Annotated in this window: 49 protein-coding genes (2 of these 49 cut by a window edge); 35 read left to right on the forward strand and 14 right to left on the reverse strand. The window is 74.3% G+C overall.

Features of this window, described 5'->3' with window-relative positions; all coding sequences use genetic code 11:
• From ABD332_RS42345 to ABD332_RS42430, 18 genes are all read left to right on the forward strand, one after another.
• Positions 1-4,151: the 3' portion of a type I polyketide synthase gene (locus ABD332_RS42345; protein ID WP_344509754.1), read on the forward strand. Its footprint begins 1,285 nt before the window's first position; only the last 4,151 of its 5,436 coding nucleotides appear in the window; its start codon lies beyond the left edge, outside the window; the stop codon is at positions 4,149-4,151.
• Between the two features lie 209 nt (positions 4,152-4,360).
• On the forward strand, positions 4,361-5,119 hold the full coding sequence (locus tag ABD332_RS42350; RefSeq protein ID WP_344509538.1) for a 2OG-Fe dioxygenase family protein: 759 nt from the start codon (positions 4,361-4,363) through the stop codon (positions 5,117-5,119).
• Positions 5,120-5,131: 12 nt separating this feature from the next.
• Positions 5,132-5,779, forward strand: a complete 648-nt coding sequence (locus ABD332_RS42355) for a hypothetical protein (RefSeq protein WP_344509540.1) — start codon at positions 5,132-5,134, stop codon at positions 5,777-5,779.
• Positions 5,776-6,813, forward strand: coding sequence for a BtrH N-terminal domain-containing protein (locus ABD332_RS42360; protein WP_344509542.1), 1,038 nt, complete (start codon positions 5,776-5,778; stop codon positions 6,811-6,813). The genes ABD332_RS42355 and ABD332_RS42360 overlap by 4 nt, the downstream gene beginning before the upstream one ends.
• Positions 6,814-6,842: 29 nt before the next feature.
• Entirely contained in the window at positions 6,843-7,715 is an 873-nt protein-coding gene (lysX, locus tag ABD332_RS42365) for a lysine biosynthesis protein LysX (protein ID WP_344509544.1), read from the forward strand.
• On the forward strand, positions 7,712-8,428 hold the full coding sequence (locus ABD332_RS42370) for a sulfotransferase-like domain-containing protein (RefSeq protein ID WP_344509546.1): 717 nt from the start codon (positions 7,712-7,714) through the stop codon (positions 8,426-8,428). Before lysX ends, ABD332_RS42370 begins: the two co-directional genes overlap by 4 nt.
• 84 nt (positions 8,429-8,512) lie before the next feature.
• Positions 8,513-9,775: a cytochrome P450 gene (locus ABD332_RS42375; protein WP_344509548.1), complete on the forward strand. Its 1,263-nt coding sequence runs from the start codon at positions 8,513-8,515 to the stop codon at positions 9,773-9,775.
• Positions 9,772-10,521 (forward strand): thioesterase II family protein, encoded by a 750-nt coding sequence (locus tag ABD332_RS42380; RefSeq protein WP_344509551.1) that lies wholly within the window; start codon positions 9,772-9,774, stop codon positions 10,519-10,521. Before ABD332_RS42375 ends, ABD332_RS42380 begins: the two co-directional genes overlap by 4 nt.
• 31 nt (positions 10,522-10,552) lie before the next feature.
• A complete protein-coding gene (locus ABD332_RS42385; RefSeq protein WP_344509553.1) occupies positions 10,553-12,700 on the forward strand; it encodes an acyl-CoA dehydrogenase family protein in 2,148 nt (715 codons plus the stop codon).
• Between the two features lie 44 nt (positions 12,701-12,744).
• Positions 12,745-13,326 carry a TetR/AcrR family transcriptional regulator gene (locus ABD332_RS42390; RefSeq protein ID WP_344509555.1) on the forward strand — a complete coding sequence of 194 codons (582 nt, stop codon included), beginning with the start codon at positions 12,745-12,747 and terminating at the stop codon, positions 13,324-13,326.
• Between the two features lie 18 nt (positions 13,327-13,344).
• Positions 13,345-14,235, forward strand: coding sequence for an alpha/beta fold hydrolase (locus ABD332_RS42395; protein WP_344509557.1), 891 nt, complete (start codon positions 13,345-13,347; stop codon positions 14,233-14,235).
• Between the two features lie 68 nt (positions 14,236-14,303).
• On the forward strand, positions 14,304-15,587 hold the full coding sequence (locus ABD332_RS42400) for a YqgE/AlgH family protein (RefSeq protein ID WP_344509559.1): 1,284 nt from the start codon (positions 14,304-14,306) through the stop codon (positions 15,585-15,587).
• A 4-nt stretch (positions 15,588-15,591) separates the two neighbouring features.
• Positions 15,592-17,613 carry a hypothetical protein gene (locus ABD332_RS42405; protein WP_344509560.1) on the forward strand — a complete coding sequence of 674 codons (2,022 nt, stop codon included), beginning with the start codon at positions 15,592-15,594 and terminating at the stop codon, positions 17,611-17,613.
• A gap of 81 nt (positions 17,614-17,694) precedes the next feature.
• Positions 17,695-18,042, forward strand: coding sequence for a hypothetical protein (locus ABD332_RS42410; RefSeq protein ID WP_344509561.1), 348 nt, complete (start codon positions 17,695-17,697; stop codon positions 18,040-18,042).
• Between the two features lie 46 nt (positions 18,043-18,088).
• Positions 18,089-19,159, forward strand: coding sequence for a radical SAM protein (locus tag ABD332_RS42415; protein WP_344509563.1), 1,071 nt, complete (start codon positions 18,089-18,091; stop codon positions 19,157-19,159).
• Between the two features lie 273 nt (positions 19,160-19,432).
• Positions 19,433-21,130 (forward strand): Hsp70 family protein, encoded by a 1,698-nt coding sequence (locus ABD332_RS42420; protein ID WP_344509565.1) that lies wholly within the window; start codon positions 19,433-19,435, stop codon positions 21,128-21,130.
• Positions 21,131-21,159: 29 nt separating this feature from the next.
• Complete coding sequence (locus ABD332_RS42425; RefSeq protein WP_344509567.1) at positions 21,160-22,023, forward strand: hypothetical protein; 864 nt, start codon at positions 21,160-21,162, stop codon at positions 22,021-22,023.
• Between the two features lie 216 nt (positions 22,024-22,239).
• A complete protein-coding gene (locus ABD332_RS42430; protein WP_344509569.1) occupies positions 22,240-23,175 on the forward strand; it encodes a GNAT family N-acetyltransferase in 936 nt (311 codons plus the stop codon).
• On the opposite strand, the gene ABD332_RS42435 is transcribed toward ABD332_RS42430, so the two are convergent.
• Positions 23,172-24,368 (reverse strand): FAD-dependent monooxygenase, encoded by a 1,197-nt coding sequence (locus tag ABD332_RS42435; protein WP_344509571.1) that lies wholly within the window; start codon positions 24,366-24,368, stop codon positions 23,172-23,174. The genes ABD332_RS42430 and ABD332_RS42435 overlap by 4 nt on opposite strands.
• A 127-nt stretch (positions 24,369-24,495) precedes the next feature.
• Between ABD332_RS42435 and ABD332_RS42440 the strand changes: the two genes are divergently transcribed.
• Complete coding sequence (locus ABD332_RS42440; protein ID WP_344509573.1) at positions 24,496-25,431, forward strand: TetR/AcrR family transcriptional regulator; 936 nt, start codon at positions 24,496-24,498, stop codon at positions 25,429-25,431.
• Between the two features lie 25 nt (positions 25,432-25,456).
• On the opposite strand, the gene ABD332_RS42445 is transcribed toward ABD332_RS42440, so the two are convergent.
• Both ABD332_RS42445 and ABD332_RS42450 read right to left on the reverse strand, forming a co-directional pair.
• A complete protein-coding gene (locus tag ABD332_RS42445; protein WP_344509575.1) occupies positions 25,457-27,127 on the reverse strand; it encodes an insulinase family protein in 1,671 nt (556 codons plus the stop codon).
• Entirely contained in the window at positions 27,124-28,074 is a 951-nt protein-coding gene (locus tag ABD332_RS42450; protein ID WP_344509577.1) for a hypothetical protein, read from the reverse strand. Before ABD332_RS42450 ends, ABD332_RS42445 begins: the two co-directional genes overlap by 4 nt.
• Positions 28,075-28,289: 215 nt before the next feature.
• On the opposite strand from ABD332_RS42450, the gene ABD332_RS42455 reads away from it, so the two are divergent.
• The 3 genes from ABD332_RS42455 (at position 28,290) to ABD332_RS42465 (ending at position 33,185) form a co-directional block, all read left to right on the forward strand.
• Positions 28,290-30,725, forward strand: a complete 2,436-nt coding sequence (locus tag ABD332_RS42455; protein WP_344509579.1) for an Hsp70 family protein — start codon at positions 28,290-28,292, stop codon at positions 30,723-30,725.
• A gap of 149 nt (positions 30,726-30,874) precedes the next feature.
• Positions 30,875-32,692: an Hsp70 family protein gene (locus ABD332_RS42460; protein WP_344509581.1), complete on the forward strand. Its 1,818-nt coding sequence runs from the start codon at positions 30,875-30,877 to the stop codon at positions 32,690-32,692.
• 235 nt (positions 32,693-32,927) lie between these two features.
• Positions 32,928-33,185 carry a hypothetical protein gene (locus tag ABD332_RS42465; protein ID WP_344509583.1) on the forward strand — a complete coding sequence of 86 codons (258 nt, stop codon included), beginning with the start codon at positions 32,928-32,930 and terminating at the stop codon, positions 33,183-33,185.
• Between the two features lie 49 nt (positions 33,186-33,234).
• On the opposite strand, the gene ABD332_RS42470 is transcribed toward ABD332_RS42465, so the two are convergent.
• The 3 genes from ABD332_RS42470 to ABD332_RS42480 form a co-directional block, all read right to left on the reverse strand.
• Positions 33,235-34,404, reverse strand: coding sequence for a rhomboid family intramembrane serine protease (locus tag ABD332_RS42470; protein WP_344509585.1), 1,170 nt, complete (start codon positions 34,402-34,404; stop codon positions 33,235-33,237).
• A gap of 135 nt (positions 34,405-34,539) precedes the next feature.
• Positions 34,540-35,268: a hypothetical protein gene (locus ABD332_RS42475; protein WP_344509587.1), complete on the reverse strand. Its 729-nt coding sequence runs from the start codon at positions 35,266-35,268 to the stop codon at positions 34,540-34,542.
• Between the two features lie 65 nt (positions 35,269-35,333).
• Positions 35,334-35,621, reverse strand: coding sequence for a hypothetical protein (locus ABD332_RS42480; protein WP_344509589.1), 288 nt, complete (start codon positions 35,619-35,621; stop codon positions 35,334-35,336).
• A 111-nt stretch (positions 35,622-35,732) separates the two neighbouring features.
• Between ABD332_RS42480 and ABD332_RS42485 the strand changes: the two genes are divergently transcribed.
• The 4 genes from ABD332_RS42485 to ABD332_RS42500 all read left to right on the forward strand — a co-directional run bounded on the left by ABD332_RS42485 (position 35,733) and on the right by ABD332_RS42500 (position 40,759).
• Positions 35,733-36,278 carry a class IV adenylate cyclase gene (locus ABD332_RS42485; RefSeq protein ID WP_344509591.1) on the forward strand — a complete coding sequence of 182 codons (546 nt, stop codon included), beginning with the start codon at positions 35,733-35,735 and terminating at the stop codon, positions 36,276-36,278.
• A gap of 82 nt (positions 36,279-36,360) precedes the next feature.
• Positions 36,361-39,387 (forward strand): type VII secretion protein EccCb, encoded by a 3,027-nt coding sequence (eccCb, locus tag ABD332_RS42490; protein ID WP_344509593.1) that lies wholly within the window; start codon positions 36,361-36,363, stop codon positions 39,385-39,387.
• Between the two features lie 59 nt (positions 39,388-39,446).
• Positions 39,447-39,974: a SigE family RNA polymerase sigma factor gene (locus ABD332_RS42495; RefSeq protein ID WP_344509595.1), complete on the forward strand. Its 528-nt coding sequence runs from the start codon at positions 39,447-39,449 to the stop codon at positions 39,972-39,974.
• Complete coding sequence (locus tag ABD332_RS42500; protein ID WP_344509597.1) at positions 39,974-40,759, forward strand: hypothetical protein; 786 nt, start codon at positions 39,974-39,976, stop codon at positions 40,757-40,759. Before ABD332_RS42495 ends, ABD332_RS42500 begins: the two co-directional genes overlap by 1 nt.
• A gap of 18 nt (positions 40,760-40,777) precedes the next feature.
• Here the strand turns inward: ABD332_RS42500 and ABD332_RS42505 are convergent, their stop codons facing one another.
• Positions 40,778-41,872, reverse strand: coding sequence for a tetratricopeptide repeat protein (locus ABD332_RS42505; protein ID WP_344509599.1), 1,095 nt, complete (start codon positions 41,870-41,872; stop codon positions 40,778-40,780).
• 28 nt (positions 41,873-41,900) lie between these two features.
• Entirely contained in the window at positions 41,901-42,062 is a 162-nt protein-coding gene (locus tag ABD332_RS42510; RefSeq protein ID WP_344509601.1) for a hypothetical protein, read from the reverse strand.
• 184 nt (positions 42,063-42,246) lie between these two features.
• Here ABD332_RS42510 and ABD332_RS42515 point away from each other — a divergent pair, with 184 nt between their 5' ends.
• Positions 42,247-43,410, forward strand: a complete 1,164-nt coding sequence (locus ABD332_RS42515; protein WP_344509603.1) for an MFS transporter — start codon at positions 42,247-42,249, stop codon at positions 43,408-43,410.
• Between the two features lie 43 nt (positions 43,411-43,453).
• Here the strand turns inward: ABD332_RS42515 and ABD332_RS42520 are convergent, their stop codons facing one another.
• Positions 43,454-44,065, reverse strand: coding sequence for an HAD-IA family hydrolase (locus tag ABD332_RS42520; RefSeq protein ID WP_344509605.1), 612 nt, complete (start codon positions 44,063-44,065; stop codon positions 43,454-43,456).
• A gap of 78 nt (positions 44,066-44,143) precedes the next feature.
• Entirely contained in the window at positions 44,144-45,028 is an 885-nt protein-coding gene (locus tag ABD332_RS42525; RefSeq protein ID WP_344509607.1) for a GNAT family N-acetyltransferase, read from the reverse strand.
• A gap of 192 nt (positions 45,029-45,220) precedes the next feature.
• Between ABD332_RS42525 and ABD332_RS42530 the strand changes: the two genes are divergently transcribed.
• The 7 genes from ABD332_RS42530 to ABD332_RS42560 all read left to right on the forward strand — a co-directional run bounded on the left by ABD332_RS42530 (position 45,221) and on the right by ABD332_RS42560 (position 53,190).
• Entirely contained in the window at positions 45,221-46,603 is a 1,383-nt protein-coding gene (locus tag ABD332_RS42530) for a hypothetical protein (protein ID WP_344509609.1), read from the forward strand.
• A 99-nt stretch (positions 46,604-46,702) separates the two neighbouring features.
• Entirely contained in the window at positions 46,703-47,911 is a 1,209-nt protein-coding gene (locus tag ABD332_RS42535; RefSeq protein ID WP_344509611.1) for an AAA family ATPase, read from the forward strand.
• On the forward strand, positions 47,911-49,167 hold the full coding sequence (locus ABD332_RS42540; protein WP_344509613.1) for a vWA domain-containing protein: 1,257 nt from the start codon (positions 47,911-47,913) through the stop codon (positions 49,165-49,167). Before ABD332_RS42535 ends, ABD332_RS42540 begins: the two co-directional genes overlap by 1 nt.
• A 98-nt stretch (positions 49,168-49,265) precedes the next feature.
• Complete coding sequence (locus ABD332_RS42545; RefSeq protein WP_344509615.1) at positions 49,266-50,369, forward strand: GntR family transcriptional regulator; 1,104 nt, start codon at positions 49,266-49,268, stop codon at positions 50,367-50,369.
• On the forward strand, positions 50,366-51,358 hold the full coding sequence (locus ABD332_RS42550) for a Gfo/Idh/MocA family protein (protein ID WP_344509617.1): 993 nt from the start codon (positions 50,366-50,368) through the stop codon (positions 51,356-51,358). Before ABD332_RS42545 ends, ABD332_RS42550 begins: the two co-directional genes overlap by 4 nt.
• Positions 51,355-51,912 (forward strand): GNAT family N-acetyltransferase, encoded by a 558-nt coding sequence (locus ABD332_RS42555; protein ID WP_344509619.1) that lies wholly within the window; start codon positions 51,355-51,357, stop codon positions 51,910-51,912. Before ABD332_RS42550 ends, ABD332_RS42555 begins: the two co-directional genes overlap by 4 nt.
• A gap of 15 nt (positions 51,913-51,927) precedes the next feature.
• On the forward strand, positions 51,928-53,190 hold the full coding sequence (locus tag ABD332_RS42560; RefSeq protein ID WP_344509620.1) for a carbohydrate-binding protein: 1,263 nt from the start codon (positions 51,928-51,930) through the stop codon (positions 53,188-53,190).
• Between the two features lie 50 nt (positions 53,191-53,240).
• Here the strand turns inward: ABD332_RS42560 and ABD332_RS42565 are convergent, their stop codons facing one another.
• The 3 genes from ABD332_RS42565 to ABD332_RS42575 are packed head-to-tail and all read right to left on the reverse strand — an operon-like array spanning position 53,241 to position 54,317.
• Positions 53,241-53,633, reverse strand: coding sequence for a hypothetical protein (locus tag ABD332_RS42565; protein ID WP_344509622.1), 393 nt, complete (start codon positions 53,631-53,633; stop codon positions 53,241-53,243).
• 28 nt (positions 53,634-53,661) lie between these two features.
• Positions 53,662-54,003 (reverse strand): hypothetical protein, encoded by a 342-nt coding sequence (locus tag ABD332_RS42570; RefSeq protein WP_344509624.1) that lies wholly within the window; start codon positions 54,001-54,003, stop codon positions 53,662-53,664.
• Positions 54,000-54,317: a hypothetical protein gene (locus ABD332_RS42575; protein WP_344509626.1), complete on the reverse strand. Its 318-nt coding sequence runs from the start codon at positions 54,315-54,317 to the stop codon at positions 54,000-54,002. The genes ABD332_RS42570 and ABD332_RS42575 overlap by 4 nt, the downstream gene beginning before the upstream one ends.
• Between ABD332_RS42575 and ABD332_RS42580 the strand changes: the two genes are divergently transcribed.
• Complete coding sequence (locus ABD332_RS42580) at positions 54,301-56,127, forward strand: ricin-type beta-trefoil lectin domain protein (RefSeq protein ID WP_344509628.1); 1,827 nt, start codon at positions 54,301-54,303, stop codon at positions 56,125-56,127. The two genes, ABD332_RS42575 and ABD332_RS42580, sit on opposite strands and share 17 nt — an antisense overlap.
• A gap of 51 nt (positions 56,128-56,178) precedes the next feature.
• Here ABD332_RS42580 and ABD332_RS42585 read toward each other — a convergent pair whose 3' ends face one another.
• Positions 56,179-57,671: the 3' portion of a hypothetical protein gene (locus tag ABD332_RS42585; protein WP_344509631.1), read on the reverse strand. 52 nt of this gene lie beyond the right edge of the window; 1,493 of the gene's 1,545 nt are visible here — the last part of the coding sequence; the start codon falls outside the window, past its right edge; the stop codon is at positions 56,179-56,181.

Genomic DNA, 57,671 nt, shown 5'->3' on the forward strand with positions numbered 1-57,671 from the left:
CGATCGCGCACGCCATCCTGCAGCAGGCCCCGGCGACCCGCCCGTCCGCCAACGGCCACGGCGGCGACAGGACCGCCCGCCCGTGGGTCTTCCCGATCTCGGCCGCCTCGGAGCAGGGCGTGCGCGGGCTGGCCGGCGCGGTCGCCGACTGGGTCCGCACCAACCGCGGCGCCGACCTCGACTCGCTCGCCCACACGCTGACCGAGCGCCGCTCGCACCTGGCCCGCCGGGCCGCGGTGGTGGCCGCCGGCGCCGACGAGCTCATCGAGGCCCTCGACGCGCTCGCCGACGGCGAGCACTCGCCCGACGCCGTCACCGGCGCCGCGCGCGCGTTCGGTGACAGCGGCGCCGACGGACCCGTCTGGGTGTTCTCCGGGCACGGCGCGCAGTGGGCCGGGATGGGTCAGGAGCTGCTCACCACCGAGCCGGCGTTCGCCCGCGTGATCGACGAGCTGGGCCCGGTCTTCGCCGAGGAGCTGGGCTGGACCCCGCGCGAGGCGATCGACGCCGGCGGCCCGTGGACGGTGACCCGCACCCAGGCGATGACCTACGCGATGCAGGTCGCGCTCGCCGAGGTGTGGTCGGAGCTGGGCCTGGTCCCCGGCGCGATCATCGGGCACTCCGTCGGCGAGATCGCCGCCGCGGTCGCCGCCGGCAGCCTCGACCGGATCGACGCGGCACGCTTCGCCTGCCGCCGGGCCAAGGCCCTCGAGCAGGTCGCCGGGCAGGGCGCGATGGCGATGGTGCCGATGGCGTTCGCCGACGTCGAGCAGCGGCTGGCGGGCCGCGACGGGGTCGTCGCCGGCATCGCCGCCAGCCCACTGTCCACAGTGGTCTCCGGCGACATCGACGCGGTCGAGGCGTTCGTGGCGGAGCTGTCGGGCGAGGGCATCCAGGCCCGCAAGGTCAACACCGACGTCGCCTTCCACTCACCGCACGTGCGGGGCGAGGTCCTGGCGGAGGTCGGCCGGGCCGCGGCACAGCTGCACGCCCGCCCGCCGCAGGTGACGCTGTACAGCACGGCGATGGCGGACCCGCGCTCCGGCGCCGCCCGCGAGGGCGACTACTGGGCCACGAACCTGGCCGACCCGGTGCGCTTCCACCAGGCCGTGCGGGCCGCGCTCGACGACGGCGCCCGGGTGTTCCTGGAGGTGTCCTCGCACCCGGTCGTGGCGCACTCGATCAGCGAGACCGCGATCGACGCCGGCGTCTCCGACGCGCAGGTCGCCATCACGCTGCGCCGGGAGCAGCCGGAGCAGCGCACCGTCCTGACCAACCTGGCCCGCCTGCACTGCCTGGGCAGCCCGGTGCGCTGGTCGTACGCGGGCGAGCTCGTCGACGTGCCGGCCGTACGGTGGCAGCACAAGCCGTTCTGGATCTTCCCGGACACGCCGTCCGAGCACGCGGGCGTCGGCCACGACCCGGAGAAGCACACGCTGATCGGCGGGCACACCACCGTCGCCAGCGCCCCCGTGCAGCGGGTCTGGCAGACCGAGCTGAACATGGACAACCGGCCCTACGCGCAGTCGCACAAGGTCGTCGGCGTGGAGACGGTGCCGGCCTCGGTGGTGCTCAACTCGTTCATCGGTGCCGCCGCCGGTGACGGCGACGTGCCCTACGGGCTGCGCGACATCGTGTTCCGCATCCCCCTCGCCGCGCACCCGACCCGCATCGTGCAGGTCGTCATGGAGCAGGACAAGGTCCGGCTCGCCAGCCGCATCAAGCGCGAGGACGGCGCCGGCGGTGCCGGTGGCGGCGTCCGGGACGACGAGTGGCTGACCCACACGACCGCGACCGTCGTGCCGGAGCCCGAGGTCGGCACCACGCCGTTGGAGGACGTGGACACGATCCGTGCCCGCTGCCCGGTGTCGTGGACGTGGGCGAAGGTCGACGGCATCTTCCGCGCGATGGGTGTCGACGGCTACACGTTCCCGTGGGTCGTCGAGGAGCTGCTGCGCGGCGACGACGAGCAGATCGCGACGGTCACCGTCGACCACACGCCGAAGCTGCACCCGTCGAGCTGGACCGCGGTTGTCGACGCCGCCCTCACCGCCAGCGGCGTGCTGGTGATGACCGAGGACTCGACCGTGCTGCGGACCTGCTCGCACCTGGAGTCGCTGCAGTTCAAGGGCGCGCCGCCGCCGCGGATCTTCGTGCACACCACGCGGGACCCGCGCACGCCGGACACCATCAACATGCAGGTGGCCGACGAGACCGGCACCGTCGTGTGCGAGGCCCGCGGGCTGCGCTACGTCAAGGTGCAGGACATCGGCTCGGGTGCGGTCGGCCCGCGCGACCTGGTGCAGGAGCTGACCTGGGAGCCGGTCGAGGTGCGCGCCGACGCGCCGCAGCCGCGGCAGGCGCTGCTCCTCGGGCAGCCTGAAGGCGGTTCCGCGCTCGTCGACGCGCTCAACGCCCGCGGTGTCGAGACCCGCGCGACGACGGACCCGGCCGCGATCGGTGACGGCCTGCTGGCCGGCGGCGACGTGGTGATCGTGGCCCCGCCGGCGCTGCTGCCGGACGAGGCGCCCGAGCAGGCGGCCCGCCGCTGCGCGCAGGCGCTCGTCGACGCCGTCCAGCGGGTCGCCGCGATCGAGGACGAGCAGAAGCGGCCCACCATCTGGGCGCTGACCCGTGGGGTCCGGCAGGGCGGCACGGAAGGCGCGCTGGCGCACGCCCCGCTGTGGGGCGCGGGCCGGATCGTCGCCGGTGAGCGGCCCGACCTGTGGGGCGGCACCGTCGACGTGGACGGCAGCGTCGATCTGGCGTCGGTCGCCGGCGTCATCGGTGCGCTGCCGCCCAACGAGGACGTGCTGTCCAGCACGGCGGACGGGCTGTCCGCGGCCCGGCTGCGCCGGCTGGAGCGGCCCGCCGAGCGGGAGCCGGTGGACTGCCGTCCCGACGGCACCTACCTGGTCACCGGTGGTCTCGGCGCGCTCGGTCTGGAGGCCGCGCGGCACCTGGTCGAGCAGGGCGCCCGCCGCCTGGTGCTGGTCGGCCGCCGCGGGCTGCCGCCGCGCTCGGAGTGGGACGGCGTGACCGACCCGGCCGTGGCCGCACAGATCGCCGAGGTCGTCGCCCTGGAGGCGGCGGGTGCCACGGTACGGGTGCTGCGGCTGGACATCTCCGACCCGGAGGCGACCGCCAAGGCCCTCGACCCGGGCTCGCTGGACATGCCGGCCGTGCGCGGCATCGTGCACTGCGCCGGCGTGGTCTCCGACGCCCTGGTGGAGAAGACCAGGGCGGAGAACCTCGACACCACCATGGGACCGAAGGCCGACGGCGCGATGGTCCTGCACCGGCTGTACCCGGCCGGCACGCTGGACTTCTTCACGATGTTCTCCTCGTGCGGGCAGTTCGCCCGGCTCACCGGCCAGGTCAGCTACGCCTCGGCGAACTCGTTCCTGGACGCGCTCGCCGCGCTGCGGCGCTCGCAGGGCGAGATCGGCTCGACGAGCTTCGCGTGGGCGCAGTGGATCGGCCGCGGCATGGGCGAGACCACCGGCAAGGCCACGATCCTCGAGGCCGAGTCGCGCGGCCTGGGCGGCATCACCGTCAGCGAGGCGCTGCGCAGCTGGAGCTACGCGGACCGCTACGCGCTGCCGTACGTCACCGTCATGCGGGTCATGCCCGGCCACACCCTGCCCGTGTTCTCGCAGCTGTCGGTGACCGACGCCGCGGCGGAGAACACCGGCGGCGGCGCGGTCGACTGGGCGACGGTCCCCGCGGACGAGCTGGTGGAGAAGGTGACGGCGGAGACGCACGAGCAGGTCGCCGCCGAGCTGAACCTGGCGCCGGAGGACATCGCGATCGACCGGCCGCTGCTGGAGCTCGGGGTCGACTCGGTGCTCACCGTGGCGCTGCGGGTGCGGCTGCACCGCACGTTCGCGGTGGATCTGCCGCCGACGATCCTGTGGAGCAACCCGACGGTCCGCGCCCTCGCCGAGTTCCTCGCGGGCGAGGTCGGCGGCGCGGCGGAAGAGCCGGCTCAGGAGTCGGCACAGGAACAGGCAAAGGGGGAGGCCCAGGACGCGGCTGCCGGGGGCGCCTCGGAGACGCCTCCTTCCGAGGGGCCCGGGACCGACGGGACGCCGAGCCTGACCAGGCAGGTGCCCCCGGTCCGGGCGGAGACCCCGGTAGCCGCCGCATGAGACGGGACCGGGACGGTGATGACCTCGCCGTCCCGGTCCCACCGGGCCCGGGACGGTGCGACCCACCAGTCCCGGGCCCGTCGTATCAGCGAAGATGCTCCGACAGTCAACAAGACACGATGTAGAGTTCATAGTATTCTCTAGGCATTGACTGTAGAGCCCCCGAGTGTGCGTATACGCCCACGTCGACCCATCGAGGGGAGCCACTGATGGACAGTTCCGAGGACCTCCGCGCCGGTGACGTCGCGCGTCACGGTTGGGCACACGGCCGGCTGCCGCTGCCCACCGAAGGAGACGACTGGCACCGCTTCACGGCCGCCTGGGACGACCTGGTCCCGGACGCCTACCTCGGCCCCGCGCGGTGCCGCCGCAACCGCCGCTACGGCCGCGTGCTCGCCCACCGCGACGGCACGCTGGAACCGCTGCTGGGCACCGAGTTCTTCCAGAGCAAGCAGATCAACCGGGCGTTCGGCGACCAGCTGCGCGTCTTCGAGCCGCTGACCGACAAGGCCCTCACCAGCTGCCGCTTCAGCGAGATCCTGCAGGAGTCGGTCGGCCTGGTGAACGAGGCGGCCGGCGACCGCGACTGGGAGCTCGGTGTCCACTTCATCCGGGTGATCGCCGAGCCCGACGAGGGTTCGGAGCCCGCGCCGGAGGGCCGGCACTCCGACGGGCACGAGTACGTGGCGATCCACCTGATCGGCCGGCACCACTGCGTCGGCGGCGAGAGCCAGGTCTTCCGCCGCGGCGAGGAGCGGGTCGAGCACAGCGTCACCATGACCGAGCCGCTCGAGGCGCTGGTGCTGTCCGACACGACGATGGAGCACGCCGTCAGCGAGATCCGCACCGAGGACCGGTCCGTGCCCGGCTGGCGCGACACGATGATCGTCGACTTCAACACCGTGCAGGACCTCACCGAGGTGAACGGGCGCACGCACAGCTCCCTGCAGGCACTGTCGCTGTTCTGATTGGAGGGTTCGATGAGCAGCCAGGTTTCCAGCGCTCCCGGCCGTGTCGTGCGGCGGCTGCCGGCCTCGACGGCGCGCCCCGAGTTCTGCCTGATCGGCATCGACGACCTGCTCAACAACCGGGCGACGACGAGCGTCGAGGACCTCGGGCTCGGCCGGCTCAACGCGTGGGGCAACTCGTTCCCCGCCGGGGAGCTGCCCGCGCCGCGCACGGTGATCGAGGTTGCCGGCATCCCGTTCGTGTGGCCCGACGTCCACGCCGGCGGCGACAACGTCCGCGCCGAGGGGCAGGTCATCGAGGTCCCGCCGGGCCGCTACGACTGGATCTACCTGCTGGCCGCCTCCGAGCGGCGCAGCGAGGACATCCTCTGGGCGCACTACGAAGACGGATACGCCGACCCGCTGCGGGTGGGTGTCTCGGACTTCCTGGACGGCACGCCCGCGTTCGGCGAGGAGCCCGCGTTCAAGACCGGGAAGATGCACTACCCGCACCACGTACAGCAGGGGCTGCCGACGACGATGTGGCTGTCGCGGATCGGGATGCCGCGCCACGGCGTCGCCACCGCGCTGCGCCTGCCGCGCCTGGTCGCCCTGCACGTCTTCGCGGTCACGCTGGTGACCGGCGTCGACGTCCGGCTCGCGGGCGGTGTCGCCGCATGATGTCGACCCGCACCCTCGACGAGGTCCGGCTGTGGACCCGCGACCTCGGCAGCTGCCTGCACGGCACGCTCGCGACCGTGCTCCTGCACGACGGGCACGACCCGGTCACCGTGCTGGGCGCGCCGTGGGAGTTCCGCCGCAAGGCCGGCGCCTGGACCACCGAGGAGTACTACTACCACGCCGAGCCGGACTCCCTCGCCAAGCGGCTCGCGCTCTTCCACCCCTTCGAGTCGAGCTGGCACCGGAGCACCTCGCAGGATGGAGACGGCCTGGACGAGCTGCGCGACGCGCTCGCGGCCGGGGTGCTGCCGATCGCCGCGGTGGACAACTTCCACCTGCCGTTCCGGCCCGCCTTCCACGACGTGCACGCCGCGCACCTGCTGGTGGTGTGGCGGATCACGGACACCGAGGTGTTCGTGTCCGACGCCCAGCCGCCGGCGTTCCAGGGCCCGATCCCGATCGCGGACTTCATGGCGAGCTGGGGCTCGGCGAACCCCGCCGACGACGGCGACGTGTTCTTCAGCGCCAGCCCCAGCGACCGCCGGTGGCTGCACGCGAGCATGCGGGGACCCGTGCCGGAGCCGGACCGCGCATGGACCGCGGACGTCATCCGGGAGAACGTCGCCCGCTTCCGGCGGCCGTCGGAAGGCGACACCCTGTCCGGGGTGGACGGCCTGCGCGACTACCTCGACGAGCTGTGCGCGCTGCCGCCCGGGTCCGGCGCGGCCGAGGTCGCGCTCAGCGAGCTGTACGTGATCAGCTGGAACATCCAGGCGCAGGCGGGCCTGCACGCGGAGTTCCTGCGCCGGCAGGGCCTCGCCCTGCAGAGCCTCGACCTCACGGAGGCCGCCGCGCGGGTGAACGCCGTCGCGCACGGCTGGACCGGCGTGCGGATGACCGGCGCCCACTCGCGGGTCTGGGACCGGCACCGCCCCGCCGAGCTGCGCGCCCACAGCACCGAGCTGCTCCGCCGCCTCGAGGTCGCCATCGAGCAGCTGGACCGCACCGCGGACGCCCTGTCCCGGAGGGCCTGAACGCCGCCGGGCCGATCAGAGAGGCCATCGTGGACACCACAGACATGCCGATCGCCGTCGTCGCCTCCCGGGTCCGCCGGGAGGAGCGGCTGATCCTGCAGACCCTGCAGGCGCGCGGGGTCAACCACGAGCACGTGGACCCCCGGAAGCTGACGGTCATGCTCGCCGACGGGCGCCCGCCGTTCCGTGCGGCGCTCATGCGCGAGGTCAGCCACAGCCGCGCCGCGTCGGTCGCCTCGACCCTGGACGCGCTCGGCGTCCCCACGCTCAACCGCCCGCCGGTGCTGGAGACGTGCGGTGACAAGCTGCGCACCACCCTGGCGTTCCACAACGCCGGCCTGCCGATCCCGCAGGCCGCCGTGGCCTGGGGCACCGGCGCCGCACTGGAGGTCATGCCGAAGCTCGGCTACCCCCTCGTGGCGAAGCCGGTGACCGGCTCGTGGGGTAACCTGACGGCGCGGGTCCACGACGAGGAGCAGGGCCAGGCGATCCTGGAGCACCGCGCCGCGCTGCCCAACCCGCAGCAGCACGTGTACTACCTGCAGGAGCACATCGACAAGCCGGGCAAGGACATCAAGTCCTACGTGGCCGGCGACGAGGTGGTCTGCGCGATCTACAAGAACGCCGTCGACGACTGGCGCACCAACACCGCGATCGGCGGCGCGCCGACGCCGTGCCCGATCACCGACGAGCTCAACGAGCTCGCCGTGGCCGCCGCGCACGCGGTCGGCGGCGGCTTCCTCGGCGTCGACATCCTCATCGACCAGGAAGGCCGCCTGTTCGCCAACGAGGTGAACCACACGCCGGAGTTCCACGGCGCCATCGACGCCACCGACGTGGACGTCGCGGGCTGCATCGTCGACTGGGCGCTCGGCACCATCGAGGAGGTCGAGTCGGTATGACCCAGTCGTTGCTGGCACTGTGGAGCGCGCCGCGCTCGCGGTCCACCGTGTTCTTCCGGATGATGCTGGAGCGCGACGACCTTCTCGCCGTGCACGAGCCCTTCTGCAACATCGCCAACGACGGCCGCACCGAGGCCGGTGACCGCGTCGCGCGGACCCCCGACGAGCTGATGGACGTGCTGCTGGACCTGTCGGCGGGCGCGATGGTCTTCTTCAAGGACACCACCGACTGCCGCTACGACGAGGTCTTCGCCCGCGAGGACTTCCTCAAGGGCGCGCGGCACGCGTTCCTGCTGCGGGACCCGCGCGAGATCATCCCGTCCTACGCGGCGATCCGCCCCGAGATGGCGCTGCACGAGGTCGGCGTCGAGTACCTGCACCGCATCCATCAGACGGTGCTCGACGCGGGCGGCGAGCCGATCGTCATCGACTCCGACGACCTCGTCGACCGTCCGGGGGCGACGGTGCGGGCGTACTGCGACGCCGTGGGCCTGCCGTTCAGCGAGGACGTCCTGCAATGGCAGCCGGGGGAGCGACCCGAGTGGCGGCAGTCGGCGCGTTGGCACACCGACGTCAGCGAGAGCTCCACCGTCCGGCGCACCGAGCGCGCCTACGAGCGGACGGTCGAGACGGATCCCTTGCTGCGCCGCTACTACGAGCACCACCTGCCGTTCTACGAGCAGCTGTTTCATCGACGGATCCGGGTTCCCTGAGTTGCCGCACACATACTGCGCAGTTACTGTTGCCTTGGGCGACAGTCGACACATACGACACTCCGCCAGCGAAAGGCATGGTTGATGATCATCTCAACGCCGCCGTTCTGTCCGGTGCAGTTCGACGACCCCGATCTGCTCGACTCCGCATTCCACGCCGTGACGGACATGCATGCGCTGTGGGCGCACCTGCGTGAGGTGGCGCCGGTCTACAAGGCGGACCCCGGCGGCGGCCGGGAGCCGTTCTGGGTGGTGACCCGGCACGACGACGTCACCCGCGTGCTGCGCACCCCGACCGAGTTCTCCTCCCGGCGCGGCACGATCCTCAGCGTCCTGGACCTGAACACGCCCGACATCGCCACCGACGACATGCTCGCCGACACCGACCCGCCGCGCCACGGCGAGCTGCGCAAGCCGCTCAACCCGGCGTTCGCGCCGGAGCTGGTCGAGACGCACGACGAGCTGATCCGCGGGCTGGCCCGCGACGCGATCCGGCGGGCGATCGACAAGGACGTCCACGACATCGCCCACGACACGATGATGTTCGCGATGTCGATCACCGGCACGCTGATGGGGCTGCCCCCGCAGGACTGGGAGCACCTCATGCACGTGGTGATGATGACGATCGCGTACGAGGACCCGACCTACGCCTCCGGCAACGCGATGTCGACCGTCCGGCAGGCCCGGCACCAGATGTTCGAGGCGTTCCGCGAGCAGTTCGCGAAGCGCGAGCGCGGCGCCGAGAACCCCGACGCGATCGGCAGGATGCGCAACATGGACCTGACCGAGGGTCCGATGTCGGAGCAGCAGGCGATGGTCAACGGGTACGTGCTGCTCATCGGCGCCAACGTGACGACGCCGCACACGCTGTGCACCCTGTTCAACCAGTGGGCCGAGCACCCGGAGCAGTTCGAGCGGCTGCGCGACAACCGCGACGACATCCAGATCGCCCTCGCCGAGGTGCTGCGCTGGGCGTCGCCGGTCACCGCGCTCATGCGCTACGCCATCCAGGACGTGGAGCTGCAGGGGCAGACCATCAAGGCCGGCGACCCGGTCAGCGCGTGGCTCGGCTCCGCCAACCGCGACGAGCGGGTCTTCAAGGACCCGTACACCTTCGACCTGACCCGCCGGCCCAACCGGCACCTCGCGTTCGGCGTCGGCCCGCACTACTGCATCGGTGCCGGGATGGCGAAGGTGACGCTGCAGATCTTCATCGAGGAGATGCTCGACCTGGTCGACACCGTCGAGATCGCCGGCGAGGTCCAGCACGTCGCGTCGCACTTCGTGCCCGGGTACAAGAGCCTGCCGGTGCGCTTCACGCCGCGGAAGGTGGCGGCCGCGCTGTGAGCATCCCGCAGACCACCGCGCCGTGGTTCGACCAGCGGTTCCGGTCGGTCACCGCGACCCACAGCCTCTACTGCTTCCCGTTCGCGGGCGGCTCCGCCACCTACTACGCCGCCTGGGAGAAGTACTTCACCGGGCGGATCGAGCTGGTGCCGGTGCAGCTGCCGGGGCGCGGCGCCCGGATGGCCGAGCAGCCCGTCAGCGACCTGGCCGGCCTTGCCGACGACCTCGCCGAGGTGATCGCCGGCGAGCCGACCGAGACCGTGCTCTTCGGGCACAGCATGGGCGCCATCCTCGCCTTCGAGGTCGCCCGCCGGCTCAAGACCGCCGGGCGTCCCGTGCGGCACCTGTTCGTGACGGGCCGGCCCGCGCCGCCGATCGTGCGCCCGCGGGAGCCGGTCAGCGACCTGCCGCGGGCCGAGTTCATCGAGATGCTGCGCGACTACGGCGCCGCCGACAACGCGGTCTTCGAGCACGACGACCTGCTGGACCTGCTGATGCCGATGCTCCGGGCGGACTTCTCGATGATCGAGCGCTACCGGATGGCGCCCGGACCGCAGCTGTCGTGCCCGGTCACCGCCTGGTGCGGCGACAGCGACCCGGGCGTGCCGCCGTCGGCGATGGCCCCGTGGGGCGAGCAGACGTCGGGGGCGTTCGCGCTCTCGGTCCTGCCCGGCGGGCACTTCTTCCTCACCGAGCACCACGCCCGGATCGTGCGGGAGGCCCACGCCGCACTCCGTGGCGTCTGACGCGTTCTGACGTTGCTTAAGGAGCCTGAGCATGGATTTCGATGTTCCCCAGGAGACCGCCGACTTCGCCGCCGAGGTCGAGCGGGTGCTGAGGTCGCCGGAGACGGCGCGGCTGCTGCACGACGTCCATGCCCGCGCCGACGGGATGGACGGCGACGTCCGCCCGCTCTACCGGCACCTCGGCGCCGCCGGCATCCTCGCGCCCTCGTGGCCTGTCGAGTACGGCGGCCGCGGCCTCGACTACACCGCGACCGTGACGCTGCTGGAGCAGCTCGTCGCGCACGGCATCCCGCAGAACCTGTACTGCATCTCGGTGCAGAACGTCGGCTCGCTGATCCTCGCGTCCGGCGACGAGCGGCAGCGCAAGACCCTGCTGCCGGCGATGGCGAGCGCCGAGACGACCGCCTGCATCCTCTTCACCGAGCCGACCAACGGCTCCGACCTCGCCGCGCTGCAGACGACCGCGGTCCGTGACGGTGACGGCTGGGTCATCAACGGGCGCAAGACGTACAACCTCAAGAGCGCCTACGCGGACTTCGCGCTGATCGCGGTGCGCACCGACCCGCAGAGCAGCCAGTACGAGGGCATCACCCTGTTCCTCGTCCCGCTCGACGCGCCGGGTGTGGTGATCCGCCCGATCCCCAGCCTCGCCAACGAGCAGTTCCACGACATCTGGTTCACCGACGTGCGCGTCGGCGACGACGCGGTGTTCGGCAAGCCGGGCGCCGGCTGGTCGCTGATCACGCAGATGTTCGCCGCGGAGCGCACCGGCCTGGACTACTACGCGCGCGGCCGGCACTGGCTCAACATGATCGCCGAGCGGCTCGACGCCGACGGCCGCCGCCCCGGCGACGTCACCCGGGTCGGCCTCGCCAAGCACCGCACCCGCCTCGCGGCCAGCAAGCTGCTCAGCTGCCAGGTGATGCAGAACCTGCAGGACGGCAACGCCGACATCGCCGAGTCCTCGTTCGCGAAGTGGCACTGCAGCGAGACCGGCCAGCGGATCGCCTGGTGGGCCCTGGACGCGCTCGGCCCCGACGTGCTCGTGCCCGGCCCCGGCGCCGGTGACCGCATCCTCGAGGCGGCGCTGCGCGAGTCGCCCGGCGTCACCATCTCCGGCGGGGCGTCCGAGGTCATGATCGACATCTTGAGCAGCGCGCGGGTGTACGACGCGGGCGGTGCCGCCGCACCCGCGCCCGGACCGGCGCTCGACCCCGTGCAGGAGCGGCTGCGGGAGGCGGTCGACGCGGTGCTCACCCGCACCGGCGACCTGTCCGAGCAGCTCGGGACGATCGGCGTGCCGGCCCTCAGCGCGCCCGCGAGCCTCGGCGGCGCCGCGCTCGGCCTCGGCGCCGACATCGTCATCAACGACCGGCTCGGCCACGCGCTGCAGCCCCTCGCCTGCTACCGCGACACCGCGTTCGCCCTCGACCTGCTCGACGGCGCCGACGTGCCGGCCGACATCCCCGCCGACATCCTCAGCGGGCTGCTCGACGGCACCAGCCACGGCGTCGTGATCGGCGCCCGCGGCCCGTCCGGCGTGCGGGTGAAGGGCGACGGCACGCTGTGGGGCGAGTCGGAGCCGCTGCCGCGCGGCACCGCCGGGCTGTGCGTGGTGCGCACCGACGAAGGGTGGCACCTCGTCCTGCCGGACCCCGCCACCTGCCTCGTGGACGCGTTCGAGCACTTCGGCACGCCCGCCACCCGGATCCGCTTCGACGGCGCACCTGCCGAGCCGCTGCCGATCACCGAGGAGCGGTGGCGGCGGGCCCTCGACGCGGCCCGGCTCCGGCAGGCGGCGCTGCTGCTCGGCGTCGCCGACCGCATCCTCGAGGTGGCCCGCGCGCACGTCAACACCCGCGTCCAGTCCGGCCGGCCGCTGGTCGAGCGGCAGACGGTGGCGCACCGGCTGGCGACGCTGGTGGGGGAGGGCGACGGGTGGCGGCTCGTGCTGCACCGGGCCGCCTGGCAGTTCGACCGCGACGAGGACGCGTCGGCGGCGTCGGTACTGGCGGCGCTGGCCGAACACGCGCAGCTGGCCAGCCGCACGGCGCTCCAGCTCCACGGCGTGCGGGGCATGCTCGCCCATTCGACGACGGCCACCGCGTATCGGCAGGTGTCCGTGGAGTCGACCCGCCTCGGCAGCCCCGCCGACCTGTGGCTGGCCGCGGCCGCCTGAGCCGGCCGCTTGCGTGATCCGCACGGTCGTGCTTTTCTTAGCGCATGGGGAAGGGTGAGGAGACCCGGCTCGCCGTGCTGGACGAGGCCGCGAGCGTCGCGCGGGCCGTCGGCCTCGGCGGGCTGACCATCGGCACCCTCGCCGAGCGCACGGCCCTGTCCAAGAGCGGGCTCTTCGGGCACTTCAAGTCCAAGGAGTCGCTGCAGGTCCAGGTGCTGCAGCACGCGCGGACCCGGTTCGTCGACCACGTGGTGCGCCCCGCGCTGGGCGCGCCCCGCGGCGAGCCGCGCCTGCGCGTGCTGTTCGACGGCTGGCTGCGGTGGGAGGCGGCGCCCGGCGGCTGCCTGTTCGTCACCGCCGCCGCCGAGTTCCACCACCAGCCCGGCGTCGTGCGCGAGGAGGTCGTGCGCGGCGAGCGCGACATGATCGACATGATCTCCACCATGTTCCGGGCCGGGATCGCCGACGGCGCGTTCCGCGCGGACCTGGACCCCGGCCAGGCCGCGTACGAGTTCAACGGCATCCTGCTCGTCTTCCACCAGGCGTTCCATCTGCTCGAGGACGAGCATGCCGAGCCGCGCGCCCGGCTCGCCCTCGACACCCTGCTCGACCGCGCCCGTAGCTGACCTTCCCGAGGAGTCGTCATGACCGCTGTCCTGGCTGCGCAAAAAAGCACGAACGATCGGTTTTTTCGAGCGCCGCGCCCGTTGCGGCTCGCGTTCGGTTTCCTGGAGTGGGCCGCGCCGTCGGTCGGCGCGCGGTGGGCGGAGCGGATCTGGTTCCGCCTGCCCAGGCAGACCGCGCGGCTGTCGACCGCCGGCAGCCCGTTCACCGTCCACGTCGGCGGCGTCGCCGTCGAGGGCGCCACCTGGGGCGCGGGCCCCAACGTGTACCTGTTGCACGGCTGGGCCGGGCACCGCGGCCAGCTGGAGCCCTTCGTGCCGGGGCTCGTCGAGCGCGGCTTCCGGGTGATCGCCTTCGACGCGCCCAGCCACGGCGCGTCGGCACCCGGCAGGTTCGGGCCGCGGTCCTCATCCATCCCGGAGTTCGCCGACGCCCTGAACGCCGTCGTCGCCGAGCACGGCCCCGCCGAGGCGATCGTCGCCCACTCGCTCGGCTCGGTCGCCGCCGCGGTCGCCCTGTGCGACGGGCTGCGCGCGGGGCGGGTCGCGATGATCGCCCCGATGGCGAGCCCCGCGTCCTACGCCCGCTACTTCGCCCGGGTCCTCGGCTTCGGCGACCGGACCCTGACCCGCCTGTCCCGGCGCGTCGAGCGGCGGGTCGGGGCCCCGATGCACCACTTCGACGTGCCGGCCATCGGCAGCGCCGTACAGATGCCGCAGACGCTGATCGTGCACGACCGTGCGGACCGGTCGATCCCCGTCACGGACGGGATCGCGATCGCCGAGGCGTGGCCGTCGGCGCGGCTGCACGTCACCACCGGACTCGGCCACCGGCGGCTGCTGCGGGAGCCCGCGGTCGTCGCCGCCGTCGTGGACTTCGTCGACGGCAAGGAGCCCGACCTGGCCGGGTGACGCGCACCCAGTGGCGCGGATCATATACTCTCGGTGCCGACGACGAGGGTCTATGAAGGGTCGGTGCCTTGACGCAGCTCTCCGACGCGCGGCGCTCGCGCGTGGTGCTCGTCGGGTCCAGCACCTACGACAACTTCCCGGCCATCCCCGCCGTCACCAACAACCTCACCGCCCTGCGGGACGTGCTGGTCGACCCGCACCGGTGGGGCCTGGACCCCGACGCGTGCCGCGTCGTGCACAACCCGGAGACCACCCGCGACGTCCACGCCGTGATGCGGCGCGCCGCCGCCGAGGTCGACGTGTCGGGCCTGCTGCTGCTCTACTTCGCCGGCCACGGCGTCATCGACCCCGACACCGGCGTGCTGCACCTCGCGGTCGGGCAGACCATGCCCGACTCCGCGTACTCCAGCGCGGTGCCGTTCGACTGGGTGCGGCGGCTCGTGCAGGGCAGCCGCAGCGCCCACCGGGTCGTCATCCTCGACTGCTGCTACGCCGGCCGCGCCATCCCCGGCCTCGGCGCCGACGACGACGCCGCGCTCGCCACCCAGGTCGAGATCGACCGCAGCTGCGTGCTCGTCGCCGCGTCCGGCAACCGGATCGCCCTCGCGCCGCCGGACGAGCCGCTGACCGCGTTCACCGGCGCGCTCGTCGAGCTGCTGCGCGACGGCGTCGCGGGCGGCCCGCCGCTGCTGGACCTCGGCACGCTGCACGACGAGATCCGGCGCGTGCAGCGGGCCCGCGGCCGCCCCATCCCCGAGCTGCGCGCCCGCAACGGCGGCGACCGCATCCCGATCGTCCACAACGCCGCCACGCAGCGCCTTCCCGCTGTACCGCCGCAGCCCGCGGAACCTGAGACACCCCGGCTCGACAGCTCGCTCGTCGGGCGGGTCCTGCGCGGCGCGCCGGGCGCACCTGGTGTCGCCGACCCTGAGCTGGCGGGGGACGTCGCGATCCTGGCCCACTCGCCGATCGAGGGCGCCATCGGCGTGCGGCTGGACCGGCCCGCGACGCGCTCCCCGGCGCACGTGCTCGGCGAGGAGCTCGCCGGGTCCCTGCACGTCCACGCGGTCCTCGACGGCGGCCCCGTCCGCGACGTGATCCTGCTGCTCGGGCTGCTGCGCCCCGGCTACACCGCGCCCGACGGCTGGCGGGTGCTCGGGCGAGAGCTCGTCGTCGTGCCCCTCGACGCGTACCCGGCGCTCGCCGAGGCCGTGGTCTCCGCCGCGTACCTCTTCGTCGGCTACCTCGGCTGGCGCCCCCAGCAGCTGGAGACCGAGCTCGCCGCGGGCCACCTGGTCGACACCGACACCGACCTCGTCACCTGGCTCGCCGACCCGCAGCACGCGCGGTGAGCAGATGACGGGAACTGAGCAGAGCCTCGTCAACCGGCTCGTCACCACCATCCGTAAGGGCCGCGACATCACCCTCGTCCTCGGCTCGGGCCTCACCGCGCGGGTGGTGCCCGGGGTGGACCGGATGGTCGACCTCGCCGACGAGTTCGTCGCGCAGGCGCTGCAGAACAGCGACCTGCAGGCCGCCCTCGCCGGACTGCGCGCCACCCGCCGCGACGCCGCCCTCTACGCCGCCTACCGCAGGACGTTCGCCGAGTGGCTGTCGCCGGTCGAGTTCGACATCGTCGTGCAGCGGGCCACCCTGGAGGCGTACCGGCCGGACCGCGCCACCACGGCGAGCTGGGAGCGCGTCGGATACCACCGCGGCGTGCAGCTCGAGGACGACCGCGACGCGTGGTCGCTGCCACCGGGGGTGATCGCCGTCGGCGAGCTCCTCGCCGGCCTGCCCGACCGCTTCCAGCGCCGGGTCATCACCACCAACTTCGACCCGCTGATCGAGATCGCCGTGCGCCGCGCCGGCGGCACCGCCCGCGCGCTGACCCTCAACCGCGACGGCACGTTCGCCGGCCCGCTCGGCCCCGCCGACGGCATCGACGTGCTGCACCTGCACGGGTACTGGCGGCCGACCTCCGAGTCCGACGAACGCGCCCTGCTGCACGACCCCGAGCCGCTGCGCGCCGACGACCCCGTCATCCTGAGCGCGCTGCACGAGGCGCTGCGCGGCGACACGATCTGCGTCGCCGGCTACCCGCCCGGCCGCAACGACGCCCTCACCCGCGCCGTGCACGAGCAGGCCGACGTGCTGTGGGCCCGGCACGACGACGACGCGTCCCCGGCCCGCGCCGCCCTCATCTACACCGGCGTCGACGTCGACCGGCTCTTCCCGGCGGTACGCCGCGGCCTCGCCACCCTGCCGCCCACCCCACCCCCGTCCGCGGCGCCCGCCGCCCCCGTCCCGCCAGGCGTCGCACCCGCCGGGACCGCGCTGCACCGGGTCCACCTGCCGACGCTCGAAGCGGTCCTCGGCACCCGCCCGTCGGCGGTGGAGCTGCTGCGCCAGCTCGACTACGAGTTCCGCTGGCGGCGCTTCGACGACACCCCCGACACCCCGCTCGACCTCGTCTTCTGGCCGGTACGCCTGCGCCAGCCCACCCTCATCTACGCCGTGCAGGCGACCGTCGCGGCGGCGCTGTCCGCGCGCGGCGTCCGGGTCGTGCTGTGCTTCGACGACCTCGCCGGCGACCAGCACACCCGCAGCTGGCGGGCCCGCTTCACCGACGAGGTCGAGCGCTGGTTCGCCCTCGTCGAGGGAGCCCGGTCGCCCGAGGTCGACTCGCTCATGTCGTTCTGCTCGCCCGGCCGGGTCGCCGAGCGCCTCCAGGACCCGGAGCTGCTGCGCCGCCCCACCCACCCGTGGGCGGTGCAGCTGGAGTACTACCGCGGCGACCGGATGATCCTCGACGTCGCCCGCGCCGCGAAGGCGTTCCCCGGCGCCGTCGACCTGGAGATCGACGACGCGATGGCCGGCGCGCAGATCCGCACCACCCGCGCCGAGCGGCTCATGAGCACCCCGGCGATCTGGGCGTACCTGCAGTACCTGCTGCGCGACACCCGTCCCGAGGCGGTCATGACCCTCGGCGGGGAGGACGAGTCGGTCATGTGGGACCAGTGGCACGACACGTTCCCCGACGCCGTCGGGCACCTCTTCCACCCCGTCATGGCCAACGTCCGCCAGGACGCCCGGATGCTCGGCGCCCGCAGCTTCCGCGAGGTCGAGGACCACCTGCGCAAGGCGATGCGGCTGGAGAGCTGGGACCGGGAGGACCACTACCTGCACTGGATCGTGCAGCACGCGGTCGTGCTCCACCGGTACCTGCGCAACCGCCCACCGCTGTCCTACGACGGCCGGCTGCTGGACTCGTGGGAGACCATCCGCGCCGCGCTGCTCGACCCCCGCCTGCGGGCCGGCACGGTCAGGCTGCTCGCCCGCGAGGTGGCGGCGTTGCTCATGCACGAGGCGGTCTGACCGCCCGGTTGGATGGCGCCTCGCGTGACTCGGTCTGATCGGCCCATGCGTCACGGCGCGGGCGAAGGTACCGTCGAGGACATGGGCGCTTCCCCCGCCGACGTCGACGACCTCGCCCTGCTCGACACCGCGGAGCAGGTCTGGGGGCCCGACCTGCTCGCCTACCTGCTCGGCGCCGGCCTCGCCGCGCCGCTGCCCGGCTGGTCCGCCGAGGCCGCCGTCCACGACCCCGCGACCCGCCGCCGGCTGCACTGCGTCCTGGAGGTGCAGCGGCTCTTCGACCTGGGCAGCGTCGCCCGGGCGTGGGCCCGCGACCTGCACCCGGCGCTGGGCTTCCGCAGCCCGGCGAGCGTGATCCGCACCGGCGACGACGACGAGCGCCGAGCGGTGCTCGAGCTCGCCGAGCGCGACTCGCTCAAGCCGCGCTGACCGGTTCGGCCACGGACGGCCCCGGGACGATGGCATGATTCGCCGCGTGACCCGGCTCTCCGCACCGGTGCCCGCCGCCCCTCCGGCGGCTTCCGCACCGGCCGCGCACGCTTCGGACCTCGGGCTCGCGGCGTCGGACCTCGCGCCCTCCGCCGCGGACCCCGGGCTGTCGGCGTCGGACTTCAAGCTCGACAGCATCGACCTGTACATCACCTCGCGGTGCAACCGGCGCTGCTCCTACTGCTTCCTGCCCGACGCGTACTTCGACCGGACCCAGCACATGACCCCGGCGGCCGTCGCCGCGATCGTCGCCTGGGCGGCCGGCGCCGCCACCGAGATCACCGTCCTGGGCGGCGAGCCGGCCCTGCACCCGCAGTTCACCTCGATCGTCCGGGACACCGCCGCCACCCCGATCCGGGTCCGCACCGTCACCAACGGCAGCCGCCAGTTCCGGGCCGCGCTGCCCGAGGTCCGCTCGTCGCTGAGCCGGGTCGCGGTCAGCCTCGACGCGCCGTCCGCCGCCGTCGTCGACCGCCTGCGCGGCCGCGGCGCCTTCGCCGACGCCGTCGCCACCGTCGCCGACCTGCGCGCCGCCGGGGTGCCGTTCGACCTCAACTGCACCGTCCTGGCCGACACCGTGGACCTCGTGCCGGAGATGCTCGCCTACGCCGAGGACTCCGGCGCCGGCCGGCTCAACATGCACTGGTTCTCACCCGTCGGCCGCGGCGCGTCACACGCCGCCGACCAGTCCGTCCCGGCCGCCGCCTGGCGCCGCGAGGTCCTCGACGTCGTCGCCGCCTACCGACCGGCCCGCCAGTCCTTCACCGTCGACTGCCAGATCGCCTTCGACTTCCCCGTCCCCGGCGCCGACCCCGGCGCGTGCGCCGTCCAGGACCGCACCAACCTGCAGTTCCTGCCCTCCGGCGCCGTCTTCGCGTGCGGCATGCTCCTGGAGGACGAGACCCTGGCCGCATACCACTGGCACGACGGCGTGCTCATGCGCCGCTCCGGCGACACCGAACTGTCCCGCACCGCTCCGGCGTGCGCCGGCTGCCCGCTGCGCCCGTCGGACGGCGACCACCACCCGACCTGCATCTACAACCGCCTCGCCGTCTGAGCCACCTCCGCCCGCGCGGCGGCCTTGCCGGCCGGTCGGGTGGATGCCGAGCGCCGGGGCGAGGCCGACCAGCGCCGCCGTGGTCAGTGGGGGCGCCGCGGTGGGCGCAGAGCCGCTCCGGCGGTGTCCCGTCCATTCGCGCAACGTACGGCGCGCACCGGCTGAGGGCCGGCTGAGGGCCGACGGAGATCCGCGCCGGTAACCGTCTCGCGGTCGTGCAGAAACCGCCGTTCGTCGGAGGACGGGGCGCTGTGTGATCAATACGCTGCGCGGATGGGCGTGCACCTCTCCGTCGACTACGGCACATCGAGCACCGTCGCGCTGCTGGCGTGGCCCGATGGGCGGACCCAGCCGCTGCTGTTCGACTCGTCGCCGCTGCTGTCCTCCGCCGTGTACGCGGAGACGGACGGGCGGCTGCTGACCGGGCGGGACGCCGTGCGGGCGGCCCGGCTCGACCCGAGCAGGTTCGAGCCCAACCCGAAGCGGCGCATCGACGAGCCGGAGGTGCTGCTCGGCGACCGTGAGGTGCCGGTGGCGGAGCTCGTCGCGGCGACCCTGCGCCGGGTGCTGGGTGAGGCCACCCGGGCCGCCGGTGGCCGCCCGGCGTCGGTCACCGTCACGCACCCGGTGACGTGGGGGCCGGCCCGGCGGGCGATCCTGACCGATGCGTGCTCGGAGGCGGGGCTCGGCGACGTCGACCTGGTCGCGGAGCCGGTCGCGGCAGCCACCAACTTCGCCGCGGGGACGCGGGTCGAGGCGGGTCAGGCCGTCGTCGTGTACGACCTGGGCGCCGGCACGTTCGACGTCAGCGTCGTGCGGCGCACCGGGTCGGCGTTCGAGGCGCTGGCGTACCGCGGCCTCGACGACCTCGGCGGGCTGGACCTCGACGCGCTGGTGGTCGCGCACGCCGGCGGCACCGTGACCGACGGCGAGGCGTCCGCGTGGCGGGGGGCGACCGAGCCGGGCGACGCCGACGGGCGCCGCCAGCACCGGGCGCTCTGGGACGACGCGCGGGAGACCAAGGAGGCGCTGTCGCGCCAGCCTTCGGCCGGGTTCCACGTCACCGCTCTGCGCCGTGACGTGTTGGTCACCCGCGACGAGTTCGAGCGGGCGGCGGGGCCGCTGCTGCAGCGCACGGTCGACCTGACGCTGGCCACGATCCGCGAGTCCCGCGCCAAGCCGGACCAGATCGCGGGGGTGTTCCTGGTCGGCGGGGGGAGCCGGACACCGCTGGTGGCGACATTGCTGCACCGGGCGACCGGGATCGCGCCGACGCTGCTCGAGCAGCCGGAGCTGGTCGTCGCCCAGGGCGCCCTGCCGGCCGCCGCCCCCGCCGCGGGACCGGCTGCCGGGCCGGCACCGTCAGACCTCGTCTCGGCGCCGCGTACAGACGCAGCTTCCGCCTCCGCGCCGGTCTCTGTGCCGCCGTTTGAGCCGGTCTCCGCTCCTGTCTCGGCACCGCTGTCTGGGCCGCTGTCTGGGCCGGTTGCTGCCCCCGCGTCCGTGTCGTCCTCCGTGCCGCTGTCGGTGCTGGCGCCCTCGGCGGTGCCCGCCTCCGTGGACGACGACGGACAGGAGCGGCAGGAGCGGCAGGAGCGGCCGGAACCGGGCGTGGGCGACGCCGGCCGGGACCGCACCGTGCCGGCCCCGGGCGCCCTGCGTGCGCTCAGCGTCGCCGCCAGCGTCGCGTCGATCATCGTGTGCTGGGTGATCGTCAACCAGTACTCGACGCTGCGCACCCCGACGATGATGCTGGTGTACACCGTCCCGCTGCTGCTCGCGGCCGTCGCGGCGTTCACCTGGGCGGCCCGGCTCATCGGCCCGGTCGCCGGCGCCGTCTGCTGCGTGGTGACGGCGATGGGTGTCGCCACGAACTTCGGGCCCAGGTTCGACCCGGCGGTCACCGCGTACTACTCGCTGCTCGTAGTGCCGGCCGCGCTGCTCGCCATCGGCATCCGCAAGAAGGCGTGATCAGCAGCTGGGGGTATCTTTCACAGATCATGAAGACGGTGACGCGGCGGCTGGCGGTGCGGCGGGCGGACCTGGACGCCGGCGTCTTCGACGTGCCGGAGGAGTGCGTCGAGGCGCTGCGGCACATGGTCACCGTCCCCGTCGCGCTGGAGCACAAGGCCAAGGGGATCACGACCGCCCGGCAGGTGTTCTGCGCGACGCTCCAGCAGGACATCGGCTGGCAGTTCGGCGGGATCGAGTGGCCCGAGGACGTGCGGCCCGGGGTGTTCGTCACCCTGATCTGGCGGGCGGCGAAGGACGAGGTCGTCCTGCGCACCGCGCCGCTCGCCGAGCCGATGCGGGTCGACAACGCCGTCTACTACCACGAGTACGACCCGAAGGTCGTCACCCGCGACTACAAGCCCGGCGCCGCGAACTGGTCGAAGGTCCTGCACACCATCCGGCACCTCGGGCACGTCCTCGACGACGGCAGCGCCGTGTTCGCCGAGGCGGACCTGCCCAGGCGCAGCGGCCTCGGCAAGGGGTCGCGGGGCACGTTCCTGCTGCGCAACGCCGTCGACCAGCTGCTCCGCGAAGGCTACGTCACCAGGGTCGACGGCAGCGTCGACGCGACCGGCCACCCGTCCTACCCGGCCCTCGACGGCGACGAGCCGGCGGAGATGCTCCTGTACGCGCCGCTGGTCGAGCCCGCCCCGCACCCCGACGAGCCCGGCGAGCCCAGCGACCGCCGCGAGCACTGGGTCAACGGCTTCCTCCGCCGCCTCCCACCCGGCGCACACGCCTCAGAGCGGCAGCTCTCCCTGCACCAGCAGACCGTCGAGCAGGACGAGCTCGACGAGTCGGAGCTGCCGCCGGGGTACACCTTCGTGAAGAAGCACCACCGCAACGGCTGAGCACGCCAGCGCGGGGTGAGGACGCCCTCCGGGTCGGCGACGCCCTCGGGTTCCAGGTCGGTCACGCCGGGCGCCTCGCTGGAGACGCCCCACCCGAGGGCCTGCGCCCAGAACCGGCCCACCGCGGCGTCCATCGCAATCTGTACCAGTCGCGTCGCCATGCCCCCGACCCTGAGCCGGCGGCAATCCGGTTGCGGGGGTGCGTACGGTGAGGCAGTGACCGACTTCTCTGTGCGCCCGTACGCGGCCGACGACGCGGCAGCGGTCGCGGAGCTGATCAACCTGCTGTCGGAGGCCGGTGGCGGGCACGCCGGGCACGTCGCCGCCGAGATCGAGGACTGCGTCGACAACGAGGTCAGGGACGCCGCCCTGGACACCCGGGTGGTGACCGACGGCGCCGGGCGCCTCGTCGCGGTCGCGCTGGTGCCGCTGCCGCCGGAGGGCGGCGACCGGCTGGAGTTGATCGGCGGGGTGCACCCGGACCGGCGCGGCGCCGGCCTCGGCCGGGAGCTGCTCGCCTGGCAGCTGGAGCGGGCCGCGGCCCGGCACGCCGAGCTCGCGCCGGACGCGCCGTGGCAGGCGCAGGTCATCGCGGGCGACGGCGACCCGTCCCCGACCCGCCTCTACGAACGGTTCGGCTTCACCCCGTCCCGCTACTTCCTGGAGATGTCGGCGCCGACGTCAGAGGCGCCGGCCGTGTCGCCGCCGCCGGGGGTGGAGCTCGCGCCGTACGACGCCGCGAGAGACCACGAGCTGCACGCCGTGCACACTGCGGCGTTCCGCGACCTGTGGGGCTACCAGGAGCGCACCTTCGACACGTGGGCGCCGCTGACCGTGCGGTCCGAGGCGTTCCTGCCGGAACTGTCCAGGTTCGCGCTCGCGGGCGACGAGATCGCGGGCTACGTCCTCGCGTACAGCAGCGAAACACCCGGCAGGATCTACATCGGGCAGGTCGGCACCGCCGTGTCGTGGCGCCGCAAGGGCGTCGCGGGCGCGCTGCTCGCCGGCGTGCTCGGCGACGCGGGCCGGGCCGGGCACACGACCGCCGGGCTCGACACCGACGCCGACAACCCGACCGGCGCCGCCGGCGTCTACGCGAAGGTGGGGTTCGTCGTCGACCAGCGGGTCGTCGCGTTCCGGCGGCCGGTCTAGACCGGCACCGCCGAGCCGAACGCGGGGAGCTCGAACGCGCCGGCCTTCGCGAACTGCGCGGCGAGCATCTGCTTCATCGGCCAGCGGGTCATCATCCGCATCGACACGGCCCGCAGGCGGATCATCGTGGCGGAGTTCGGCGCGTACGCGCGGATCCCGCCGGGCGGCAGCTCGGTGCCGGCGTCCACGTACCGCTGCAGCCGGCGCTGGTAGGCGAGGCACGCGGCCTGCGCGTCGCCGCCGGACGCCGCCAGCTCGCCGGCGAGGACGTAGGCGCCGACGAGGGCCATGCTGGTGCCCAGGCCGGCGAGGGGCGAGCCGCAGTAGCCGGCGTCGCCGAGCAGGACCACGCTGCCGCGCGACCACTGCTCCACGCGCACCTGGCACAGCGCGTCGAAGACGAAGTCCCGCGCCTGCGGCATCGCCTGGAGCAGCGCCGGCACCCGCCAGCCGACGTGCGCCAGCCGCTCGTTGAGCAGGCGCTGCTGGTCGGCGACCGGGAGCCGTTCGAGGCCGCGCTCGGCGGACCTGAAGCTCAGGTACGCCTTCGCCGTCCCGCCGTTCTCCGGGCGGATGCCGGCCGCGATGCCGCCGGGCGCGTTGTACATGAGGTACCAGTGCCGCAGGTCGCCCGGGTCGGGGATGCTGAAGAACGCGGTGTAGCCGCCGAGCGGCCGCACGAAGTCGGTCTCGGGGCCGAACGCGAGCGCCCGCACCCCGGAGCGCACCCCGTCGGCGCCGACGACCAGGTCGAACTCCTCGGCGCCGCCGCTCGCGAAGCCGACCTCGACCCGCGGCCCGTCCTGGCGCAGCGACGTGATCCGGTCGCCGAAGCGGTAGTCGACGTCGTCGCGGGTCGCCTCGTGCAGCACCCGGGCGAGGTCGCCGCGCGGCAGCTCGATCTCCGCGACCATGCCCTCGCCGCCGAACGCGTCCGCCGCCATCGTCGAGGTCCACCGGCCGGCGGCGTCGACGGTGGCGATGCCGCGCTCGTCGACCCGCTCGGCCCTCACCCTGGCCATCAGGCCCATCCGCGCGACGACGTCCTTCGCGGCGCCGCGGATGTCGACGGCCTGGCCGCCCGGGCGCGGCGCCGCGGCCCGCTCGACGACGGTCGCGGCGATCCCGTGCCGGTGCAGCCAGAACGCCAGCGCCGGCCCCGCGATCCCGGCCCCGGAGATGAGCACACGCATTCTTCGCTCCGTTTCCGCTTGTGTACTGCGTACGCAGCGACGCTAAACGGACCGCTCGCCGTGCGGCAATCGCTACTAGTACACCTGCGCTCCTCGGCGCGGTCCCGGCGTCTGGTGTACTAGTACCGTGGCCGACCTGGAACCGCCGTATCGCCGCATCGCGGCCGACATCCGCCGCCGCATCGGCAGCGGGGAGCTCTCGCCTGGCGACCCCGTGCCGTCCGCCCGGCAGATCACCCGCGACTGGGGCGTCGCGATCGCCACCGCGACCAAGGCCCTCGCCGTGCTCCGGGAGGAGGGCCTCACCATGGTCAGGCCCGGCATCGGCACGGTCGTCACCGGCCGGACCGCGGGCGCCCGCCCCGGCCGGACCGCGCACCGGCGCGCCGCACCGGACCGTGGCGTCCCCGAGCTGACCCGGGCCAGGATCGTGGCGACCGCGATCGGCATCGCCGAGGCCGAGGGGATCGCGGAGGTGTCGATGCGCCGCGTCGCCGCCGAGCTCGGCGTGGCGACGATGGCGCTCTACCGGCACGTGCGCGGCAAGGACGAGCTCACCCTGTACATGATCGACGCCGCCTTCGGCGCCGTGCCGCTGCCCGCCGTGCCGCCCCCGGGCTGGCGGCCGCGCCTGGAGCTGGCCGCCAGGCTGCTGTGGCAGCTCTTCCGCCGGCACGTGTGGCTGGCGCCGACGATGTCCCTGACCCGCCCCCAGCCCGCGATGAACGGGCTCCGCTTCACCGAATGGGTCCTCGCCTCCCTCGACGGCACCCCGCTGTCGCTCACCGACCGGCTCCACGTCCACCTGCTGCTGTTCGGCTACGTCCGCGGCCTCGCCACCACCCTCGAACCAGAGGCCGAGGCCGAACGCGAGACCGGCATGACCGGCAACGAGTGGATGGACCTCGGCTTCGGCGGCGCCGCCGTCCCCTCCGGCGTCCCCGTCTTCGAGCGCCTCATCGAGATCGACGACTTCGACCTGGACCTGGACCGCCTGTTCGTCTTCGGCCTGGACCGCCTCCTCGACGGCCTCGCCGTCTTCATCGACACCCGCGGAGGCTGACGTGCCGCCGACCGCGTCGTGAGCGTCAGGGACGGTAGCGGCGCCACATGCGGACGCCGACGACGACGGCGGCGGCCAGGAACGGCCAGGACTGCAGGGCGACGGCCAGGATGATCGCGGCGACGCCGGCGAGGCCCAGCAGGACGGTCACCACGACCCGGCCGGTGCCCCCGCTGGGCAGCAGGGTGAAGCCCGCCAGCCGGGCGCGCAGACGCAGCCGGGCGCGGCGCCAGCGCAGTCGCAGGCCGGTGGTCCGGGACAGGCGCGGGATCTCGTCGGGGGCGCGGGCCGGCAGGTCGACGTGGCGCTCCGCGGGGACCGCCGACTCGATCGCGGCGGTGACGGACGGCGGCAGGGGGAACAGCGTCGGTTCGATGTGGACGCTCATGCCGTCGGCGCCGAGCAGGCGGCGGGCGCCGTCGGGCCAGCGCAGGAGGACGACGCATTCGTCGTACAACACCGTGGAAGCGCCGGGCGGGGTGGTGAAGCTGACCCCGTCGGCGGCGTGCACCAGCGCGACCTCCGGGTCCACTTTGGACCGCAGGCGCTTGCCGACGACGCTGAACCGCGACAGTTGCGGCGCCGCCTCGAACCCGGCCGGTGGGCGCTCGACGCCGCGCGGCAGCATGAGCAGCGCCGAGTCGTGCACGGCGCGGGCGACCTCGCGGACGTCGGCGGCGGTGACCCGGCGCAGCTCGTCGGCGATCTCGGCCATGCTGTTGGAGGGGAACCCGGTGAGCAGGTCGAGGGCCCGGCGGGGGAGGCGCTTCGCTTCCGCGTCCGGGGCGTCCGCGCCCTCCAGCGCGAGGGCGCGGATCGCGTCCAGCTCGCCGGCGTCGATGTCGACGTCACGCAGGCGGCGCAGCTGCGCGGTGAAGTGCTCGGCGACGGCGGCGGCCTCGCCGTCGCGGGAGTCGGCGACGGCGGTGATGGTGGCGGTCGGGCGCCCGTCGACGCCGTAGTCGGTGGCCGTCGTGTACGACAGTCCGCGCTCCTGCCGCAGCTCCCGGAACAGGGCCCGGCCCAGCGCCTGCGTGTAGACGCCCGCGGCGGCGGTCCGCGGCGCCACGGCGTCCAGCACCATCGCGGCCGAGCCGCCGGCGAACGCCGCGGGCTGCAGCGGCAGCGCCGACGACGCGGCCGGCAGCGGGCGGCGCGGGCCGTCGGGCAGGTCGAGCCGCAGCCCGGCGGGCAGCTCGTCGGCGGTGAGCCACAGGACCGCGTTGCCGCGGGTGAAGTGCGCGGCGGCCCACTCGGTGACCCGCGCCGCGGTGGCGGTGTGGATGCCGTACTCGGCGATGCCGACGAGACCGAAGTCGCGGGCGCCGTGCCGCCACAGCGGCATCAGCAGGTTGACCGGGTCGGAGCGCCCCGCCGCCTCGGTCTCGATGAGCTTGCACTCCACCGGCAGCCGGTCCACCGGCAGCGAGCGCAGCCCGGCGCACACCCCGTGGAGGAAAGCGACCACCGCCTCGGGCGTGCCCTGCGTGACGAACTGGGTCGTGGTCGCGCCGGTCATGCCGTTGTAGTGGTAGTCCGCAACGCCGAGGCGGTGCAGCGCCAGATGCTCGACGAGATGGGTGATCCCGGCGGTGGCCGCGGTCTCGTCGGCGACACCGACGCGGAACATCAGCCCCGCCCGCAGCGGCCCGGGCGCCGCGCCGAGCAGCACCGGCACCCCGTCGACGTCGGTCATCGTGCGGCCGCCTTGCTCCGCGCGGCCCGGAAGTCGGCCTTCCAGCTGTCGCTCATCATGTCCCATCCGTACGGTCGCACGAGGTTGCCCAGCGCCGCGAAGTGCCGCGCGGACCGGGGAAGGTCGCCACCCTGGAACAGCGCGAAGGCGAACGCGCTGTGCGCCGCCACCCACCCGTGGCCGGGCTCGTGGTCGGTGTGCAGCACCGTCCGCGCCGCGGCGGCGCCGAGCTGGTCGCGGACCTTGCGCTGGCCGAGGTAGTCGCGGATCCGGCTGATCCGGTCACTGGTGAACGCGTGCTCGATGTGCGCGTCGGCCACCACCGCACCGGCGAGCGTGCCGGGCGGCCCGGCCTTCAGGCACTCCTGCGCGAAGTCGTGCATCGCCTTCGTCGACCCGCCCCACTTCGGCGCCAGGTTCTGGATGAGCCGTCCCTGCGCGCGGTACGGGACGTCGCAGTGCTCGGCCGCCTTGTCGTACCGGCGGCGCGCCTCGGCCGGCTCGAAGCCCAGCGCCCGGGCGGTGACGATCCGCTCCGTCCACGCCGCGGCGTTGCCGGGGTCGATGGCGACGGCGTCGGTGAGGAGCCGCTCGGCCCGGCCGAGGTGGTCGTAGAAGACCCGCCACTGCGCCTGGCTCACGTTCGCGGCCCGCGACGTGGTCCGGGCCTCCCAGCCCAGCACCACGCACCTGCTCCCCAGCAACGTCCGCGCGAGCGAGGAGTCCCGCTCGGTGTCGACGGCCCGCTGCAGGAACCGCTCGCTGCCCGGCACCTCGGCGGCGACCTCCACCGCCAGCGCGTGGTCGGCCCGCGGCGGCAGCCCGTCGAAGTACGCCACGACCGCCGCCCAGTCCGCCGCCCGCACCGCCCGGCGCACCAACCCCAGATCGGGCGAGTGCGCAAAGTCCCTGGTGCGCAACGGTTTCAGCGAATCGATCATCGACACGGCCGAGATCATACGGCCGGCGCTCAGACCTGTCCGCCCCTATTCGAGGCGGTGTCCGTGCCGTCTGACACCATGTGACGGCTTCGTACCCTCTCGTCGACATACGGGCCGTGGAAACTCAATCACCGGCAGGACAGTGCGATGGTCCGCGCCGCCGATCTCCGTGAGCCGATCGGACGAGCCGCGCCGGGGCCCGGCTCATTAGCCTCGATGCCGTGACGGCACATCAGTCCGGGCTGAGCATCGACTTCGGCACCTCGCACACCGTCGGGATGCTCCGTCTGCCGGACGGGCGGCACGAATCGCTGCTGTTCGACGCGACGCCGCTGCTGCCGTCCGCCGTGTTCGTCGACGGTGACGGACGGCTGCAGACCGGCCGCGACGCCGAGCGCAGCGCCCGCCTCGACCCGACCGCGTACGAGCCGAACCCGAAGCGGCGGCTGGCCGACGGGACGCTGCTGCTCGGCGCGCACGAGGTGCCGGTCGCCGACGCGGTGACGGCGGTCCTCGACCGGGTCCGGTCGGAGGCGGAGCGCACGCTGGGCGCCCCCGCCGGCGAGGTCGTGCTCACCCACCCGGCCAGCTGGGCGCCGATCCGCCGCACCCTGCTGGCCGACGCCGCCCGCGCCGCCGGGCTCGGCGAGCCCGTCCTCGTCCCCGAGCCGGTCGCGGCCGCCACCTGCTTCACCGCCGTGCTGTCGCACCGCGTCGACCCCGGCGCGGCCGTCGTCGTGTACGACCTCGGCGGCGGCACCTTCGACGTCAGCGTCGTGCGCCGCACCGCGACCAGTTGGGACGTGGTGGCCAGCGACGGGTTCGAGGACGTCGGCGGGGTCGACCTGGACGCGGCCGTCGTGGGGTGGGTCGGCCGCACCGCCGGCGGCGCCGACCCGCAGCGCTGGCAGCGGCTCGCCGCCCCGGAGACGACCGCCGACCGCCGGCTGCGCCGGCAGCTGCAGGAGGACGCCCGGATCGCCAAGGAGCAGCTGAGCCGGGCGAACCAGACGGGCCTGCCGGTGCCGCTGCTCGACGTCGACGTACACCTGACGCGAGGTGAGCTCGAGGACCTGGCGCGGCCCCTGCTCGACCGCACTGTCGCGCTGACCACGGCGACGCTCTTCGCCAGCGGCGTGACCCGCGACGGCCTGGCCGGCGTCTTCCTCGTCGGCGGCGCGAGCCGGATGCCCCTGGTGGCGACCCTGCTGCACCGCGCCCTCGGCGTGGCGCCGGTCGCGTTGGAGCAGCCCGAGCTCGTCGTGGCCCGCGGCGCCCTCAGCCTGCTCGACCCGGCCCCCGCGGCACCGATCGCCCAGCCTGAGATCCCGGCGTCGCCGGCCCCGGCGCCGGGGTTGCTTCCGTCCGCATCAGATCTTGCGGCGCCCGCGTCGCCGGCACCGGTGTCCCTCGCGCCGGCTGCGGTGCCGACCGAGCCCGCCGCGGCCGCTGTACCGCCGCCCGCCGCGGACCCGGCCGCATCCGACGCTGGACCCGCATCCGACGCTGGACCCGCATCCGACGCTGGACCCGCATCCGACGCTGGACCCGCATCCGACGCTGGACCCGCACCCGGCGCCGCGCCCGCATCCGGCGCCGGATCCGCATTCGACGCCCCGCCCACAGGAGATGCCACGCCCGTATCCGGCGCCGGAGTTGCGGGGGACGGCAGGAGGCGGTCCTGGTTGCTCGGTGCCGGGGCGCTGGCCGCCGTGCTGGCCGTCGCCGCGCTGGCCGCCGCGGCCGGCCGGGACTCGCTGGTGTCGGGCACCCGGGTGCTCGCCGGGCCGACCGCGGTCCTGCCGATGGTCGGGCTGCTGGTGCTGCTCACCGCCGGGCGCCCCCTGCCGCTGCCCGGTTCGGCGCGGCCGCTGCTCGTGCGGGCGGCCTCCGCCGGTGTCGGGGCGACACTGCTGTACCTGATGCCCGCGCTCGTGCTGTGGAGCCGCGCCGAACTGCCCGAGTTCCTGGACTTCCGCCGCATCCGTGGCTACGGCGAGACGCTGCTGCTGGCCACGGTCGCCGGTGGGGTGCTCCTGGCCGTCATCGGGCTGACGCTGCTGGGCCGAGGCCGGATCGGCGACCCCCTCGCGGGCCCGGCCGGAGCGCGTGGCCCACTGCTCTGGGTGTGCGCAGGCGGCGTCGTCGCGGTCGCCGCGCAGAGTTACGTCCACGACCGGGACGCACACCTCATCGCCAGCGGCGGCTGGACCTGGACCGCCCGCGAGATCAACCCGGCGGTGCAGCTCGCCCGTACGGTGCTCGGCGAGGGTCTCCCGGCCGGGCCACTCAACCTGCTGCTGTTCTGGGCCGGGGCGACCCTCATGTTCCTGCTGGTCCTCGGCGGTGGCCTGCTCCTGCGCCGCGGCGGCGAACCGGGCGGTCCCGCGCCGGTCGCGCCGGTCCGGATCGCCGCGGTGCTGTTCACCGCCGGCGGGGTGCTCGCCGCCGTTCACGGCCTGCAGGAGAGCGACTACTGGGGGCGCAATAACATCAGCAGCTCGCCGACGCGCGGCATCCTGCCGGCGGTGCACGCGGTCTGGAACGCCACCGTCGGCCTCCTGCCACCGGGCGTGTTCACCACCGTCGTGGCCGTCGCGGTCGCCGGCACCGCCGGGCTGCTCATCGCCCGCCGGCGCCGGGCTCAGAGACTGTGAGCATCCTGCCGAAGGCCGGTCCGGCATGAGCCGATTGCCGGGCCGATGGGGCGGATCGCTCGATTGTCCATGGCAATGGTGATCCATACGATGGCCGCTGCCGACGCCGGCTCGTGTGGACGCGACCGGACCCGTCTGGATCAGGAGTGGTGATCGAGTTGCGCCTGGGCATCGACTTCGGCACGTCGAACACGGTGGCCGTCCTCGACCCCGGCGACGGGCAGACCCGGCCGCTGCTCTTCGACGGCACGCCGATGCTTCCGTCGGCGGCCTGCCGGGACGCCGCCGGCGCGCTGGTCGTTGGGCGCGACGCGCAGCACGTGGGGCGCGGGTCGCCGGCGTCGTTCGAGCCGAACCCGAAGAAGCGGGTCGACGACGGCGAGGTGCTGCTCGGCGACGCCGAGGTCGCCGTGCCGGAGCTCATCGCCGCCGTGCTGCGACGCACGTACGACGAAGCCCTGCGCACCGCGGGCCGCCCGGTCACCGAGACGGTCCTGACGCACCCGGCCGGGTGGGGCGGCCGGCGCCGCGACGTGCTCCTGGCGGCGGCCCGCACGGCCGGCCTCCCCTCCGTGTCGCTCGTCCCGGAGCCGGTGGCCGCGGCCACCTACTTCGTCACCGTGCTCGGCAACGAGGTGCCGGTCGGCGGCGTCGTTGCGGTGTACGACTTCGGCGCCGGGACGTTCGACGCTTCCGTGGTCCGCAGGACTGCCGGCGGGTTCGAGGTCCTCGCCGCCGAGGGCATCCTCGACGCGGGTGGCCTGGACGTCGACGCGGCCGTGTTCGCCTACCTGGGCGCAGTCCACGGCTCCGCCAACGCCGACGCGTGGGCGCGGCTGAACAGCCCGGCCGCCGACGCCGACCGGCGTGCCGCCCGGACGTTGTGGGACGAGGTCCGCAACGGCAAGGAGATGCTGTCGCGGTCGGCGCAGACCTCCATCTTCATACCGCTGCTGGAGATCGACACGACCCTCGGCCGGGAGCAGCTGGAAACGCTGGCCCGCCCGCTGCTGGACCGCACCGTCGCGGCGACGCGCATCGCCCTGCGGGAGGCCGACGTGCGCCCCGCCGACCTCACCGGTGTGTTCCTGGTCGGTGGTTCGAGCCGGATGCCGCTGTGCGCCACCATGCTGCACCAGGCCCTCGGCGTGGCCCCGGTGGTGATCGAGCAGCCGGAGCTGGTGGTGGCCGGCGGCAGCCTGCGCGTCGGCACCGGCACTTCCGCACCCGAGCCGGCGACGGTCCCGGCGCCCCGCCCCGAACCGGCCGGCACCCTGACACTGCCGCCCGAACCGGTCACGCCACCGCCTCCGGCGGTCACGTCCCCCGCGCCGGTCTTCACGCCACCGGCTCCACGGGTCACGTCGCCCGCGCCGGTCCCCACGACGCCCGCGCCGGTGGTCGCGTCTCCCGCGCCGGTCTTCATGGCGCCGCGGCCGGAGCTCCGATCGTTCGCGCCGGCGGTGGCGCCGGTCGTCTACGGCAACGCCACCAGCCGGCTGCCGCTCGCCACCCGCACCTGGAGCCTCGCCGCGATCCCGGCCGGCATCCTGCTCTACGTCATCGGCGTCCTCATCACCGTGACCACCGACTCGGAGGCCGGGGGCGCCGTCATCGGAGTACCCGGGATGGCGCTGGTCCCGATCGGCATCGCAGGCTTCATCGTGCAGCTCACCGCCAGGTCGCTGCGCATCGACGCCGACGGGATCGCCTACCGCCGGGCGCACCACCGCACGGCCTGCCCGTGGCACCACCTCGCCTCGATCGGCGTGCAGCAGCGCCACAACGCCGGGGCGTTCGTGGTCGGTAGACTGGTCGCGGACTCCCCGCTGCGGCACGACTCGAAATTCGCGCCGGCCATCGGCGCGGACGGATCGTTCGACCTCGCACCGCTCGCCGGCCTGCGCACCTCAGCCGACGCCGTCACGGCCGCCCTGGCCCAGCACGTCAGGACCACCGCCGGCTGAGCCACCGGGCCGGCGCCCGCCCCGCATTCCGCGACCTCCGGGCGGGCGACGGGCGGGCGACGGGCGGGCGACGGGCGGGCAACGAATGGGGCGGGCCGGGCATACCTGCTAGCAGGTATACGGGGGTGCGGAAACCGGCAGTCGGATAGTCCCGCTGGCGCCGAGGCTGTCACACAGCGGTACGAGGAACGTGGGATGTAGACATTCCGCACCCCCCCTTGAACAGGTGATCCCCATGACGACTTGCCCGGTCGACCCAGTCCTGAGCATGGCACTGTTCGTCTCCGACGCCTCCGCCTCCCGCGACCTGGACGACGCCACCGTCCGCGAGACCGTCCACCGCACGCTCGACCAGCTCGGGCCGGACGAGTGCTACGCACGGGCCGCTGAGGTGTTCGGCGACCGTCCCGAGGTCGCGCTCAGCCGTATCCAGTGGGCGCGCGAGCTGTGCGCCCGCGCCCTGACCCCGGTCCTCGCCGGCGCGGCCGCCTGACCATCCGGCCCGGCACCGCAGAGTCGATTCCCGACCACATGGCCGCTCCCTACCCGGCCGGATCGCGCGGTACACCACCGGCGCGGCTGAGCACGGCCGCGATGCGCGGCTGGTCCGCCGGGCTGGTGAGCAGCACGAGGACTGCCCCGCCCGCCGGGACACCGCGGGCCGCCTGCTCCACCACGGCGTCGGAGAGCCCGGCGTCGTGCACCCCGGCCACCGCTGCCGCCGCCACGGCACCGACGGCCATCCCCGCCGTCGGCCACCCGGCGAGCGTGCCGATCACGATGCCCCACGCGGCCCCGGCGAGCGCGCCGTCGAGGACCCCCAGATCGCGGGTCTGCAACTCATGCATCCGGTAAGGACGGCCGCCACCGGCGCCGGGTACGTCGGACCAGGCGACCACGGCGTCGTCGAGACGGATCAGCTGCTGCTCCCGCAGATGCAGCACGAAGACCAGCGCGTCCTGAGCCTGCTGCGCCGTGCCGAAGACGTAGCGCGCGGGCCGGTCGGTGCGCTGCGCGCCCGGCCGGCGCAGCCGTCCGGCGAGCGGGCGGTGCCGCAGCTGCCAGCCCGCCAGCAGCCCGATCAGGGTCGACAGCAGATGCCCGAGGCTGGTGAAGGTCCTGCTGTCGGCGAACGGCAGCACCACGAGCAGCAGCACCGCGGGCACCAGCACCCGGCGGGTGCGCCGCACCGGCAGGCTGCAGGCCAGGGCGGCGGCGACGGCGTGCGCGCCGTAGCTGGTCCCGACGTCGGCGGCCCGGGCCACCTCCTGGTCGAGCCAGCCGTGTTGCAGACCGACCCGCAGCACCGCGTAGACCAGGCAGCTCGCGATCACGTGGGTCAGCAGGAACACCTCGGCCAGCCGGCGCCGCCCCCACACCAGCTCCGCCGCCCCGGTGAGCAGCAGCAGCGCCACGACCTGCACCGGCTCGACCCCACCACCCAGCACGAACGCGCTGGTGAACAGCGTCCACACCCGATGCTGCTCCAGGTTGGCCACGTTGGTGGAGTTCGCCGCGACGATCCCCGCCCGGCCCTGCGGTCCGGCGAACGCGTCGATGCCGAGGCTGACCCCGACCACCGCCGCCACGTACAGCGGCGCCAGCCGTAACCCCGCCGCCGCCACCAGCAGCACCCGCGCCTTCGCCGCCGGCCCCACGCTCGCGGCGAGCTCCGCGGCGAGGTCGCCGCCGGGCAGGTACCTAGCCGACACGAGGCCGGGCTGGTTCGTGTGCCGCCAGCTCCGGTGGAGCATGACCCGGCGGCGGGACCCGGCCGCCGGGCCGCCAACCACGCGCCCGGTTGCGGTCCGCCCGCCATCGGCGCCTGGGCCGCGGGGCATCGCCCGTCACCGCCAGCGCCGCCGCCGCGGTGGGGGGCGTGCCCCGGAGGGGCCCGGCGGGTCGCCCGCCGCGGCGAGGATGCCGGCGAACCGCCGGTCCGGGACCAGCGCCAGGAGGACACCGGTCAGTGTGGCGACGAGATGTTCGCGGGAAGGCAGTCCGCCCACGACGACGACCTCGGTGGCGTGGTACGCCGGGAGCACCGCCGCCAGCCACCCGATGCGCAGGCGGACGGCGGCGTAGGCCAAGACCGCCACCACCGCGGCCGACGGGCCTGCGTCGGCGAGGTGGGCGTCCTGCATCCCGAGCCCCACCGGCGGCCTGGCGGCGATCCACAGCGCCGCGGACAGCGTTGCCGCGCTGTGCCCGGCGACCGCGACAAGGACGGCCCGCACGGTGCCCAGCACCGCCTGGGTCAGGCTGAACACGAGCAGCACCTGCATCACCGCGAACCAGAACGGCAGCAGCGCCGCCGGCGCGAACAGTGACAGCGGCAGCCGCAGCAGGACGGCCGGTAGCGGATCGCCGGGATGCGTGACGGCATACCGGCTGATCACCGGATGCCCGGGCCTGGTCCGCGCCGCGATCGCCAGCGTCGTCACCAGCACCGCGACGGCCGGACCCAGCCACAACCGGTCGTACCGGCGCAGCCGGACCGCGTCGTACACCGGCTCGAACAGCGCCTGGCCCTGCGCGGTGAGCCTCCGCAGGATCGGCTGTGCGCCAGTCACCATCCGCGCGGGCTACCCGGCCCGCCCGGCGTGCAACCCTCTGCACCGCGGGCGCCGGCCGACAACGCTCAGCCGGCGGCGTGCTCCAGGCCTTCGACGAGCGCGGCGAGGGCCGGCCGGTTGGCGGCGGCGGTGATGAACCCGACGAACCCGCTGCCCTCGAACGCCAGCGTGACCTGGACGAGGTGCTCCTTCTCGCGCCCGAACAGGCTGACCCGCCGCTCGATGTCGTTCCACTGCGCCCCGCGGAACGTCGACGCCGGGTTGCGGGTGACGGGCCGCCCGCCGCGCTGCTTCTCGAACCACTCGCCGTCCAGGACGAGCCGCTCGTTGGACTGCCCTTCCACCACGATCATGCGCGCAGGATAAGCGACACCGACGGCTGCACACTGTTCGCCATCGGACAGCCGGCATGGGCACCCGGCTGACGGGACGCTGAAACCGGCGCCGCCGGTACCATGGAGCGCGTGGCCGGCGGGGTGGACGAGGTCGAGAGCAAACACCCCGTGCCGGACCCCGGGGCGCTCACGGCCCGGCTCGAAGCGCTCGGCTTCCGGGCCGCACCGCCGCAGGAGCAGCTCGACGAGTACTACGACACCCCCGACGGCCGGCTACGCGCCCAGGACCTCGTCGCCCGGTTGCGGATCACCGGCGCCACCGCGACGGCCGGCTTCAAGGGCCCCCGCACGCAGGCCGGTGACGGCACCAACCACCGCATCGAGGTGGAGTTCCCGTCGCCGGATCCAGGTGGTGTACGGGCAGCCTTCGCCGACCAGGGCCTGATCCTCGTGTGGCGCCTCGCGAAGCGCCGCCGCGAGTTCCACCGTGCGGCGCTGGTCGTCGCGATCGACGAGCTGCCCCGCCTGGGGACGTATGCGGAGTTCGAGGGCCCACCGGCACAGATCGCGGCCGCCCGCGACCAGGTGGCGGACCTGATCGGCCCGGCGGAGCCCCGCAACTACGCGGAGCTGGCGGCGGCCGTCCACCCGGACGCCCGCGAGCTGCTCTTCTGAGCCCGCGCACCGGTGGGGCAGTGCCCGGCGGATCCGCGGGCTACGGTGACGCTGTGCCTGCGCCTCCCGCCGTGGTGACACGGTGACCGCCGCCTGGGCGGGTGCGCCGGCCGGGGCCGAGCTGCTCGCCGCCGCCCGGCTCGAGCTGCCGGCCGGGTCTCTGGAGCTGGCCTGCCACGCCGCCGTCCCGGTCGCCGTGGACGCCGGCCTGCTGCACCGCATCCGTGACGCGTTCCCCGCTCTGGCGCTGCCGCCCGGAGGTGAGGAGCGGCTGCTGCGGTCCGCGCTCTTCGCCGGTACCGGCGACGGCCGCCACGAGATCGACCCACGGCTGCGGGCGGCGCTGCAGTCGGCGCTGGCCGCCCGGTTCGGGCCCGACCGTCTCCGGCAGGTGGCGGCGCTGGCGGGGGCTTCGTTGATCGAGCCCGGGCCCGCGCCGGCGGACCGGCTCGCCACGGCGTGGGAGGCGCTCGACCTCCGGTACCCCGTGGAGGACGCGCTGTCGGCGGTCCACGAGCTGGGGGAGCTCGCGCTGCTGCCCGGCAGCGACCTGCGCACCATCGCGCGGGCGCTGACCGGCGCCGCCGAGTTCGGGCCCGGCGAGGTGGTGGCCGCCGCGCGGTCCGTGCTGGACGCCGTCACCCGGCTGGTGCCCGCCCCGGCGGCCGCGGCCGCGGACGAGGACCGGAGCGGGCGGGTGCGGTTCGAGGAGCTGTTCGGCCTCGGCGACCCCGGCGCCTTCGACCCCGCGGCCACCTGGCGGGCGCGACCGGAGGGCGACCGGCTCCGCGTGCCGATCGGCGTGGGGACGGACGGCGCGCCGGTCGAGCTCGACTTCGCGTCGGGCCGGCACGGCATGATCGTGGGCGCCCCCGGGTCGGGCAAGTCGGAGCTGCTGCGCTCGGTCATCCTCGCCCTCGCCGTCACGCACTCCCCGGCGGACCTCAACTTCGTCTTCGTCGACCGGTACGGCGGCGGCACCTTCCGCCCGTTCGAGCACCTGCCGCACGTCGCGGCGATGATCACCGGCGTCGGCGAGTCACCGGATCTCGTCGAGCGCTTCTTCGACACCGTCGCCGGCGAGCTCGACCGGCGGGCGCGGGACCGGACCGTCCCGGCGCCGAGCCTGTTCGTCGTCATCGACGAGTTCACCGAGCTGCTCACCGAACGGCCCGACCTCATCGACCTGTTCGTGCAGGTCGGGCGGGTCGGCCGGTCGCTCGGCGTGCACCAGCTGCTGGCGGCGCAGCGGCTCGAGGAGGGCCGGCTGCGCGGCCTGGACAACTACCTGCCGGTGCGGGTCGCGATGCGCACGTTCAGCGGGCGGGAGAGCCGCGCCGTGATCGGCGTGCCCGACGCCTACGACCTACCCATGACGCCCGGCGTCGGCTACCTGCGGGCCGGGTCCGGCACGCCGGTCCGGTTCCTCGCGCCGGTCACGTTCCACCGCTACCTGCCGCCCGGCGGGGGCTGGGACAGCGTCCTGCGCGGCCTCGACCCGTGGGCGCCGCCGAGCGTGGCGGAGGTGCTCACCGACCGGATGCGCGCCGCCGCCCCGCCCGCGACCCAGCTGTGGCTGCCGCCCCTCACCGCGTCGCCGGCGCTCGGGGAGCTGCTCGGCCCGCTCACGACGACCCCCGGCCGCGGGCTGACGGCGCCGCGGCGGCCCGGCGGGGTGGCGGTCGCCCGCGTCGACCGGCCGTTCGAGCGGCGCTACGACGTCCTCGACGTCCCACCGGACGGCGGCAACATCGTGATCGTCGGCGGGCCGCGCAGCGGGAAGTCGACCGCGCTGCAGACGCTCGCGCTCGGGCTGGCCCTGACGTACACCCCGGCCGAGGCGCACCTGTACGCACTGGAGTCCGGCGGCGGCCGGGCCCTGGGCCCGCTGGCCGGGCTGCCGCACACCGCCGCCGTCGCGGACCGCCACCGGCGCGACCTGGTGCCACGGATCCTCGGCGAGCTGCACGCCTGCCTCGACCGCGAGCCCACGTGCCGCCGGTTCCTGCTCGTCGACGACTGGGGCGCCGTCCGCAGCGACTTCGAGGAGTTCGAGGACATCGAGTGGATGCTCCACGACCTCGCCCAGCGGGGGCCGGCCCACGGCATCCGTCTCGCGGTCACAGCCCGGCGCTGGGCGCAGCTGCGCCCGGCCTTCCGCGACACCTTCACCACCAGGATCGAGCTGCGCCTGGGCGCCCCCGCCGAGTCGGAGATCGACCGGCGGGCCGCCGCCCGGATCCCGTACGACGTGCCCGGCCGCGGCATCACCGCCGACCGCCTGCAGCTACTGGTGGCCCGGCCGCGGCTGACCGAGGACGGCGACCTGGACGCCGCGGTGGCGGACATCCGCGCGGCGTGGCCGTCCGAGCCGGCGCCGCCCGTCGAGCCGCTGCCCGAGCGGCTGCCACCCGAGTCGCTGCCCGAGCCGCGGCGCGGCCGGATCCCGATCGGCGTCGAGCAGATCGGCCTCGGGCCGGTCGTCGCCGACTTCGACGCCGACCCGCACCTGATCGTCCTGGGCGGCGAGGGGTCCGGCAAGACCGCGTTCCTGCGCGGCCTGGCCCGTTCGATCGAGCGCGCGTACCGGCCGGAGGAGGCCCGGACCATCGTCGTCGACTACCGCCGCCAGCTCGCCGGCGCGACCGGCCCCGCCCACCTGCTCGGGCACTGCACCGGCCCCCGGTCCGCCGACCACGTGCTGCGCGAGGTCGCCACCGCGCTCACCGAGCGGCTGCGCGACCCCGGCCGGTGGCGCGGCCCCGAGCTGTACCTGCTCGTCGACGACTACGACCTGGTCGCCACCGCCACCAACCCCCTCGCCGCCCTCATGGACCTCCTGCCGCACGCCGCCGGCATCGGGCTGCACGTCGTCGTCGCCCGCCGGACCAGCGGCGCGGCGCGGGCGATGTACGAGCCGGTCCTGCTCCGCCTGCGGGACCTGTCCGCCCAGGCGGTCGTGCTGTCCGGCGCCCGCGAGGACGGGCCGCTGCTCGCCGGCATCACGCCGCGGCCCCTGCCGCCGGGCCGGGCCTGGCACGCGACCCGGCGGCACGGCCGGCGGCTCGTCCAGCTGGCCTGGCACCCACCGGCGCCCGGAAGTTTGTGAAGCTCGGGGCAACCCGCCCGCCCGCCGCACCTGTCCAGGTGTGGTGAAGGGAGGTACCCGTGACCCGAGACATCGAGTCCGACCTGCACGAGTACGTCGAAACCCGGTACGTGCACCTGCGCCGCACGGCGTTTCTGCTGTGCGGCGAGTGGCACCGCGCCGAGGACCTCGTGCAGACAGCGCTGGCCAAGGTGGTGACCGCGGCGCGGCGCGGGCGGGTCGAGCACCTCGACGCGTACGCCCGCCAGGTGCTGCTGCGGGTGTACCTGGACGACAACCAGCGCGGCTCGCGGCGCCGCGAGCGGACCTGGGCGGACCCCGCCGGCGCGGCCGAGCCGCCCGCGGCGACCGGCGACCGCGCCACCGCACTCACCGTGCTGGCGGCGCTGCGGGCCCTGCCCGCCAGGCAGCGCGCGACGGTCGTGCTGCGCTACTGGGAGGACCGCAGCGTCGAGGACACCGCGGCGGTGCTCGGGGTGAGCGAAGGAACGGTGAAGAGCCAGTCGGCGAAGGCGCTGGCGACGCTGCGCCAGCTGCTCGCCGGCAGCGTGGGGGAGCTCATGTTCAGCGATGGAGGGATGGTCTGATGCCGCTCGACGAACTGCGCACGGCGCTGCAGGCGGCCGTGGAGGCCGACGAGCCGCCGGCCGGCGCCGGACCGGCCGCGGTGTTCGCCCGTGCCGACCGGGCCCGGACCCGGCAACGGCTCACGATGCTGGTCGGCGGGGTCGCCGTGCTGGGCGTCGCGGTCGGCACCGCCGCGTTCGCGCTGGACCGGTCGGGCGGGGCGGCGACGACCGCCCAGCCGCCGGCGGTCGCGACGTCCGCCCCGGCCGCATCCGCGGCGCTGCCGGCCGCGTCCGGCGCGGGCTCCTCGCGGCCCGAGGTGCCGGCCGACGTCATGCTCGCCACCCTCCGGCGGCTGCTCCCGGCCGGGCTGGCGACGTCGGAGCCGGACAGTCAGCCGGGCTTCGCGGAGCTGATCCTCACCGACCGGGCCGGGCGCGGCAAGGTGCAGGTCAACGTGCAACCCAACTACCGCCGCGCCGTCCCGCCCGGCCGCGTCTCCGGCGACGACCCGATGGACAAGTTCTCCTGCGCGAAGCGGCAGGAGCCGCCCGGCACCCACTGCGTCGACTCGACGTTGCCCGACGGCACGCTGCTCGTGCTGACCGACGGCCCGTCGGAGGACGCCGGACACGACCGGATCACCCTCCGCATGGTCGACGTGTTCCGGCCGGACGGCGTCCGCATCGTGGTCGGCACCTGGAACGCCGTCGGGGAGAAGACCAACACCGCGACCCGCTCCGAGCCTCCCCTGACCGGTCAGCAGCTGCAGGCGATCGCCACCGACCCCACCTGGCCGGTCTGACCCCGGCCCGGCCGGGCGCTACGCCGCCGCCCTGGCCGGCTGGTCGCCGCCGCGCACCGTGAGGTACGCCGTCACCGACGCCAGGGCGGGGTGGGTGGCGGCGACCTGCGGGGCGAGGATCCGGTGCGCCTCCACGGCCAGGGCCCGGGCCGCGTCGTGGTCGTCCCGGGCGGCGGCGAGCGCGGCCAGGTTGGTCAGCGTCAGCGCGACCTCCGGATGCGACGCGCCGTACGTGCGGCGCTTCCCGGCCAGCACGACCGTGTACAGCGCCTCGGCGGCGGCCGGGTCGCGGGCGGCGAGGACGGCGGCGAGGTTGTGCCGGTTGGTGAGGACGTCGGGGTGGTCGGGGCCGTGCCGGGCGGTGAAGTACGCGATCGCCCGGCGCAGCAACGGCTCCGCCTCCGCCGGCTCGCCACGGGCCTGCAGGATCGCGGCGAGGTGGGCCTCGTCGGCGACGACGGCCGGGTGGCCGGGCGGAAGGCACGCGCGGTGCAGGGCGAGGGAGCGCCGCGCGTACGCCTCGCCGGCCGCCAGGTCGCCGCGGCTGTGGGCGAGGCCGGCGAGGTTGTGCCAGACGGCGGCGAGCGCGGGATGGTCCGGGCCGTGGGCCGCCTCCAGCACCGTGCGGACCGCGGCGTACTGGGCCTGGGCGTCGTCGTGGCGGCCCGCGAACTTGTACAGCACGCCGAGCTCGTTGCGCAGCGGCACCAGCTCCAGGTCGGTGAAGCGCGGCGCCGCGTCGTCGCACGCGGCCCGCAGCAGCCGCTCCGCCGCGGCGTAGCGGCCCTGGCGGCGCAGGTTGCCGGCCAGGGCCACGGTCGCCTGGACGCGCAGCCGCAGCAGGACCTCCGGCCGGGACGGCAGCGCGGCCATGACGGCGGTGGCGCGGCGGTGGTATGCCTCGGCGGCCGCGTGCTTGCCGAGCTCGTCGAGGGCGCTGCCGAGCAGGGTGAGCACGTTGGCGGTGTCGGGGCTGCCGGCGCCGGCGTGCGCCTCGAGGATGCCGAGGGCACGCCGGCACAGGTCGATGCTCCGCGGGTAGCGGTGCTCGTCCCAGGCGGACAGCGCCAGGTCGTGCAGGGCGACCGCCTCGTCGACGGGATCAGGTGTCATGGCCGGCTCCGCCACCCGCTGCCGTGGCTCAGGCGATCCGGGCGACGGCCTGGCTGTGGTTGGTCGTCAGGCCCCGCGCCGGAAGCGCCGGGGCGGCGGGCGTGGCGACGGCCTCGCTGTGGTTGGTGGCGAGACCGCCGCCCCGGACCTGCGTGCGGACCACGGGCGTGGCGACGACAGAACGCTGCATGGGAGTGCTCCTTCGGATTCGTGGTGAGGTGTGCCCCGTGAGCGTGGCCGCCACCGCTTGGCCCGTACTTGTGGCGCACTTGGAGCGCCCGCGCCGCCCGCCGGAGCGCCGGCGCTCAAGTGGACGGCAAGCGCGCCCGTACACACTGCCGCCGACACCGGCCGCGACCGTACGGGAGCGAACCATGCAGGACACGAAGACGGACACCATGCCGGCGGCGCTGCGGCGGCTGCTGTTCGGCGACGTCGTGTCGGCCGCCGGGATCGGGCTCACCCAGCCGTACCTGGTGATCCTGCTGCACACCGGCAAGGGCATCCCGCTCGCGGCGGCCACCGCGATGACCGCGCTGCTCGCCCTCGCCAGCTTCCCCGGCAACTGGCTCAGCGGCGTCCTCACCGACCGGCACGGCGGGCGCCTCGCCATGACCGCCGGCCTCGCCACGACCGTCTGCGGCCTGGTCCTCGTCGCCACCGGCAGCCATCCGCTGCTGCTCGGGTGCGCCGTCGCGGCGGTCGGGTTCGGGTGGGCGGTGACGCTGCCCGCGTACGCGACGCTGATCGCCGGGCTCGTCCCGGAGGAGGCGCACGGCCGGACGTTCACGCTGCAGTTCGCCCTGTTCAACGCGGGCATGGGCGCGGGCTCCGCGGTGGCCGTCCTCGTCGCCGACCTCACCTGGCTGTGGTGGGCCGCCGCCGGCACGTGCCTGGTCGCGATCGCGGCTGTGCGCTGGTCGTACACCGGCGGACAAAGGGAAACGAGCACCCTGGCGGGTCCGGGCTACCGCGCGCTGCTCACGGACCGGCGGCTGCTGCGCGTGCTGTTCGTCGCCGTGCTGACCTCCGCCGCCGGATACGGCGTCTACACCGCGGGCCTGCCCGTCCTGGCGCTCCACAGTGGACGGCCGGACCTCATGTCGTGGGCGGGCGTCGCCAACTGCTTCACGATCGTCGCCGGACTCCCGTTGGCGTTGCGCGCCGGTGTACGACTGACGCCACCGCGACTCGTCGCAGCCGCTGCCGCGGTCTGGTCGGCCGGCTGGCTGCTGTGCGCCACCGTCACCACCCCGGCCTGGGCCGTGCTCCCGCTCGCCGCCGTGCTCATGGGCGCCGGCGAGCTGTTGCTGTCCGGCGCGCTGCCCGCGATGGTCAACGCCCTCGCCCCCGACGCCCTCCGCGGCCGCTACAACGCCGCCCTGACCTTCGCGATGACGGCCGGCATGTGGGCAGGCCCGCTGCTCGCCGCGGCGGCCACGGCCCTCGGCCTGCTGCGGCTGCTGTTCGCCGCCGCCGTCGCTCTGCTCGCCCTCGCCGCCGCGCTGGTCCGCCGCGCCGCCCCGGCGCCGCGGTGACATCCGCCGCGCCCGCCGGCGACGGTCACCCGCCCGCCGAGCGTCAACTGCGAAGCCAATCTTGAATGAACGGCTTCGCGTCGGTGAGGCTGCTGACGACGTGATGGGCGTGGGTCAACTGATCGGCGGAATGGGTGGTGGTCAGCCCGATCACGGTCATCGCCGCGGTCCGGGCCGCTTCGACTCCGGCGGGAGCGTCCTCGATGACCAGGCACCGCTCGGCTGGTGTCCGGAGCAGTCCGGCTGCGCGGAGGTAGCCCTCCGGGTGGGGTTTGCCGCGCGTGACGTGGGTGTTGTCCACCAGGACCGGAGGGTCGGGCAGCCCGCCGGCGCGGAGCCGCTGCCGGACGGTCTGGGCACGGCCAGAGGTGACCACGCCCCACCGGTCAGCGTGAAGCACCTGCAGGACCGCTGCGGCATCAGGGTAGACCGGGAACGCGTCGCCTTCCTCGGCCATGAAGTCACGGACGAGTCGGTACTCAGCTTCGGGGTCGAGGCGGGGTGCGGCGACCGCGATGGTGTCGACCGCCCGCCTGCCGTGGGTGTGAGACCAGACGGTCGCCGGGTCCAAGCCTCGGTGCAAGGCCCAGCGAGTCCAGATCCGCCGGTATGCGGCGTAGGAGTCGACCAGCACGCCGTCGGCGTCGAACAGCACGGCAGCGCCTTGCGCGGCTCCGTTCGTGTGGTGGCTCACCATCAGGCGCTTCCTCACCTTTCGACTGGGACGGCACGGTCAAATCGTGCGGCGGAAGTCGGTGACGTCCGGGAGCTTCTGAAAGCCGGCCGAAACGTACGTCGCCACGCCGCCGACGTTGCTGCTCGGGGTGCACACTGTCGCGCTGGACGACCCCATCTCCTGCAATGCGGCGACCGCGGCCACGGTGATCGCGTGGCCGTGTCCGCGGCCACGGTGATCCCGATGGACGCCCAGTGGTTCAAGCAGACCCGGTCGCCCTGCCCCGGCCGACCACACCGTCACCGTGGCCACCGCATCGCCGTCGCGGTCGTAACCGACCAGGCACCGAGCCCGGCGGTACGGCGGGGCAGCGGCCATCGCGCGCCAGCGCTCCAGGGTGAACGTCGAGCCGGCGAACGCTGCCCGCTGCACCGCGACCCGATCCTGAACGATCCGATCCCGAGTGTCGTGCGTGTCGATGACTTCGACCCGGAGCCCGCAGTTCTCCACCTGGACAGCCAGGTCACGGAACAACGGGGTCCACGGTTCATCGGCCACCCAACCGCTGCGATGGAGGAGACCTCGAAAGGCGGTGCCGAAGCGGGCCTCGACGGCCTGGGCGCCACCGGGCAGTACTCCCTGCCCTGGTTCCGACAGGTCCGTCAGTAGCTGAGCCGCGAATGCGGCGTCGTCGTCGACGCTCGGTGCGATGCCCATCCGGATCAGGCCCGCGGTGTCGTCCACCATGCCGACGGCCAGGATCTGCCCGTCACGGGTCCACACCCGGACGGCCCCGGCCAACTCCTGCGCGCCGAACCTCCAGTGCCACCCGAGGTCACCTGGATGAAGCTGGACCGGCCCGCCGGCGTGCTGCCAGCCCGCCACCGCCTCGACGATCTCGCCCAACGAGTCCGGCGTCGAACGCTGCACGGTGATCGACATGCGTCGACCCAAACACCACCGCACCGAAGACGCAACGGCTTATTGGGATTCAAGCTCGTCGACGAACGGGTCCGACGTCATCGGCGAAGCCACGGGTCGAGGACTGACACGGGTGCGGGATCGTTGTATGCTCGCGCCGATGACTACCTCACGTCGTAGATTGGGGGTCCCATCCGCGCAAGGTGAGTGCTGATGCACATCCTTGACGCGACTGGGGACACCCGCCGAACGTTCTGGCAGCGCGTGCGCGAGTTCGCCGTGCCGCAATCAATGATCGAGTCAGCGACCGCCCGCCGGCACGCCGGCGACTGGGCCGGGGCGTGCGCCGCGGCGCGGGTCGACGTCGATCTCGACCTCAAGGCAGTCGCTCGGGCAGGTGGTGCGGCGCTGGCCGCGTCGATCCGGGCCGACCTGCGCCATCTCGCCCCCGACCTGCTGCGCTGGCACATGCCGCGGATCGCGCCGGACGGCCTGCTGCGGCCGGGGCTGACCATCTCCCTCGCCCGGCACGGCCCGGTGCACCTGGTGGTCCGGACGCCGCCGGCGTGGGCGGGCGCGGGGCAGCGGATCAGCCTCGCACTGTGGGAGGGGGCGCGGCGGACCGGCGCGCCGCATCCGCACCCGCATCCCGATCCGCGGTTCCGGCTCGACCTGCACCGGCACCTGTGGGACGCGCGCCGGGCGGGGGAGCTGCGGACCAGGGCCGGCCACGGCGCCACCGGTCCGGCGCCGCCCCCGGAGCCCGCCGAGGCCATGACTTCGGCCTTGGCGTCGGCCGACCGGTGGGCGGCTTCGGCTTCGGCTGTGGCGGCGGCTTCGGTCGACCGGTGGGCGGCTTCACCTTTCGCGGCGGCGGGAAGTGCGGCGGCCGACCGGTGGGCCGACGAGGCCGGGATCCTGCTGCGGGCGGACGCGTGCGCCGGCGGTGCGGTGACCGTGCGGCTCGGGGCCCGGCACCGGTTCGTCGTGACCGTCGCGGACGGCGCCGAGCCCCGCATCGCGCGGGCCCGCGGGCGCGGCGGCGGGGGACCAGTGCTGCCCGACGCCGCGACGTGGGTCCTGCCCGACGTGGAGCTGCTGCGCGAAGGGCTCATCGGCGCGGACGGGCTGCACCCGCTCGTCGCGGCGGCGCTCGCGCCCGGCCGGCCGGCGTCGTACACCCGCCGCGACGACGACCCGAGCACGCCGCGGGTCGTCGAGTGCAGGGGCGAGCGGCACCGGATCGGGCTCGTGGGCGGCACGCTCGTCGCGCTCGACCACGACCCCGCCGAGGTGCGCCGGGAAGAACTGCTCGCCGCGCTCGGCGGGACCCCGCTGGCGTGCCTGCAAGCGATCGACGAGGCGCACCGCCGGCCGGAGTGCCTCCCCGACGTGCGGGCGCGGCTCGACCACGGCGACACCGAAGGCGCGCTCGCCGTCGTGGAAGGGCTGCTCGGCCCCGATGCGCTGCTGCGGCACGGCGCGCTGCGGGAAACCCTCGACGACGCGGCGCTGCGCAAGGTCGCGCACGGGCTGTTCCGCGCCGGCCTGTCCCGCACCCGCCCCGCACCCGAACGCCGCGCCGCGCGCCGCTGACCCATCGCACGTCTCCAGCCCTGCGCCGGGCTGCTCCGGTGCACCGCCGGCCTTCATCCGGAGGCCGGATCACGACTTCTCCCCGAATGGTGATGCCTCATGTCCTCGTTCAGTTCTCCGGTCACCGCTTCGTTCACCGATCAGCTCGACGTCGCCGCCGAGCTGCTCGCGCTGCTGCACGACACCGGGACGGAGCCGCGCACCGACACGCAGCTGGAGGCGCTGACCCTCGCCGTCGCCGCCGACCTGCCGGTCCTGCTGTGGGGCGAGCCCGGCATCGGCAAGACGGCCGCCCTCACCCAGCTCGCCGAGGCGCTCGACCTGCCACTGACCACCGTCATCGCCAGCGTGCACGAGCCGTCGGACTTCTCGGGGCTGCCCGTCGTCGGCGACGACCCGGCGGTGCAGGGCGTGCCGATGGCCCCGCCGGACTGGGCGGTGCGCCTGGTGCACGCCGGCCGCGGCCTGCTCTTCCTGGACGAGCTGTCCACCGCGCCGCCGGCCGTGCAGGCCGCACTGCTGCGTCTGGTGCTGGAGCGCCGCGTCGGCGCCCTTCGCCTGCCGCCGGGTGTGCGGATCGTGGCGGCCGCCAACCCGCGGTCGTCCGCCGCCGACGGGTGGGAGCTGTCCGCGCCGCTCGCGAACCGCTTCGTGCACCTGCAGTGGGTGCACGACCACGACGTCGTCGTCCGCGGCCTCGGCGGCACCTGGCCGCGCGCGTCGCTGCCCCGGCTGGATCCGCGGAAGCTGACCGAGGCGGTGGCGTTCGCCCGCCGGGCCGTGTGCGGGCTGCTCACCGCCCGGCCCCGGCTGGTGCACCAGCTGCCCGGCAGCGAGGCGCGCCGCGGCGGTCCGTGGCCGTCGCCGCGCAGCTGGGACATGGCGCTGCGGCTGACCGCGTTCGCCGTCGCCGCCGGCACGTCCCGCGACGTGCTCTCGATGCTGGTCCGCGGCACCGTCGGCGACGGCCCGGGCCTGGAGCTCCTCGCGAGCCTCGACCGGATGGACCTGCCGGACCCGGAGACGCTGCTCGCCGACCCGGCCGCGGCGGTCCTGCCGGAACGCGGCGACCTGCGGCAGGCGGCCCTCGACGGCGTCGTCGAAGCGGTCCGCCGGCAGCCGTCGAAGGACCGGTGGGACGCGGCGTGGGCGATCCTGGCCGCCGCCGTCGACACCGGCGCCCCGGACCTCGTGGTGGTGCCGGCGTCGACGCTCGCCGCGCAGCGCCGCGCCGACTGGGACGTGCCCGACCTGATCGAACGCCTCGCCGGCGCGGTGTCGCTGTCGCAGCGGGCGGTGGCCGCCTGATGGCGCGCGACTCCGCCGAGGCGTCCGTCGTGGGCGGCCCGGTGGCGCTGGACACCGGGAAGCTGTACGCGGCCCGGCTGCTCGCCGCGCGGGTCCGGCCGTACCTCGCGACGGCGCTGTTCGCGCTGCACGTGGTCGAGTCGCGGCGGGTACCGACGATGGCCGTCGACCGGCAGTGGCGCTGCTACGCGTCGCCGGCGTTCGTGGCGCGGACCCCGGTCGAGGAGCTCGCCGGCGTGTGGGTCCACGAGGTCGCGCACCTGCTGCGGGACCACCACGGCCGCGGCGACCGGGTAGCCCGGGTGCGCGGCCTGCACGGCGCCGGCGACCGGCTGCGGATGAACATCGCCGCCGACTGCGAGATCAACGACGACGTGTACGGCGACGGCCTCGCCCGCCCCACCGGCGCCGTCGCCGCCGCCGACCTCGGGCTGCGCGACGGCGAGCTGATGGAGGACTACCTGCGGCAGTTCCGGCTCGGGCCGCGTACGGGCGGCCTCGCGTGGCTGGACTGCGGCAGCGGCGCCGACGGCCTCGAACGGCCGTGGGACCTCGGCCCGGACGGCGCGCACGGGCTCAGCGGCCACGAGCTGGACGCGGTCCGGTTCCGGGTCGCGCAGGCGATCAGGGCCCGCCCCGGCGACGTGCCGAAGGGCTGGCAGCGCTGGGCGGAGGTGGCGTTCCACCCGCCACAGCCGTGGCGGGAGCTGCTCGGCGCCGCGGTCCGCGCCGCGGTGGCCGGCGCGGCGGGTGGCGACGACTACACGTACGGGCGGCCCGCACGGCGCTCCGCGAGCCTGCCCGGCGTGGTGCTGCCGAGCCTGCGCCGCCGCCCGCCGCAGGTCAGCATCATCATCGACACGTCGGGCTCGGTCAGCGACGCCGAGCTCGGCAGCGCGCTGCTGGAGGTCGCCGCGATCGGCCGGGCCGTCGGCGGCCGCCGCGACCTGGTCCGGGTGCTGTCCTGCGACGCGGCGGCCGGGCTCGCGCACGCGCTGTGCCGGGCCGAGGGGATCCCGCTGATCGGCGGCGGCGGGACGGACCTGCGGGCCGGGTTTGAGCGGGCCCTGCGGACTGCACCCCGTCCGGACGTGGTGGTGGCGCTCACCGACGGGCAGACGCCGTGGCCCGAGGTGCGCCCGCCGTGCCGGACCGTGGTCGGCCTGTTCCCCCGGGAGACGGGTTGGGACGAGGACGACCCGGACGTCGAGCCCATCGTGCCGCCGGCGTGGGCCAGGGTGGTGTCCATAGGTTGAATACATTCCACGAAGTGCCAGCTTGATTGACGTCCGTTCGCCCGCGGTCGCATCATTTCCGCATGACAGAGGCGGACGCCGATTCATTCCATGATGGAATGTTTGCGCACCAGGGTCTCAAGACCGAGATGGTCGCCGACCGGCTGCGGCGCTGGATCGCGGACAGCGGCCAGCCCGTCGGCGCCAGGCTGCCGACCGAGGCCGAGCTCGCGACCCGCCACGGCGTCGGCATCAACACCGTCCGCCGAGCCGTGGGCCTGCTGGTCGCGGAGGGCGTCGTCGTGCGGCGGCAGGGGTCCGGCACGTACGTCGCGAGCGTCCCCACCGGATCCCGCCGGACCGTCGGGGTCGTGGTGCCGTCGACGTCGTACTACTACCCGAAGGTCATCGAGGGCATCGAACGGGCGCTGACCGCCGCCCGCACCGGCGTCATGCTCGCCAGCTCGGAGAACCGCCCCGACCTGGAACGCACCCAGATCCGGCGGATGCTGGGCAGCGGCGTGGAGGGGCTCATCCTCGTGCCCAACCTGCACGTCGCCGACGACCCGCAGGCACACGTCGACGCGCTGCGGCGGCTGCCGGTCCCGTACGTGCTGGTCGAGCGCCGCCCGCCGCGGCCGGACCCCGACGACCCGGTGTCGTTCGTGACCACGCACCACCTCGGCGGCGTACACACCGCGATCCGGCACCTGGTCAGCCTCGGTCACACGCGTGTTGGACTTCTCGGCCGCATCCGCACCGGCAACTCCGCGGTCGTCACCGAGGGCTTCGACCGTGCCGCCGCCGCGCTCGGTGCCGTCGCCGTGCCGGAGGCGCGCGTGCTGCACGAGGAGTGGACGCCCGCGCAGATCGACGCCTACGCCGCGACCTGCCGCGCGGCCGGCGTCACCGCCGTCTTCTGCCACGGCGACCGCGACGCGGCGGCGCTGCTCGCGGCGGCCCGCCGGATCGGGCTGCGGGTGCCCTCGGAGCTGTCGCTCGTCGCGTACGACGACGACGTGGCCGAGCTCGTCGACCCGCCGCTGACCGCGGTCGCCCCGCCCCGCGCGGAGCTCGGCGCGCTCGCCGCGGACCTGCTGCTGCGCCTCGTCGACGACCCCACCACCCCGGCGCACCGTATCGAGCTCCAGCCCCGCCTCACCGTCCGCGGCTCCTGCACCCCGCCGCGCGTCCGTCGGCCTTCCGCTCGGGCGCGCGCATGAGCGAGTTCCGGCTAGGGGTCATCGGCACCGGCATCGTCGCGGCGCTCCATCTGGAAGCGGCGCGCGCCGTGCCCGGAGTCCGGGTGACAGCGGTCTGCGACATCCACGAGGCGGCCGCGGTACAGGCGGCGGCGGGCACTGGCGCTACGGCCTACACCGACCACCGCCGGATGCTGACCCGCGAACCACTCGACGGCGTCGTCATCACCGCGCCGCACGCCCTGCACGCCGGCATGACCCTGGACGCGGCCGCCGCCGGCGTGCCCGTCCTCGTCGAGAAGCCGATGGCCACGACCGTCGCCGACTGCACCGCGATGATCGAGGCGTGCGCGGCCGCCGGCGTCGTCCTCGCCGTCGGGCACGTGGTCAGGTTCGACCCCGCCGCGCACCGCGTCGCCCGGCTCCTGCGCTCCGGCGACCTCGGCGACGTCCTGGCGATCCACCATCACCGCACCGCCCACTACCAGCGCGGCTCGCGCCCCGGCTGGTTCTTCGATCCGGTGATGGCCGGCGGCGGCATCGTGATGAACGTCGGCATCCACGGCCTCGACCGCATCCAGTGGGCCGGCGACGGCACCGCCGAGTCGGCGACCGCCCGCGTGTGGCACCGCGACGGCCACGCCGTCGAGACCGACGCGATGGGCTCCGTGACGCTGTCCAGCGGCGTCGCGGCCGGCTTCCTGCTCACCAGCGCCGCCGGCCGCTTCCACGACGAGACCACCGTCGTCTGCTCCCGCGGCGCGCTGCGCTGGTCGTCGACCGACGGCACCTGGGCGAGCCGCGACGGCGCCCCCGAGACCCAGGTCATGGCGCCGGGCGGCGGGACGGGGGAGGCGTTCGCCGCGCAGCTCGCGGACTTCGTCGCCGCCTGCCGCGGCCACCGCCCGCCCGAGGTCGGCGGCGACTACGGCCGCTCGGTCGTCGCCACCGTCCTGGCCATCTACGCCTCCGCCGCGAGCGGCCGGCCGGCTTCCCTGTGCCGGTCATGACCGCCCGGGTACGCGCGGGCCGCCGCGCCGACCTCGCCGCGGTGTACCGCGTCTGCGCGACCACCGACGCGACCGGTCTCGGCACACCGCCGCGACCGTTCGACGACAAGCTGCCCGGCCACGTGTACGCCGGGCCGTACCTCGCCGCCGACCCGGGCCTGACGTTCGTCGTCGAGGACGACGCGGGCGTCGGCGGCTACGTGTCCGCGACCGCCGACACGGTGCGCTTCAACCAGTGGCTGGACGCGCACTGGTGGCCCCGGCTCCGCCGCCGCTACCCACCCGGCATGTTCGCGCCGGCGGGACCGCACCGGCCGTGGTTCGACACGCACCCCGCGCACCTGCACATCAAGGTGGCGCGGCGGCTGCAGGGGCAGAGCTGCGGCCGGCGGCTCATGGACACGGTGCTCGCGGCGCTCCAAGGGCGTGGCGTCGCGGGCGTGCACCTGGGCGTGGCGGAGGCGAACACCCGAGCGGTCGCCTTCTACACCGCGCTCGGCTTCACCGAGGCGCACCGCCACGCCTGGGGAAGCACCCTCGTCCGCAACCTTTGAGTCAAAGGAGCGACCATGCGAAGAACGGTTCTCGTGGCGTTGCTGCTGATCGCCGCCGCGGCGGTGCCCGCCGTCACCCCCGCCGCGTCGGCGGCGACGAGCAGCCTCCGGTACAACACCTTCGAACGCCCCGAGCGGGGCACCGCCTACACGCTGGGCGCCTGGGCCCAGGACGGGTGGACGGCCCCGTGGGAGCAGGGCATGAGCACCCGCACCTGGATCGACGGCTACAACTTCAGCCACACCGGCGGCAAGTCCCTGCGGGTGTTCTACCCGAAGGGCAAGATCGGCCCGGCCGACTCCGGCGCGCAGGCACCGCTGCAGCTGACCCGCGGCCGCGAGTACTACCTGTCCTACTGGGTGCGCTTCAGCAGCGACTTCAGCTGGGGGACCACCGAGTTCGCCGGGAAGGTCGGCCTCGGGCTCGCCGGCGGCGGGTCGTGCTCCGGCGGGCAGGTGTGCGACGGCACCAACGGCTTCAGCTCGCGCATGATCTGGCGCTCCGGCGGGAAGGCCGCGATCTACTACTACCACATGGGCCACGCCGGCCAGTACGGCGACTTCGTCGACTTGACCCGCCCCGACGGTTCGCTCATCTACTACCCGCGCGGCCAATGGGTGAACCTGGTCCAGCGGCTGCGGGTCAACACGGTCACCGCCGGCTCCGCCAACGCCGACGGTGAGATCGACATCTGGTACAACGGCGTCCAGGCCGCCTCGATCCGCGGGCTGCGCTTCGTCACCAACGCCGACCAGGTCGACAAGGCGTACTTCTCCTCGTTCGCGGGCGGCGCCACCGCCTCGTTCGCCCCCGCCAACGACTCCTGGATCTGGTACGACGACCTGAAAGTATCCAACACCCGTGGGGATATCTGCGAGCTGTCCGGCGGCTGCCACACCCGCACCTTCCAGGCCGAGGCGTACACCTTGATGAACGGCGTGACGACCGCCGCCACCAGCGACACCGGCGGCGGCCAGGCGACGGCCTTCGACACCGGCGACTGGATCGCCTTCGGCAACGTGAACGTCCCCAAGCCGGCCCGCTACCTGGTGGAGTACCGGATCGCGACCGCGGCCAGCAACGCCCGGCTCTCGCTGGACATCAACGCCGGCGCCACCCCACTCGGCGAGGTGACCCTGCCCAACACCGGCGGCACCACCCAGTGGCGCACGGTGTCCCGGGAGGTCGAGGTGCCCGCCGGCACGCACCAGTTCGGGCTTTATGCATCGACCGGTGGATTCAGCCTCAACTGGTGGAAGCTGACCCAGATCGCGTGAGCCAGGTGGGCCGCGGCGGTCTGTCCGCCGCGGCCCGCACGTTCACATGCTCAGTCCCAGTCGTTGATCTCATCTGGCATGTCGGGATCCCGGTAGGTGTTGACGCCGGTCGTGATGATCTCCCGCTGCTCCGTGTGCAGGCGTCGCAGGAGAGCTTCAAGGGCGATTCGCTCAGCGTCCCGTACCTCGTCGGTGGTGGCGGCCCGGAACGTGTTCCAGGCTGTCTCGACGTCGTCGTGCAGTCTGTCCGCCAGTGCGGCGAGGTGCCACATCTCAACGGTGTGCGCCGACCCCTTCCTTCCGTAGACCCATCGGTTGAAACGTCGATCTTCGGCCCTTAGATCGTCCGCAGCCGCGACAAGGGACGCCCCGGCCATGGGCGAGGCCGCGATCTCCGCCAACAGCTCCGGCAGCGACATGTCCCGTGTCTCTCGAATGCTCACAGTGTTCACCACAACTTCCGGGCGTTGGTCACGACAACCTTCTAGCGTTCTTGACCAGCCACTGGCCGAGCGCGAATGATGTTCCCGGGACGTCGAGACCGCCAGCGCGCAAGATATCTCCGCAGTATGTTGCGCAACTATTGCGTTCCAGATGGTAGGGGCCATGGGTCTCAAGGGTCGACCAGAACTGGCGCCGCATTGCTGCCTCGGCGTTGGGAACGTCCACCTCGTATGTGCGTCCGCCGTTCATGTAACTGTCGGAGAAGACCGGTTCGGTGACGTCGTCACCGATCCCGCCGAGGCGCTCCGTCTTCATCTTGAACGGTCCGTACCGAATCTCGATCGCGGCGTGTTGGTTCTTCCAGGTCACGGTGGCCTTGCGGACACCTTGGGAGCGGCGCTGCTGCCGCCGGCTCCAGCCGCGCCGCCGCCCTTGCTGAGGGCCGCCCTGCCGGCCGCGAACGCCCACTGCCCGGTGGCCTTGACGCCCTGACCCGAGGTCCAGGCCACGGCTCCGCCGTACGCCGCGGCCCCAGCTAGGGCGCCCCCGGCGCCCATGGCAGCGCCGATGACCGCGCCTTTGCCGATGGCGCCGACCCAGCCGAGCACGTCGCCGCCATCGGCCCTACCGGCCGCGACGTCCAGGCCGTGGGTGATAGCGCCGCCGATGGCGCCGGCGGTCATCCCCGGCGGCTACGGGCCGTTCCGCGGCGGCACGCTGCTGCCCGCGGCCGGCGGGACGACACCGACGAGCGTGAGCCTCACCCCGCGGCGCTTCGGGCCCAATGTGCTCTACGTGTACGCGATCAACGGCGCGGGCAACGCGAGCCCCGTAACGGCCTACCGCTTCACGACCGACGCGCCCGCCCAACCCGCCGCGTTCGGTGACTTCACCGGCGACGGCAAACCCGACGTCGTCTCCGTCGCCGGCGACTCGCTGTTGGGCGCCTGGCTGTACGCCGGCACCGACAACGCCGGCCACCTCGCCGCACCAACGCAGGTCGGCGGTGAAGGCACCAGCGGCGCCTACAGCACCGGCACCGTCACGGACTGGACCGGCACCAGCGTCAGCGCCCTGGAACTCACCGGCGACGGCGCCCAGGACCTCCTCGTCACGCTGCCCAGCACCCGTAGCGACGCCGACGGCAACGTGTTCGTCATCCCGGCCTACGGCGACGGCGGCACGTTCGACCCCCTCGAACGGATCAAGCTGCTGCTGCCGCAGGTCGACGGCACCGACGGCAACCAGGTCGTCGACCAGATCGCCGCCTCGCCGCTGCCCAGCATCACCGGCTCACCGCTGCCCGACCTGTACGTCATCGTCGGCGACGCCCTCTACGTCTACCCGCCCGGCTTCCCACCCGGTGCCTACGAAAACCCGATCCTGATCAGCACCGGCTGGACCGGCAAAACCATCACCGCCGCGCACTCCGGCGCCGAGCCCGCACTGTTCGTCCGCACCAACAGCACAGGCATGGTCGACCTCGTCACCGGGAACACCGCCGGCGGCGTGTTCGCCGGCGCCGCCGGCAGCACCACCGTCACGTACTCCGCGTCAGGCTTCCCGGGCAGCTCGGCCTACGTGATCACCGGCGCCGACATCAACCTCGACGGCAAACCTGACCTGTGGAGCGACATCCGCTTCGGCGCCATCAACGCCAACCTCAACACCGGCACCGGCGCCTTCGCCCCCGCCGTCACCACCACCACAGGCACCACCGGCCTGGTCAGGTCCGGCTTGCCCGGCGGCCTCTGCCTCGACAACGCCAACGGCTACGCCACCAACTCCAACCCGATCCGCACCTACCGCTGCAACACCGGCCTCGGCGGCCAGATGTGGACCATGTCCGCCGACGGCAGCCTGCGCATCCTCGGCAAGTGCGCCGACGCCGGCGGCCCCCTCCCGAACTCCAGCCAGGTCAAGCTCTACGACTGCAGCCCGACAGCAACCCAGATGTGGCGACCCGGCCCCAACAACAGCCTCATCCACCGCAGCACCGGCCGCTGCCTCGACGCACCCACCCCAGCAGAAACCCAGCTGCGGATTGCCACCTGCAACGGCAGCCCCAACCAGTCCTGGACCTTCGACGCCACCGGCATCGGGTTCGTCCGCTCCGGCTACGCCGGCAAGTGCCTGGACAACAGGAGCGGCACCATGGCCGACGGCAACCCCATCCAGATCTGGGACTGCACCGCCAACGTGCCCCTCGCACAGACCTGGGCACTCCTCGACGACGGCATGCTGCACAGCACCACCTCGATGTGCCTCGACATCACCGGCGGCGGCACCGCCAACGGCACCAAGGTCCAGCTCTACACCTGCAACGGCACCCCGGCCCAAACCTGGCGCCGCGGCCCCAACAACACCCTCGTCAACCCCGCCTCAGGCCGCTGCCTCGACCTGATCAACGGCAACACCACCAACGGCAGCGCTGTGCAGATCTACGACTGCGTCCCCAACACCACTGCCCAGGTCTGGATCCTGCCGCAGTAACGAACCCCGCGGCGCGGCCCACCTGGACACGGGTGGGCCGCACCGGTCCGTTCAGGTGGTCGCGTAGACCCGCAGGGTGACCTCGTCGCTCAGGTGGGTCTCGCCGTTGACGGTCAGGGCCGCCTGCACGACCCACACCGTGGGCGGGGTGGCCTGGCCGTTGTCGGTGACCCTGATCCGCGCGTGGTTGCCGCGGCCGTGGAACGCGACCGGGCCGAGGACCGTTTCGGTCCGAACGGTCCACTGGAGGGCGTCCGCCAGCCGTGCCTCGTCGAAGCCGGCCGGCACGGCCACCTCCAGCGGCAGCGTGAACGGCTGGATCGAGTAGCACGACCCGCCGAACGTCTGCCCCGGGCAGCCGGGCGCCTTCACCGTCAGCGGCAGCACCTCGCGGAGCCGGTCCGCCGCGGGCACGAGCGGCACGCCACCGGCGGCGGGCACGGAGGCGACCGGCGATGCCGACGCGGCCGTCGAAGGTTTCGCATGTCCCGATGCAGCAGGTGTACGACCGGCGCTGGGCGAGGCCGGCACCATCAAACCCGGTGCCGCGACGGCGGACGGTGGTGCTGCCGGGGTGGTGGCGTCGCTCGCCGAGGCCTGCCCCTTCGGTGTTCCGCTCCGCAGGCCGAAGACGCCGGCGACGGCGGCGCCGGCGAGCAGGACGAGGACGACGGCCAGGAGTACGGGCGGCCGCCGCAGCAACGGCAGCCGAGCTGCCGCGACGGCCGGCGTCACGTAGTAGACAGCCGGCTCAGGCTCGCGCTCCGGTGCCGCCGGGACTTGCGGCGGCAGTTCGACGGTGATGTCGTCCGCGTCGGGCTCCGATGCCGGCGCCGCGACCGACGCGGCAAGGTCGACGCGCTCCGTCGGGTCCGGCACGTCAGGTTCCACGAGCCCGGCCGGGTCCGGCACGTCAGACTCGGCGAGGCCGGCCGGATCCGGGGCGTCGCCTGGTTCGGTGAGCTCGGCGGGCACCTCCGGGAGGGTGGGCTCGGCGGGCATCTCCGGGAGAGGGAACTCGCTCAGCACGGCGAGGGCGGTGGGCCGGGTCTGATGCGCCGAGGTGCACGTCGCGCACGTGGGAAGGTGCGCGGCCACGGCCTTGCGGACGGCGGGGCGCAGGCGCTTCGTGCTGGCGGCGGCGATGACGGCGGGCAGGTCGGGGCAGCCGGTCGCAGGGTCCGCCGCGGCGGCGGCCGTGAACAGGGCGAGCTCCAGCAGACCGCCGGGCTCCACCAACCGGTCGACCGCCCTCCGGGTGACGTCGACCTTCTTGCCCAGGACCGCGGCGACTCCCGCCAGGTCGACCTGGCGATGGCGGGGCCGCTCCGCGTACTCCGGGACCACCAGCGCGAGCAGATTCCAGTGGTGCTCCTCGATCAGGGGCCGCGCCGAATACAGTACGAGAGCGGCGGCGTCACCCGTCGCGGCGGTCGGCGCCGGGCGCTGCCGCAGCCCCTCCCTGACCGCGTCGCGCGCGACCGTGAAGCCCGTCGCGCCGGGCGGCGCCGCCTCGGTCGCGGACCGCGCCAGGGGCTCGTCAC

The sequence above is a fragment of the Dactylosporangium maewongense genome (genome assembly GCF_039531485.1).
In the GTDB taxonomy this organism is placed as follows: domain Bacteria; phylum Actinomycetota; class Actinomycetes; order Mycobacteriales; family Micromonosporaceae; genus Dactylosporangium; species Dactylosporangium maewongense.

Bases quoted from the DNA above. Each gene is read 5' to 3' on its own strand.
- ABD332_RS42350 (WP_344509538.1), top strand. From the start codon at position 4,361: ATGGACAGTTCCGAGGACCTCCGCGCCGGTGACGTCGCGCGTCACGGT.
- ABD332_RS42355 (WP_344509540.1), top strand. From the start codon at position 5,132: ATGAGCAGCCAGGTTTCCAGCGCTCCCGGCCGTGTCGTGCGGCGGCTG.
- ABD332_RS42360 (WP_344509542.1), top strand. From the start codon at position 5,776: ATGATGTCGACCCGCACCCTCGACGAGGTCCGGCTGTGGACCCGCGAC.
- ABD332_RS42370 (WP_344509546.1), top strand. From the start codon at position 7,712: ATGACCCAGTCGTTGCTGGCACTGTGGAGCGCGCCGCGCTCGCGGTCC.
- ABD332_RS42375 (WP_344509548.1), top strand. From the start codon at position 8,513: ATGATCATCTCAACGCCGCCGTTCTGTCCGGTGCAGTTCGACGACCCC.
- ABD332_RS42385 (WP_344509553.1), top strand. From the start codon at position 10,553: ATGGATTTCGATGTTCCCCAGGAGACCGCCGACTTCGCCGCCGAGGTC.
- ABD332_RS42390 (WP_344509555.1), top strand. From the start codon at position 12,745: ATGGGGAAGGGTGAGGAGACCCGGCTCGCCGTGCTGGACGAGGCCGCG.
- ABD332_RS42395 (WP_344509557.1), top strand. From the start codon at position 13,345: ATGACCGCTGTCCTGGCTGCGCAAAAAAGCACGAACGATCGGTTTTTT.
- ABD332_RS42405 (WP_344509560.1), top strand. From the start codon at position 15,592: ATGACGGGAACTGAGCAGAGCCTCGTCAACCGGCTCGTCACCACCATC.
- ABD332_RS42410 (WP_344509561.1), top strand. From the start codon at position 17,695: ATGGGCGCTTCCCCCGCCGACGTCGACGACCTCGCCCTGCTCGACACC.
- ABD332_RS42420 (WP_344509565.1), top strand. From the start codon at position 19,433: ATGGGCGTGCACCTCTCCGTCGACTACGGCACATCGAGCACCGTCGCG.
- ABD332_RS42425 (WP_344509567.1), top strand. From the start codon at position 21,160: ATGAAGACGGTGACGCGGCGGCTGGCGGTGCGGCGGGCGGACCTGGAC.
- ABD332_RS42435 (WP_344509571.1), bottom strand. From the start codon at position 24,368: ATGCGTGTGCTCATCTCCGGGGCCGGGATCGCGGGGCCGGCGCTGGCG.
- ABD332_RS42445 (WP_344509575.1), bottom strand. From the start codon at position 27,127: ATGACCGACGTCGACGGGGTGCCGGTGCTGCTCGGCGCGGCGCCCGGG.
- ABD332_RS42465 (WP_344509583.1), top strand. From the start codon at position 32,928: ATGACGACTTGCCCGGTCGACCCAGTCCTGAGCATGGCACTGTTCGTC.
- ABD332_RS42475 (WP_344509587.1), bottom strand. From the start codon at position 35,268: ATGGTGACTGGCGCACAGCCGATCCTGCGGAGGCTCACCGCGCAGGGC.
- ABD332_RS42480 (WP_344509589.1), bottom strand. From the start codon at position 35,621: ATGATCGTGGTGGAAGGGCAGTCCAACGAGCGGCTCGTCCTGGACGGC.
- ABD332_RS42500 (WP_344509597.1), top strand. From the start codon at position 39,974: ATGCCGCTCGACGAACTGCGCACGGCGCTGCAGGCGGCCGTGGAGGCC.
- ABD332_RS42505 (WP_344509599.1), bottom strand. From the start codon at position 41,872: ATGACACCTGATCCCGTCGACGAGGCGGTCGCCCTGCACGACCTGGCG.
- ABD332_RS42510 (WP_344509601.1), bottom strand. From the start codon at position 42,062: ATGCAGCGTTCTGTCGTCGCCACGCCCGTGGTCCGCACGCAGGTCCGG.
- ABD332_RS42515 (WP_344509603.1), top strand. From the start codon at position 42,247: ATGCAGGACACGAAGACGGACACCATGCCGGCGGCGCTGCGGCGGCTG.
- ABD332_RS42525 (WP_344509607.1), bottom strand. From the start codon at position 45,028: ATGTCGATCACCGTGCAGCGTTCGACGCCGGACTCGTTGGGCGAGATC.
- ABD332_RS42530 (WP_344509609.1), top strand. From the start codon at position 45,221: ATGCACATCCTTGACGCGACTGGGGACACCCGCCGAACGTTCTGGCAG.
- ABD332_RS42535 (WP_344509611.1), top strand. From the start codon at position 46,703: ATGTCCTCGTTCAGTTCTCCGGTCACCGCTTCGTTCACCGATCAGCTC.
- ABD332_RS42540 (WP_344509613.1), top strand. From the start codon at position 47,911: ATGGCGCGCGACTCCGCCGAGGCGTCCGTCGTGGGCGGCCCGGTGGCG.
- ABD332_RS42545 (WP_344509615.1), top strand. From the start codon at position 49,266: ATGTTTGCGCACCAGGGTCTCAAGACCGAGATGGTCGCCGACCGGCTG.
- ABD332_RS42550 (WP_344509617.1), top strand. From the start codon at position 50,366: ATGAGCGAGTTCCGGCTAGGGGTCATCGGCACCGGCATCGTCGCGGCG.
- ABD332_RS42555 (WP_344509619.1), top strand. From the start codon at position 51,355: ATGACCGCCCGGGTACGCGCGGGCCGCCGCGCCGACCTCGCCGCGGTG.
- ABD332_RS42560 (WP_344509620.1), top strand. From the start codon at position 51,928: ATGCGAAGAACGGTTCTCGTGGCGTTGCTGCTGATCGCCGCCGCGGCG.
- ABD332_RS42580 (WP_344509628.1), top strand. From the start codon at position 54,301: ATGGCGCCGGCGGTCATCCCCGGCGGCTACGGGCCGTTCCGCGGCGGC.
- ABD332_RS42575 (WP_344509626.1), bottom strand. From the start codon at position 54,317: ATGACCGCCGGCGCCATCGGCGGCGCTATCACCCACGGCCTGGACGTC.